This window comes from Streptomyces sp. NPDC030799 (assembly GCF_055572255.1).
The window spans coordinates 226,291-282,256 of sequence record NZ_JBVIDS010000013.1; the positions used below are offsets into that span (position 1 = coordinate 226,291).

General features: G+C 70.0%; 50 protein-coding genes, 1 tRNA gene and 2 pseudogenes (2 of these 53 running past the window's edge). 25 read left to right on the plus strand and 28 right to left on the minus strand.

The window, feature by feature from the left end:
• The 3 genes from ACZ41I_RS30520 to ACZ41I_RS30530 form a co-directional block, all read left to right on the plus strand.
• Positions 1 to 531 carry the 3' portion of a P1 family peptidase gene (locus tag ACZ41I_RS30520; RefSeq protein ID WP_468515567.1) on the plus strand. It extends 501 nt beyond the left edge of the window, so the window shows 531 of its 1,032 coding nt (coding positions 502-1,032); its start codon lies off the left edge, out of view; it ends in the stop codon at positions 529 to 531.
• A 153-nt stretch (positions 532 to 684) separates the two neighbouring features.
• The gene (locus ACZ41I_RS30525) at positions 685 to 1,902 is read left to right on the plus strand and encodes a L,D-transpeptidase (RefSeq protein WP_468515568.1); all 1,218 of its coding nucleotides are present in this window, start codon (positions 685 to 687) and stop codon (positions 1,900 to 1,902) included.
• Positions 1,903 to 2,059: 157 nt separating this feature from the next.
• On the plus strand, positions 2,060 to 2,806 hold the full coding sequence (locus ACZ41I_RS30530) for a DUF6227 family protein (protein ID WP_363215267.1): 747 nt from the start codon (positions 2,060 to 2,062) through the stop codon (positions 2,804 to 2,806).
• Positions 2,807 to 2,859: 53 nt separating this feature from the next.
• On the opposite strand, the gene ACZ41I_RS30535 is transcribed toward ACZ41I_RS30530, so the two are convergent.
• The 5 genes from ACZ41I_RS30535 to ACZ41I_RS30555 form a co-directional block, all read right to left on the minus strand.
• Positions 2,860 to 3,111: a hypothetical protein gene (locus ACZ41I_RS30535; protein ID WP_363215268.1), complete on the minus strand. Its 252-nt coding sequence runs from the start codon at positions 3,109 to 3,111 to the stop codon at positions 2,860 to 2,862.
• 120 nt (positions 3,112 to 3,231) lie between these two features.
• Positions 3,232 to 5,451, minus strand: a complete 2,220-nt coding sequence (locus ACZ41I_RS30540; protein WP_468515569.1) for a PTS fructose transporter subunit IIABC — start codon at positions 5,449 to 5,451, stop codon at positions 3,232 to 3,234.
• Positions 5,452 to 5,611: 160 nt separating this feature from the next.
• Positions 5,612 to 6,559 (minus strand): 1-phosphofructokinase, encoded by a 948-nt coding sequence (gene pfkB / locus ACZ41I_RS30545; protein ID WP_468515570.1) that lies wholly within the window; start codon positions 6,557 to 6,559, stop codon positions 5,612 to 5,614.
• Positions 6,556 to 7,317 (minus strand): DeoR/GlpR family DNA-binding transcription regulator, encoded by a 762-nt coding sequence (locus tag ACZ41I_RS30550; protein ID WP_363215271.1) that lies wholly within the window; start codon positions 7,315 to 7,317, stop codon positions 6,556 to 6,558. The genes pfkB and ACZ41I_RS30550 overlap by 4 nt, the downstream gene beginning before the upstream one ends.
• 291 nt (positions 7,318 to 7,608) lie before the next feature.
• Complete coding sequence (locus tag ACZ41I_RS30555; RefSeq protein WP_468515571.1) at positions 7,609 to 9,114, minus strand: MFS transporter; 1,506 nt, start codon at positions 9,112 to 9,114, stop codon at positions 7,609 to 7,611.
• A gap of 62 nt (positions 9,115 to 9,176) precedes the next feature.
• On the opposite strand from ACZ41I_RS30555, the gene ACZ41I_RS30560 reads away from it, so the two are divergent.
• On the plus strand, positions 9,177 to 10,220 hold the full coding sequence (locus ACZ41I_RS30560; protein ID WP_468515572.1) for a helix-turn-helix transcriptional regulator: 1,044 nt from the start codon (positions 9,177 to 9,179) through the stop codon (positions 10,218 to 10,220).
• Positions 10,221 to 10,425: 205 nt separating this feature from the next.
• Here the strand turns inward: ACZ41I_RS30560 and ACZ41I_RS30565 are convergent, their stop codons facing one another.
• Positions 10,426 to 11,058, minus strand: a complete 633-nt coding sequence (locus ACZ41I_RS30565) for a TetR/AcrR family transcriptional regulator (RefSeq protein ID WP_468515606.1) — start codon at positions 11,056 to 11,058, stop codon at positions 10,426 to 10,428.
• 272 nt (positions 11,059 to 11,330) lie between these two features.
• On the opposite strand from ACZ41I_RS30565, the gene ACZ41I_RS30570 reads away from it, so the two are divergent.
• Positions 11,331 to 12,299: a MerR family transcriptional regulator gene (locus ACZ41I_RS30570; RefSeq protein WP_468515573.1), complete on the plus strand. Its 969-nt coding sequence runs from the start codon at positions 11,331 to 11,333 to the stop codon at positions 12,297 to 12,299.
• Between the two features lie 662 nt (positions 12,300 to 12,961).
• Here ACZ41I_RS30570 and ACZ41I_RS30575 read toward each other — a convergent pair.
• A complete protein-coding gene (locus ACZ41I_RS30575; protein WP_363215275.1) occupies positions 12,962 to 13,960 on the minus strand; it encodes a sigma-70 family RNA polymerase sigma factor in 999 nt (332 codons plus the stop codon).
• A 214-nt stretch (positions 13,961 to 14,174) separates the two neighbouring features.
• Here ACZ41I_RS30575 and ACZ41I_RS30580 point away from each other — a divergent pair, with 214 nt between their 5' ends.
• Positions 14,175 to 14,705: a GNAT family N-acetyltransferase gene (locus tag ACZ41I_RS30580; RefSeq protein WP_468515574.1), complete on the plus strand. Its 531-nt coding sequence runs from the start codon at positions 14,175 to 14,177 to the stop codon at positions 14,703 to 14,705.
• Position 14,706: 1 nt separating this feature from the next.
• On the opposite strand, the gene ACZ41I_RS30585 is transcribed toward ACZ41I_RS30580, so the two are convergent.
• Complete coding sequence (locus ACZ41I_RS30585; RefSeq protein ID WP_468515575.1) at positions 14,707 to 15,519, minus strand: dioxygenase family protein; 813 nt, start codon at positions 15,517 to 15,519, stop codon at positions 14,707 to 14,709.
• A gap of 97 nt (positions 15,520 to 15,616) precedes the next feature.
• Between ACZ41I_RS30585 and ACZ41I_RS30590 the strand changes: the two genes are divergently transcribed.
• A complete protein-coding gene (locus tag ACZ41I_RS30590) occupies positions 15,617 to 16,126 on the plus strand; it encodes a MarR family winged helix-turn-helix transcriptional regulator (RefSeq protein WP_399776332.1) in 510 nt (169 codons plus the stop codon).
• A gap of 16 nt (positions 16,127 to 16,142) precedes the next feature.
• On the opposite strand, the gene ACZ41I_RS30595 is transcribed toward ACZ41I_RS30590, so the two are convergent.
• Both ACZ41I_RS30595 and ACZ41I_RS30600 read right to left on the minus strand, forming a co-directional pair.
• Entirely contained in the window at positions 16,143 to 17,699 is a 1,557-nt protein-coding gene (locus tag ACZ41I_RS30595; RefSeq protein WP_468326863.1) for an MFS transporter, read from the minus strand.
• 192 nt (positions 17,700 to 17,891) lie between these two features.
• The gene (locus ACZ41I_RS30600; RefSeq protein WP_399776328.1) at positions 17,892 to 18,539 is read right to left on the minus strand and encodes a TetR/AcrR family transcriptional regulator; all 648 of its coding nucleotides are present in this window, start codon (positions 18,537 to 18,539) and stop codon (positions 17,892 to 17,894) included.
• A gap of 501 nt (positions 18,540 to 19,040) precedes the next feature.
• Between ACZ41I_RS30600 and ACZ41I_RS30605 the strand changes: the two genes are divergently transcribed.
• Complete coding sequence (locus tag ACZ41I_RS30605; RefSeq protein WP_468515576.1) at positions 19,041 to 20,258, plus strand: M6 family metalloprotease domain-containing protein; 1,218 nt, start codon at positions 19,041 to 19,043, stop codon at positions 20,256 to 20,258.
• 196 nt (positions 20,259 to 20,454) lie between these two features.
• Positions 20,455 to 21,363 carry a heme A synthase gene (locus tag ACZ41I_RS30610; protein ID WP_399776324.1) on the plus strand — a complete coding sequence of 303 codons (909 nt, stop codon included), beginning with the start codon at positions 20,455 to 20,457 and terminating at the stop codon, positions 21,361 to 21,363.
• Here ACZ41I_RS30610 and ACZ41I_RS30615 read toward each other — a convergent pair.
• The 6 genes from ACZ41I_RS30615 to ACZ41I_RS30640 all read right to left on the minus strand — a co-directional run bounded on the left by ACZ41I_RS30615 (position 21,315) and on the right by ACZ41I_RS30640 (position 26,116).
• A complete protein-coding gene (locus ACZ41I_RS30615; RefSeq protein ID WP_468515577.1) occupies positions 21,315 to 22,454 on the minus strand; it encodes a tryptophan dimethylallyltransferase family protein in 1,140 nt (379 codons plus the stop codon). The two genes, ACZ41I_RS30610 and ACZ41I_RS30615, sit on opposite strands and share 49 nt — an antisense overlap.
• On the minus strand, positions 22,451 to 23,365 hold the full coding sequence (locus tag ACZ41I_RS30620) for a phytanoyl-CoA dioxygenase family protein (protein ID WP_468515578.1): 915 nt from the start codon (positions 23,363 to 23,365) through the stop codon (positions 22,451 to 22,453). The genes ACZ41I_RS30615 and ACZ41I_RS30620 overlap by 4 nt, the downstream gene beginning before the upstream one ends.
• A 1-nt stretch (position 23,366) precedes the next feature.
• Positions 23,367 to 23,819, minus strand: coding sequence for a lasso peptide biosynthesis B2 protein (locus ACZ41I_RS30625; protein WP_363215285.1), 453 nt, complete (start codon positions 23,817 to 23,819; stop codon positions 23,367 to 23,369).
• On the minus strand, positions 23,816 to 24,085 hold the full coding sequence (locus tag ACZ41I_RS30630; RefSeq protein ID WP_363215286.1) for a lasso peptide biosynthesis PqqD family chaperone: 270 nt from the start codon (positions 24,083 to 24,085) through the stop codon (positions 23,816 to 23,818). The genes ACZ41I_RS30625 and ACZ41I_RS30630 overlap by 4 nt, the downstream gene beginning before the upstream one ends.
• Positions 24,082 to 25,704 carry an asparagine synthase-related protein gene (locus ACZ41I_RS30635; protein WP_468515579.1) on the minus strand — a complete coding sequence of 541 codons (1,623 nt, stop codon included), beginning with the start codon at positions 25,702 to 25,704 and terminating at the stop codon, positions 24,082 to 24,084. The genes ACZ41I_RS30630 and ACZ41I_RS30635 overlap by 4 nt, the downstream gene beginning before the upstream one ends.
• Before the next feature lie 289 nt (positions 25,705 to 25,993).
• Positions 25,994 to 26,116 (minus strand): lasso RiPP family leader peptide-containing protein, encoded by a 123-nt coding sequence (locus ACZ41I_RS30640; RefSeq protein ID WP_363215288.1) that lies wholly within the window; start codon positions 26,114 to 26,116, stop codon positions 25,994 to 25,996.
• Between the two features lie 473 nt (positions 26,117 to 26,589).
• On the opposite strand from ACZ41I_RS30640, the gene ACZ41I_RS30645 reads away from it, so the two are divergent.
• A tRNA-Arg gene (locus ACZ41I_RS30645) sits at positions 26,590 to 26,665 on the plus strand.
• 78 nt (positions 26,666 to 26,743) lie between these two features.
• Here the strand turns inward: ACZ41I_RS30645 and ACZ41I_RS30650 are convergent.
• Positions 26,744 to 27,894: pseudogene (locus ACZ41I_RS30650) on the minus strand (tyrosine-type recombinase/integrase).
• 75 nt (positions 27,895 to 27,969) lie between these two features.
• Positions 27,970 to 28,134, minus strand: a pseudogene (locus tag ACZ41I_RS30655) (SCO3933 family regulatory protein); the annotation flags it as partial.
• A 146-nt stretch (positions 28,135 to 28,280) separates the two neighbouring features.
• On the opposite strand from ACZ41I_RS30655, the gene ACZ41I_RS30660 reads away from it, so the two are divergent.
• From ACZ41I_RS30660 to ACZ41I_RS30690, 7 genes are all read left to right on the plus strand, one after another.
• Positions 28,281 to 28,649, plus strand: a complete 369-nt coding sequence (locus ACZ41I_RS30660; protein WP_365783356.1) for a GntR family transcriptional regulator — start codon at positions 28,281 to 28,283, stop codon at positions 28,647 to 28,649.
• 234 nt (positions 28,650 to 28,883) lie between these two features.
• Positions 28,884 to 30,098 (plus strand): helix-turn-helix domain-containing protein, encoded by a 1,215-nt coding sequence (locus ACZ41I_RS30665; protein WP_468515580.1) that lies wholly within the window; start codon positions 28,884 to 28,886, stop codon positions 30,096 to 30,098.
• A gap of 19 nt (positions 30,099 to 30,117) precedes the next feature.
• Complete coding sequence (locus tag ACZ41I_RS30670; RefSeq protein WP_468515581.1) at positions 30,118 to 30,603, plus strand: NUDIX domain-containing protein; 486 nt, start codon at positions 30,118 to 30,120, stop codon at positions 30,601 to 30,603.
• A complete protein-coding gene (locus ACZ41I_RS30675; protein ID WP_468326840.1) occupies positions 30,600 to 30,827 on the plus strand; it encodes an e9imm peptide in 228 nt (75 codons plus the stop codon). The genes ACZ41I_RS30670 and ACZ41I_RS30675 overlap by 4 nt, the downstream gene beginning before the upstream one ends.
• 1,305 nt (positions 30,828 to 32,132) lie before the next feature.
• Positions 32,133 to 32,822: a hypothetical protein gene (locus ACZ41I_RS30680; protein WP_468515582.1), complete on the plus strand. Its 690-nt coding sequence runs from the start codon at positions 32,133 to 32,135 to the stop codon at positions 32,820 to 32,822.
• A gap of 126 nt (positions 32,823 to 32,948) precedes the next feature.
• Complete coding sequence (locus tag ACZ41I_RS30685) at positions 32,949 to 33,896, plus strand: reverse transcriptase family protein (protein WP_468515583.1); 948 nt, start codon at positions 32,949 to 32,951, stop codon at positions 33,894 to 33,896.
• Positions 33,897 to 35,470: 1,574 nt separating this feature from the next.
• Complete coding sequence (locus ACZ41I_RS30690; protein WP_086602836.1) at positions 35,471 to 35,806, plus strand: deoxyxylulose-5-phosphate synthase; 336 nt, start codon at positions 35,471 to 35,473, stop codon at positions 35,804 to 35,806.
• Between the two features lie 76 nt (positions 35,807 to 35,882).
• Here the strand turns inward: ACZ41I_RS30690 and ACZ41I_RS30695 are convergent, their stop codons facing one another.
• On the minus strand, positions 35,883 to 36,182 hold the full coding sequence (locus tag ACZ41I_RS30695; RefSeq protein WP_468515584.1) for a tyrosine-type recombinase/integrase: 300 nt from the start codon (positions 36,180 to 36,182) through the stop codon (positions 35,883 to 35,885).
• A gap of 215 nt (positions 36,183 to 36,397) precedes the next feature.
• Between ACZ41I_RS30695 and ACZ41I_RS30700 the strand changes: the two genes are divergently transcribed.
• The 5 genes from ACZ41I_RS30700 to ACZ41I_RS30720 all read left to right on the plus strand — a co-directional run bounded on the left by ACZ41I_RS30700 (position 36,398) and on the right by ACZ41I_RS30720 (position 43,275).
• On the plus strand, positions 36,398 to 37,192 hold the full coding sequence (locus tag ACZ41I_RS30700) for an SDR family NAD(P)-dependent oxidoreductase (protein ID WP_468515585.1): 795 nt from the start codon (positions 36,398 to 36,400) through the stop codon (positions 37,190 to 37,192).
• 123 nt (positions 37,193 to 37,315) lie between these two features.
• A complete protein-coding gene (locus ACZ41I_RS30705) occupies positions 37,316 to 37,849 on the plus strand; it encodes a hypothetical protein (RefSeq protein ID WP_363215292.1) in 534 nt (177 codons plus the stop codon).
• 11 nt (positions 37,850 to 37,860) lie between these two features.
• Positions 37,861 to 38,874, plus strand: coding sequence for a hypothetical protein (locus tag ACZ41I_RS30710; RefSeq protein ID WP_399776307.1), 1,014 nt, complete (start codon positions 37,861 to 37,863; stop codon positions 38,872 to 38,874).
• Positions 38,875 to 38,893: 19 nt separating this feature from the next.
• Positions 38,894 to 40,228, plus strand: coding sequence for a Dyp-type peroxidase (locus ACZ41I_RS30715; RefSeq protein WP_468515586.1), 1,335 nt, complete (start codon positions 38,894 to 38,896; stop codon positions 40,226 to 40,228).
• Positions 40,229 to 40,404: 176 nt separating this feature from the next.
• Positions 40,405 to 43,275 carry an ATP-binding protein gene (locus ACZ41I_RS30720; RefSeq protein WP_468515587.1) on the plus strand — a complete coding sequence of 957 codons (2,871 nt, stop codon included), beginning with the start codon at positions 40,405 to 40,407 and terminating at the stop codon, positions 43,273 to 43,275.
• A 22-nt stretch (positions 43,276 to 43,297) separates the two neighbouring features.
• Here ACZ41I_RS30720 and ACZ41I_RS30725 read toward each other — a convergent pair whose 3' ends face one another.
• Complete coding sequence (locus ACZ41I_RS30725) at positions 43,298 to 44,620, minus strand: TolB family protein (RefSeq protein WP_468515588.1); 1,323 nt, start codon at positions 44,618 to 44,620, stop codon at positions 43,298 to 43,300.
• Positions 44,621 to 44,915: 295 nt separating this feature from the next.
• Here ACZ41I_RS30725 and ACZ41I_RS30730 point away from each other — a divergent pair, with 295 nt between their 5' ends.
• Positions 44,916 to 45,356, plus strand: a complete 441-nt coding sequence (locus ACZ41I_RS30730; RefSeq protein ID WP_468515589.1) for a hypothetical protein — start codon at positions 44,916 to 44,918, stop codon at positions 45,354 to 45,356.
• A 97-nt stretch (positions 45,357 to 45,453) separates the two neighbouring features.
• On the opposite strand, the gene ACZ41I_RS30735 is transcribed toward ACZ41I_RS30730, so the two are convergent.
• Positions 45,454 to 46,185: a ferritin-like domain-containing protein gene (locus ACZ41I_RS30735; protein ID WP_363215298.1), complete on the minus strand. Its 732-nt coding sequence runs from the start codon at positions 46,183 to 46,185 to the stop codon at positions 45,454 to 45,456.
• A 302-nt stretch (positions 46,186 to 46,487) separates the two neighbouring features.
• Here ACZ41I_RS30735 and ACZ41I_RS30740 point away from each other — a divergent pair, with 302 nt between their 5' ends.
• Positions 46,488 to 47,909, plus strand: a complete 1,422-nt coding sequence (locus ACZ41I_RS30740; protein WP_468515590.1) for a hypothetical protein — start codon at positions 46,488 to 46,490, stop codon at positions 47,907 to 47,909.
• A 39-nt stretch (positions 47,910 to 47,948) separates the two neighbouring features.
• Here the strand turns inward: ACZ41I_RS30740 and ACZ41I_RS30745 are convergent, their stop codons facing one another.
• The 7 genes from ACZ41I_RS30745 to ACZ41I_RS30775 all read right to left on the minus strand — a co-directional run bounded on the left by ACZ41I_RS30745 (position 47,949) and on the right by ACZ41I_RS30775 (position 55,601).
• A complete protein-coding gene (locus tag ACZ41I_RS30745) occupies positions 47,949 to 48,155 on the minus strand; it encodes a DUF6059 family protein (protein WP_363215300.1) in 207 nt (68 codons plus the stop codon).
• 5 nt (positions 48,156 to 48,160) lie between these two features.
• Positions 48,161 to 49,945, minus strand: coding sequence for an acyltransferase domain-containing protein (locus ACZ41I_RS30750; protein ID WP_468515591.1), 1,785 nt, complete (start codon positions 49,943 to 49,945; stop codon positions 48,161 to 48,163).
• A gap of 154 nt (positions 49,946 to 50,099) precedes the next feature.
• Positions 50,100 to 50,324 carry an acyl carrier protein gene (locus ACZ41I_RS30755; protein ID WP_399776369.1) on the minus strand — a complete coding sequence of 75 codons (225 nt, stop codon included), beginning with the start codon at positions 50,322 to 50,324 and terminating at the stop codon, positions 50,100 to 50,102.
• Between the two features lie 100 nt (positions 50,325 to 50,424).
• Entirely contained in the window at positions 50,425 to 51,642 is a 1,218-nt protein-coding gene (locus ACZ41I_RS30760; RefSeq protein WP_399776290.1) for a ketosynthase chain-length factor, read from the minus strand.
• Positions 51,639 to 52,904 carry a beta-ketoacyl-[acyl-carrier-protein] synthase family protein gene (locus ACZ41I_RS30765; protein ID WP_363215323.1) on the minus strand — a complete coding sequence of 422 codons (1,266 nt, stop codon included), beginning with the start codon at positions 52,902 to 52,904 and terminating at the stop codon, positions 51,639 to 51,641. Before ACZ41I_RS30765 ends, ACZ41I_RS30760 begins: the two co-directional genes overlap by 4 nt.
• Before the next feature lie 256 nt (positions 52,905 to 53,160).
• Positions 53,161 to 54,750: an acyl-CoA carboxylase subunit beta gene (locus ACZ41I_RS30770; protein WP_468515592.1), complete on the minus strand. Its 1,590-nt coding sequence runs from the start codon at positions 54,748 to 54,750 to the stop codon at positions 53,161 to 53,163.
• Positions 54,751 to 54,803: 53 nt separating this feature from the next.
• Positions 54,804 to 55,601 (minus strand): AfsR/SARP family transcriptional regulator, encoded by a 798-nt coding sequence (locus ACZ41I_RS30775; protein ID WP_363215304.1) that lies wholly within the window; start codon positions 55,599 to 55,601, stop codon positions 54,804 to 54,806.
• A 292-nt stretch (positions 55,602 to 55,893) separates the two neighbouring features.
• Here ACZ41I_RS30775 and ACZ41I_RS30780 point away from each other — a divergent pair, with 292 nt between their 5' ends.
• Positions 55,894 to 55,966, plus strand: partial view of a hypothetical protein gene (locus tag ACZ41I_RS30780; RefSeq protein ID WP_468515593.1) — the start only. 230 nt of this gene lie beyond the right edge of the window; only the first 73 of its 303 coding nucleotides appear in the window; its start codon is at positions 55,894 to 55,896; the stop codon falls past the right edge of the window.

A 55,966-nucleotide genomic window follows, 5' to 3' on the forward strand; every position in this document is an offset into this window, starting at 1 on the left:
GTGGGCACTGCGAGCACGGTGCTCGACTCGGGGATCACCGTGGCCGCGCTGGCGGTGGTGAACGCTGCGGGGTCGGTGATCGAGCCCGAGACGGGGGCGTTGTACGGGGAGTTGCTGCAGGGGCGGGTGGAGTGTCCCGAGGGGCGCGTGCACGAGGACGCGCGCCGGCGCCTCGCCGAGACCGCCGCCAAGAACGCGCCGCCCCCGCTCAACACGACGCTGGCCGTCGTCGCCACCGACGCCGGACTCTCCAGGGCGCAGGCGCAGAAGCTGGCGGGGACGGCGCACGACGGGATTGCGCGCGCCGTACGGCCGGTACACCTCATGAACGACGGCGACACGGTGTTCGCGCTGGCGACCGGCGCACGCTCGCTGGCCGAGCGCCCGTTGGAGCTCAATGGGATCCTCGCCGCCGGCGCGGATGCCGTGACCCGCGCGATCGTGCGGGGCGTGCGCGCCGCCGAGTCGGTCGTCGGCCCAGGCGGAACGTGGCCGTCGTACAGCGAGTTGTACGGGGCGCGACAGGGGTGATGAGGGACTGACCCGTGCGCCGGGCTTGAATTGTCGCGGTTCTGTCACGTGATGGCGTTTACGGGGGTTGGACGGAACCTTCCCGGGGGCCAGTGCGCTCTTTCTTCACGCACGGGAACGGATCACGCACATCACATGAACCTGGAGCAGCACGTGACAACGCCGGACATTGCAGCGCGGCGCGCGCTGGGGGCCTGTGCCGCCATGATGGTCGGGGCCCTCGCCCTGACCGCTTGCGGTGGCAGCGCCAACGCGACAAGCGACGGCAAGGGCGGCAAGGACTCCCCGAAGACGTCGACGGCGAAGATCGTGATCTCGGCCAAGGACGGTTCGACCGACGCGTCCATCAACGCGACCGGAGTGAAGGTCAGCGGCGGCAAGCTGACCGACGTGAAGATGACCGTGGCGGGGACGGGGCAGACCGTGGCCGGGGCGATATCGGCGGACGGCAGCACCTGGAAGCCGAAGCAGCAGCTGGAGCGCGGGACGAAGTACCAGATAGGCGCGACGGCGAAAGACGCCGACGGGCGCACCGCGGCGGCCAACTCCATCTTCACCACGGTCACGTCGGCGAACAGCTTCATCGGCACCTATGCGCCGGACAACGGCAGCACGGTGGGGGTGGGTATGCCGGTGTCGTTCACCTTCGACAAATCGATCACCGACAAGAAGTCCGTGCAGTCGCACATCTCGGTCAACTCCAGCAGTGGTCAACGGGTGGTCGGGCACTGGTTCGGGGACCGGCGGCTGGACTTCCGGCCGCAGGAGTACTGGAAGGCCGGTTCCAAGGTCACGATGAACATCGACCTGGACGGGGTCGAGGGCGCGAAGGGCGTCTACGGGGTGCAGAAGAAGACCGTCTCCTTCACCGTCGGGCGTTCGCAGGTCTCCACGGTCGACGTCAACGCGCAGACCATGACCGTGGTGCGGGACGGCAAGACGGTCAAGACGGTGCCGATCTCCGCGGGCAGCCCGCAGCACACCACGTACAACGGGCAGATGGTGATCGCCGAGAAGTTCGTGCAGACGCGTATGAACGGCTCGACGGTCGGCTTCGGCGGCGAGTACGACATCCCGGACGTGCCGCACGCGATGCGGCTGACGTCGTCGGGGACGTTCATCCACGGCAACTACTGGTACAACAAGGGCAACCCGCCCTTCGGCCGGGAGGGCACCAGCCACGGCTGCATCGGCCTCGCGGACGTGCAGGGCGCGCAGGGCGACACGTCCGCCAAGTGGTTCTTCGACAACTCGCTCGTCGGGGACGTCGTGATCGTGAAGAACTCCCCCGACACAACCGTCGCCCCGGACAACGGACTCAACGGCTGGAACATGCCGTGGAGCGCCTGGACCGCGGGAAGCGCCGCCTGATCTGCAGCTTTTGACGCCACGTGAGGCCGCGCGGGAACTTCTCGCGCGGCCCGCGCGTTTTCCCGGCGTACGTTTTCTCGGTTCCCGGACATGATGTCCGACCGAGGGGCTACCGTATGCACCCACAAGGTGACATGCAGCAACGCCGGGAGAAACCTTGAGCGTTCCGTACGAGACAGCAGCGTACGAACCAGCCGAGTCGCCCGAGTCTCCGGAGGAGCACCTCGCGCGACTCCTCGGCCGTGCCCTGAACTCCTTCGAACTGCCCGACGAGGTGATACGGCAGCTCGACTGCGCGCTGGCCCACGACAGCTCGCTGCACTCCGCGCACCACAGCGCGGGCCTGCACCGGGAGACGTACCGGCACACCTGGCTCCTCGCCGACGGCTCCGCGGTCACCCTGTGGGAGCTCGTGCACAACCCCACTCCGGGCGGTCCCTCGGAGCACGAGGTGTACGTCGACGAGGAGGAGCTGCAGACGGCCACCGCGCGGCTCGGAATGCCGCCGGAGACACCGGAGTTCGAGCTGCCCGCGCTGATGCGGCTGTGGGCGATTCCCGAGCCCCGGCATGTGTTCGCCTCCGACGACTCGGCGGACCACGCGCGTCGGCTCCTGCGCCGAGCGGAGAACCCGGACCGTCCCGGTGCGGAGACGGCGGCGTTGCTGGCGACGGCGACCGCGCACGAGATCACGCAGGCGTTCGGGCGCCCGGGGCGTGCAGGACGCGCGGGACTGAGCTACGCGCTGTACGAGCACGCGTTCCTGCTGCCGGACGACAGCGAGATCTCCCTGTGGGAGGTCGAGCACACGGCGACGCCCGACGGGCGGCACATGTGCGAGGTGTACATGTCGGAGGACGCCGCCCGGGAAGCCATGGAGCGGCGCGCGGCGCGGCAGGGGTAGGGCACGCAGACGGCGTGCGCCCGGTACGAGGGCGCTGTGGCGTCCTTCCGCCGTCAGTCGTTGGTGAGTTGCCGTGCCAGGCCTGCGAAGGCGGCCTGTTCGTCGGGCGTCAGCTCGACGGACTCCAGCGGCGGGCCGACCCGGTTCTGGCGCGGCAGGGCCGGGAGCGGGGCAGTGGTGCGCCGGGCGGGGGCCTGGCGTCCGGTGCGGCGCAGCAGGCGCGTCAGGACGACGATCCAGGCGATGGCTGCCACAGCGAGGACGGCCTCGCCTATCAGCTGGAGTGTCGGGACGTGCTCAGGCATGCGTCCCAGTACACACCACGGTCCGGGACTTTGGTCCCGGACCGTGACGTATCTCGCAGGTGCCGTGAACAACTCACAGCGAACTAAAGGGACAAGGCGCGGTGGCGGGGGGTGCGGTGCTCAGGCCGCCACGGGCTGCTTGGTGTCCTTCGGTGTGTTGGCCGCGTTGGCGGCGGGGTCGGTGGCCGTGGCCTCCGGGGTCGGCTTGCGCATGCCCTTGAGGAGGACGACCAGGGCCGTGGTGGCGCAGACGCCGGCCGCGATGGCGACGAGGTACAGGAACGGGTTGCCGATCAGCGGGACCACGAAGATGCCGCCGTGGGGGGCGCGCAGCGTGGCGCCGAAGGTCATCGACAGGGCGCCGGTGAGCGCGCCGCCCACCATGGCGGACGGGATGACCCGCAGCGGGTCCGCCGCGGCGAACGGGATCGCTCCTTCCGAGATGAAGGAGGCGCCCAGGACCCAGGCGGCCTTGCCGTTCTCACGCTCGGCCGGTGTGAACAGCTTGCCGCGCACGGTGGTGGCCAGGGCCATCGCCAGCGGCGGGACCATGCCGGCCGCCATCACCGCTGCCATGATCTTCATCGCGGAGTCGCTGGGGTTCGAGACCGCGATACCGGCGGTGGCGAAGGTGTAGGCGACCTTGTTGACGGGGCCGCCGAGGTCGAAGCACATCATCAGGCCGAGCAGGGCGCCGAGCAGGATGGCGTTGGTGCCGGTGAGGCTGTTCAGCCAGTCGGTGAGGCCCTTCTGGGCGGTGGCGATGGGCTTGCCGATCACGACGAGCATCAGGAATCCGACGATCGCCGAGGAGATCAACGGGATCACCACCACCGGCATGATGCCGCGCGCGGGCGCCGGGATCTTCACCTTCTGGATGCCCATCACGACACCACCGGCGATGAGACCGGCCACGAGACCGCCGAGGAAACCCGCGTTGATGTCCAGGGCGATGGCGCCGCCGACGAAGCCGGGGACGAGACCGGGGCGGTCGGCCATGCCGTAGGCGATGTAGCCGGCCAGGACCGGGACGAGGAACTTGAAGGCCACGCCGCCGATCTGGAAGAGCAGGGCGCCCCAGCTGTCGGTCTGCGTCCATACGAAGTGGTCCATGACCGACGGTGCCTTGTTGACCTGCCAGCCGCCGATCGCGAAACCCAGGGCGATGAGAAGGCCGCCCGCGGCGACGAACGGGACCATGTAGCTCACGCCGCTCATCAGCCACTTGCGGAGCTTGGTGCCGTACCCCTCGGTGGAATCGCCGGCGCGCTCGACCGGCGTGCTGCCCGACGCGGGCGCCGGCGCGCTCCTCTCGCCGCGCGCCGCCTTCTCACGTACCTCCGTGATGAGTTCGACGGGCCTGTTGATGCCGGCCTTCACTCCGACGTCGACGGTCGGCTTGCCGGCGAAGCGGTCCTTGTCGCGTACGGGGATGTCGTGGGCGAAGATCACGCCGTCCGCCGCCGCGATCACCGCAGGGTCCAGCCGGGTGAAACCGGCCGATCCCTGCGTCTCGACGACGAGTTCGACGCCTGCCTCGCGACCCGCGTTCTCCAGGGACTCGGCGGCCATGTAGGTGTGCGCGATGCCGGTCGGGCAGGAGGTGACGGCGACGATTCGGAAGGGGCGCTCGCCGGAGGCGGTGGCGCCCGGCGCCGGGGTGGATCCTTGGTCCGCCACCCCCGGCGCCGGGGCCGTGGTGCCCGCTGCGGCGCCGGCGGAGGCCGCCACCGGCGTCGCAGCGGTGTCTTCGGAGGCGCCCGCAGCGCCCACGGCGCCCTGAGCAGCGCCTGACCCAGCGTTCGCGCCCGCGCCCGCCGTGTCGGCCGCGCCCGCGCTCGCATCCGTCTCCGCGCCCTCGCCCGAAGACGCCCCCGGCGTCTGCGCCGTACTCGGTGCCTCGTCCCCGCGGATCAGTACCGCCGTCGTCTCCGCGTCGGACACCGTGCGCAGCGCCGAGGTGAACTCGCTGTCCATCAGCTGGCGGGCCAGCGAGGAGAGGATCGTGAGGTGGGCGTCGTCGGCGCCGGCCGGTGCCGCGATCAGGAAGATCAGGTCGGCCGGACCGTCCGCAGCACCGAAGTCGATGCCGGCGGCACTGCGGCCGAAGGCGAGGGTCGGCTCGGTGACATGGGTGCTGCGGCAGTGCGGGATGCCGATGCCGCCGTCGAGGCCGGTCGGCATCTGGGCCTCGCGGGCGGCCACGTCGGCGAGGAAGCCCTCCAGGTCGGTCACCCGGCCCTGGGCCACCATGCGCTCGGCGAGGGCGCGCGCCGCCGCTTCCTTGGTGTCGGCGGACAGGTCGAGGTCGACCAGGTCCTCGGTGATCATGTAGCTCATCGCGGGCTCCTATGCACGCGTATCGCCCGGGGGGAGGGGTGGGCGGGTGTGGGGACGGGAGTGCTGCGGGGGGAGGCGGTGGGGAGGGTGGCCGTGGTGAGTGACGGGGAGTCTCGCCAGGGCCGGGCCGGAGTGGTCGTACGACGGCGGATCAGGGCGTTCATGACGCCGGCTCCGTCAGTTCGCGGTCGAGTGGGATCTCGGCCGTGACGGTCACCGCCGCAGGGTCCAGGTCGGCGGGGGTCGGCATGACGCTGCCGGGGAGCTGGACGGCGGCGGCGCCGTGGGCGACGGCGGAGGCGAGGGCCTCGGGGCCGGTGCCGCCGGCGATGAGGAAGCCGGCGAGGGAGGAGTCGCCGGCGCCGACGTTGCTGCGGACGGTGTCCACGCGCGCGGTGGCGAACCAGACGCCCGCGTCCTCCACGAGGAGCTGCCCGTCGGCGCCCAGGCTCGCGAGCACAGCGCGTGCGCCCATGCCGCGCAACTCCTCGGCCGCCTTCAGTGCGTCGCCCACGGTCGCCAGGGGGCGCGCGACGGCTTCCGCGAGCTCCTCGGCGTTGGGCTTCACCACGTCCGGCCGCGCGCGCAGCGCCTCCAGGAGCGCACACCCCGAGGTGTCCAATGCGATGCGTGCGCCCTCGGCGTGCGCCCGCGTGACGACATCGGCGTACCAGGAGGGCGCGAGCCCGCGGGGCAGGCTGCCGCAGCACGCGATCCAGTCGGCGTTGTGTGACTGTTCGCGGACGGTGTCCAGGAGGAGTTCCTGTTCGGCCGGGGACAGTTCGGGGCCGGGCGCGTTGATCTTCGTCAGCACCCCGTCCGCCTCGGCGAGCGCGATGTTGGAGCGGGTGGCTCCCCTGATCGGGACGGGCGCGACCTCGATGCCCTGCGCGTCGAGCAGATCGGCGACGAGCGCCCCCGGCGCACCACCCAGGGGCAGGACGGCGACCGTGCGCCGTCCGGCGGCCGTGACGGCGCGCGAGACGTTCACGCCCTTGCCGCCCGGGTCCATGCGCTCGGTCTCGGCGCGGATGACTTCGCCGCGCTCCAGGCGGAGGACCTCGTAGGTGCGGTCGAGGGACGGGTTGGGGGTGACGGTGAGGATCATGCGCGTACTACTTCCGTGCCGGCGCGCTCGATGGCGGTGGCGTCTTCGGGGCTCAGCCCGCTGTCGGTGATCAGCAGGTCCACGTCGCTCAGGTCGCCGAAGCGGGCGAAGTGCTCCTGGCCGTGCTTGGCGGAGTCGGCCAGCAGCACCACGCGGCGGGCGGCGGCGAGCGCGGCCCGCTTGACCGCGGCCTCGGCGAGGTCCGGGGTGGTCAGACCGTGCTCGGCGGAGAAGCCGTTCGCCGCGACGAACAGCACGTCGGCGCGGATCTCGCCGTACGCGCGGAGCGCCCAGGCGTCCACGGCGGCGCGTGTGCGGTGCCGTACGCGCCCTCCGACCAGGTGGAGCTGGATGCCCGGGTGGTCGGCGAGGCGGGCGGCGATGGGCAGGCTGTGCGTGACGACGGTGAGGGAGGACTCCAGCGGGATCGCGGCGGCGACCCGGGCGACCGTCGTACCGGCGTCGAGGATCATCGTGCCCTCGGTCGGGAGTTCGGCGAGGGCGGCCTTGGCGATGCGGTCCTTCTCGTCGGCGGCGGTGGCCTCGCGCTCGCTGAGGTCCGGTTCGAAGTCGAGGCGGCCGACCGGGATGGCTCCGCCGTGCACGCGGCGGACGAGGCCGGCGCGGTCGAGGGCCTTCAGATCGCGGCGGATCGTTTCCGCGGTGACCTGGAACTCCTCGGCGAGCGACAGCACGTCCACCCGGCCGCCGTCGCGTGCGAGCCGGAGGATTTCCTGCTGCCGTTCCGGTGCGTACATGTCGCCGGCCTCCACCCGATGTCCGATCACTTCTGGCTGATGCCCGAACGTGTGGTTCCAAGGCGAGACTACGCCCGGATTTCCCGGAAGTAAACAGGTTCGGATGTCGATCGGGCGTGAACGGACTTCCAGTGCTGTCCGGAGGAGCCGTGCGGCACGGCGCTTGCGGACACGCGAAGGCCCGGCACCTGGTCGGTGCCGGGCCTTGTCGTGGCCGGACAGTCCTGCCTGGTCAGGCCTCGCTGGTCACTGCCGCCCGGTCGGGTTGCCGGCTGGCCGGCCGCCGGCCGGTCAGGGGACCAGTTCGGGCTCCCGCTCCCTCGCCGGCGGTTCCGTCGCCGCCGCCTGCGCGGGCTGCTTCGGCAGGGCGGTCATCAGCAGGAAGATCACACCCATGATCGCCGCGACCCACCACAGCGCATGCTGGAAGGCGTGCACGAAGGCGGGCCCGACCCGGGCCGGGGCCAGCCGGTCGCCGATCTCCCCGAAGAACACCACGGACACGAGCCCGAGACCGAGCGCGTTGCCCATCTGCTGCACCGTGTTGATCAGGCCTGACGCAGAACCGGCGTGCTCACGCGGAACCTCCGAGAGCACCACGTCGGTCAGCGGGGCGACGATCAGGCCCATCCCGACACCCATCACGACCAGCGGCAGGGCCATCTGCCAGGAGGCGATGGACAGGCCGTACCGATGCGCCTCCCACAGATAGAGCAGGACGCCCGCGCCGAGCACCAGCGCGCCCGCCTGGAGGACCTTCCGCCCGAACCTCGGCACCAGCTGCTGCACCGACAGGCCGGCCGCCGTGGACACAGCGAGGGAGAACGGCACCCCGGTCAGCCCGGCCCGCAGCGGGCTCCAGCCCAGGCCGATCTGCATGTACAGCGTCCAGACCAGGAAGAAGATGCCGAGCGCGACTCCGAAGACGGTCTGCACGGCGATGCCCGCGGCAAAGCTCTTCACCCGGAAGAGGGACAGCTCGATGAGCGGGGAACCGTCCCTGGCCGCCTTCCGTTTTTCGTACGACACCAGCACCGCGAAGACGACGAGCGCGCCGGCCATGCAGACGTGGCCCCACAGCGGCCAGCCCAGCTCCCGGCCGCGCGTGAGCGGGTAGAGCAGCATCAGCAGGCCCAGCGAGACCAGGGCGACACCGACGAGGTCCAGCTTCAGCGCCTTGGGGGCCTTCGACTCGGTGATGAAGCGACGGCCCAGCAGCCAGGACAGGACACCGACAGGGAGGTTGATGAGGAAGATGGGCCGCCATTCGAGGCCGAACAGGTTCCACTCGGTGAGCAGGGCGCCGAGCAGCGGACCGGAGACCGCGCCCAGCCCGACGATCGCGCCGAACAGGCCGAACACCTTGCCGCGTTCGTGGGCCGGGAAGGTGGCGTGGACGATCGACAGCACCTGCGGCACCATCATCGCCGCCATGCCGCCCTGCAGGATGCGCGAGGCGACCAGCATCTCCGGATTGGCGGCGAAGCCGCACAGGGCGGAGGCCAGAGTGAAGCCGCCGATACCGATCAGGAACAGCCGCTTGCGGCCGTGGACGTCGCCGAGACGGCCACCGGTGATGAGACCGGCGGCGAAGGCCAGGGCATAACCCGCGGTTATCCACTGGATCTGGCTGACCGAGGCGTTCGCGCTCCGCTTGATCGACGGGATGGCGATATTGACGATCGTCACGTCGACGAGGTCCATGAAGGCAGCGGTCATGACGATCGCCAGCGCGAGCCAGCGGGTCCTGTCGGTTGGGGAGGGGAGTGCCGTGCGGGCGGATGCAGTGTCGGTCATGAAATGAAGGTAGGCCCCCATTAGGTCAGATCATGTCCTAGTGCTACGGCATTCTCGTTCTCATGACCACAGACACGCCGGCACGGCTGCTGCAGCTGCTCTCGCTCCTCCAGACGCCCCGCGAGTGGCCCGGCGGGGAGCTGTCCGAGCGACTGGGGGTGTCGCGTCGTACCGTGCGGCGGGACATCGACCGGCTGCGGGAGCTGGGCTATCCGGTGCAGGCCACGAAAGGCTCGGACGGCGGGTACCGGCTGGTCGCGGGCAAGGCGATGCCGCCGCTCGTGCTGGACGACGAGGAGGCGGTGGCGATCGCGGTGGGCCTGCGGGCCGGTGCCGGGCATGCCGTGGAGGGCGTGGACGAGGCGTCCGTACGGGCCCTGGCCAAGCTGGAGCAGGTGCTGCCGGCCCGGCTGCGGCACAGGGTGTCCACACTGCAGGCGGCGACCACACCGCTGACCAGCGGGGACGGGCCGAGCATCGCACCGGAGACGCTGACCGTGATGGCCTCGACGGTGGCGGGGCACGAGCGGCTGCGGTTCGTCTACCGGGACAAGGACGGCAGCGAGTCGCGGCGGCTGACCGAGCCGCACCGGCTGGTGTCGACCGGGCTGCGGTGGTACCTCGTCGCCTACGACCTCGACCGCGCCGGCTGGCGGACCTTCCGGGTGGACCGGGTGAGCGAGCCGTTCGCGACCGGAGCCCGGTTCTCGCCACGGGAACTGCCGACGGGGAACGCCGCCGAATACCTGCGGCAGTCCATCCAGCGGCGGCAGGAGACATACGCGTTCGCGGTGCGGTTCGCCGCGCCGGCGGAGCGGGTCTCCGCCCGGCTCCCGGTATGGCTCGGGGCGCTGGAGGACGACGGCGAGGGCGGTTGTGTCCTGCGGGGCACCGCCGGTGATTCCGTGGAGTGGCTGGCTGTTCGGCTGGCGATGACGGGGTACGAGTTCACCGTGCGGGAGCCCGGTGAACTGATGGCATGCGTACGGGAGTTGGGCGGGCGGCTGAGCCGGGCAGGGGTGGGTGATGCCGGGGAGAGTGCCACCGGGAAGGGTGGCGGCTGGGGCGGCGGTGCTGGGGAGAGTGGTGCTGGGGAGGGTCTCTAGGGTGACGGCCTGCGCTTGCCCGGCCTCACGCATTCTTCGGTGCCGTCCCGGCTCTGCCGAGCCTCACCCCTGTGCCGTGACAGCCCGGCCCTGCCCAGCCTCACCCCCTGCCCTGACAGCCCGGCCCTGCCCAGCCTCACCCCCTGCCCTGACAGCCCGAGCCTGCCCAGCAGACCCCTGCTGGGAAGACCAAGTCCTGCCCGTCTCAGGTGCCTTCGTTGTCGGTCTTCGCTTGCTCGGTGGCCCACTCGAAGTCTCGTAGGGACGCGAGGTTGCGCAGGGCCAGGGCTGCGGGGCCGTTGGGGCCGGCGGGTGGGCAGGAGGTGGCGGCCCAGGACTCCACGGCCACGCGGACGGCGGCGCCGGCTACGGCAGCGGCGAAGCGGAGATGGGGGGTGACCGGGACGGGGGCCGCGGGGGTGGTCCGTAGAGCCGTCGGCGTCATACGGGCCGCAAGGATCTCGGCCAGGGTCTGTTCGGATGCCTGGCACACCTCGGCCCAGACCTTGCGCAGGGCGGGGCTGTCGCCGGCCAGGCGGATCAGGGTGCGGACCCATTCCCAGGACCCCGCCGAAACGCCGACACCGGGAGTGAGGGTGTGGTGGACGGCGTGCTCCAGGGCCTCCAGGACGGTCAGGTGGGCCGGGGCCGAGCGGAGCGCTTCCGACCAGCGCTGGGCGCCCGCGGCGTAGAGGGGGGCGACCGCTTCCTCCTTGGTGGCGAAGTAGCGGTAGAACGTCCGCGGTGCGATACCCGCCGCCTGCGCGATGTCCTCGGCGCGGGTGGCCCGCAGGCCCTGGCGGACGAACAGGGCAGCCGCCGCGCGGGCGATCTCCATCCGGGTCTCGGCCTTGCGGCGTTCGGTCAGCGAGACCGGCGGGGAGGCAGAAAACAGCTGGTGGGAGGCGCTGGGGGTGGTGCTCACACCGGCAGGCTATGCCCATGTGGCAGAATCTGCCATCCGGCGGTCCACCCCGGGGTTCAGGTACGGGGTGGGCCGCCATTCCACGACGCGCCACCGCTGCGGCGCCGCTCCCCCATCCGTGCAGACTCTCCACCGTCCCAGCGGACTTGAGTCTCCTGCGGGGGGGAGACCGGAAGGTGGGACCCATGCACGGCATCTTTGACCCGCAGGGTGACACCTCACGCGACGACATCTCATGCGACGACATCTCGCCCGACGACTCCTCCCGCCCCGCCACCTCGTACTCGATCGGTGAGCCGGCGCGGCGTAGCGGCCTGTCGGTCAAGACGATCCGCTTCTACTCGGATCACGGCCTCGTGGTGCCGGCGAGCCGTACCCCGGCCGGTTACCGCCGCTACGGCCCGGAAGCCGTCGCCCGGCTTGCGCTGGTGCGGACGCTGCGCGAGCCGGGACTCGGCCTGGAGGTGATCCGGCGGATCGTGGACCGGCCGCTCGCCCTCGGCCGGATCGCTGCGGAGCAGGCCGCCGCGCTGGATGCGCAGATCCGTGTGCTGCGGCTGCGCCGGGCGGTGCTGTCCGCCGTGGCGGCCAGGCGCGAGCCGACCTTCGAGGAGATGGAACTCATGCACCGGTTGGCGGCCCTGTCCGAAACGGAACGGCGACGCCTGGTGAACGGCTTCCTCGACGCCGTTTTCGGCGCGCCTCGGCCTTCCGACACCGCGCTTCGGTGTTCCCTCACCCCCGAGCTGCCCGGCAACCCGACCGAGGAGCAGGTGGCGGCGTGGGTGGAGCTGGCCGAGCTGTCACTCGACGACGCGTTCCGTGCCGCCGTACGGCGCCTGGTCCTGGGGCATGCCGGGGACCGGCCGGAGGCCGTCGGCGCCGCCGGCGCGCCACCCGTTCCGGACCTCGTCGCCGTCGCGCGGGAGGTCGTGCGCGCCGCCATGGCATCCGGCATCCGGCCCGAGGCGCCGGAAGCGGATCCCGTCGTCGCGGCCCTGGTCACCCGGTGCGCCCCCGTCTCCGGGCGCCCTGGCCGTGCCTCGCCGCACGAGTGGCTGCTCGGTCGCCTGGAAGCCGTGCGGGAGCCGCGCAGGGACACGTATGTACGGCTCTGTCCCTCATCAACGGCTGGCCGGCGCCGGAGCCGGTGACTCCGGTGATCGACTGGGCGGCCTCGGCGCTGCGGGCGCGGGCAGTGGCCTGAGGGGAACGTCCGGGCGAACCGAGCGGTTGGCCGGGATTCCCCTCCGCCGAGGTGTGCGGCCGGGTGACCGGGGAACCGTAACAGGCTCATGGGGCCCAGGGGTTGGCGCGGACGGGCGGCCTGCGGGCGCGGATGAAGCCGGGCTTCGGCGCCCAGGGGGGATGGGTGCCGAAGCCCGGCTCGGGAAGGTCCCGGCGCCGGGGGGGATTGCGTCGGGACCTGGCTCTGTGGTGCGGCGTGGGCGCGTGGGGGTCGCCGGTCCGTGCGGTGTGGGAAGTCCGTGCGGTGTGGGGAGTGCGGTTCCGGGGGCTGCTGCTGCCGGGCCCGGAAGGGTTTTTCCCGCGGGCCCCGGGGTTGAAGCGATGGGACCACGCCATGTTTGCGCCGTCTTTCGCCACCGGCGTGCGCGTCCCAGGCACCGTACGCCCCAGGCACGCGCACACCACACGCACGCTCCAGGGCAGGCGAGGCACGGACGTCCGAGGCCCGCGCACGCCACGCCGACGCGCGCACCCCGGGCGGCGCCGGCACTCCACGCACGCCCCGTCCCGCGACAGCGCGCCCCAGTGGCCGCAGACACCCACAGCCGCCGCATCCCCCGGAAACCCCTTACGCCGCCGCGTCGAACCCGGTGTCGCGGGCCAGCTTCTTCAGTTCGAGGAGGGCGTGCTTCTCGATCTGGCGGATGCGCTCGCGGGTCAGGCCGTGTTCCTTGCCGACCTCGGTCAGGGTGCGCTCGCGGCCGTCCTCGATGCCGTACCGCATCTTGATGATGGAGGCCGTGCGCTGGTCCAGGCGGCCGATCAGGTCGTCCAGTTCCTCGCTGCGGAGGAGGGTGAGGACGGACTGCTCGGGGCTGACCGCCGAGGTGTCCTCCAGGAGGTCGCCGAACTGGGTCTCGCCCTCGTCGTCCACCGACATGTTCAGCGAGACCGGGTCGCGGGCCCAGTCGAGGACGTCGATGACGCGCTCCGGTGTGGCGCCCAGCTCCGCGGCGATCTCCGCGGGCTCCGGGTCCCGGCCGTTCTCACGGTTGAACTCGCGCTGCACGCGGCGGATGCGGCCCAGCTCCTCCACCAGGTGGACGGGGAGCCGGATGGTGCGGGACTGGTCGGCGATGGAGCGGGTGATGGCCTGGCGGATCCACCAGGTGGCGTAGGTCGAGAACTTGAAGCCCTTGCGGTAGTCGAACTTCTCGACCGCGCGCACCAGGCCGGCGTTGCCCTCCTGGATCAGGTCGAGCAGGGGCAGGCCACTGCGCGGGTAGCGCCGGGCCACCGCCACGACGAGGCGGAGGTTGGAACGGATGAAGATGTCCTTCGCCCGCTCGCCGGCGGCGACCAGCGCCTCGAGCTCCTCGCGGGAGGCGTCGGTCGCCGACTTCTCCTCACCGTCGAGGATCTGCTGCGCGAAGACACCCGCCTCGATGGTCTGGGACAGCTCGACCTCCTTTGCGGCGTCGAGCAGCGGCGTACGCGCGATCTCGTCGAGGTACATGCCGACCAGGTCGCGGTCCGCGATCTCGCCGCCATGAGCGCGAACACTGCTTGCCGAGTCGGCCGTCTCGCCGGTGGCGGACTGACGACGGGCGACGGCACGGGTTGCCATGCGTGCTCCCTTGCGATGGTGGGCTGGCGGGTGGTCCTGCGAACGCTCGGCACTGGCGGGGACCGTCACCGGGACTCCTTCCGAGTCCTCTGCGACTCTCTCCGGGTGCCCTGCATCCGTGGGAAACAACGACTGGAATCCGGACAGAATTCCCAACCCGCCCCCCAATTTTTCTGATCATGCAGTACCCTGTTCCGCCACACTGGGAGGCGAGATGCCCACGGAACGTACAGAGGTGCAGGTCAGACCAGGAGTCGAGAGGGATCTCAACGCCCTCACGGCGATCTACAACCACTATGTACGTGAGACGGCCATCACATTCGATACCGCGATCTTCACTCCGGAAGAGCGCCGCCCTTGGCTGCTCTCCCACCCGGAAGACGGCCCGTACCGCCTGATGGTTGCCACGGAAACGGAACCGGAGGGCGACTCACAGCGAATTCTTGGGTACGCCACATCCAGCCCTTACCGGCCGAAGCCCGCGTACGTCACATCCGTGGAGGTTTCGGTGTACGTCGCCCCGGGCACGGGCCGGCGCGGCATCGGCACGCTGCTCTACGACGCCCTCTTCAAGGCGCTGGCCGGTGAGGACGTGCACCGCGCCTACGCCGGGATCGCCCAGCCCAACGAGGCCTCCGAGCGGCTGCACACCCGCTTCGGCTTCCGGTATGTCGGCACGTACCGCGAGGTCGGCCGCAAGTTCGGCCGCTACTGGGACGTGGCCTGGTACGAGAAGCAGCTGTAGGTCAGCCGAACTGCACCGACCGCTTCGCCAGCCCCATCCAGAAGCCGTCGATCACGGTCCGGTGCGCATCCAGTTCCCCGCCCGCCTCGGCCGCGCCCATGGTGACGAACAGCGGGGCGAAGTGTTCGGTGCGCGGGTGGGCGTAGCGGCCGGCCGGCGCCTTGTCCAGGAAGTCCAGCAGGGCGTCCCAGTCGCGGCCCTCCAGGGCGCGGCGGCCCCAGTCGTCGAATTCCGAGGACCAGCCGGGCACGCCGCCGCCGGTGTGCCGCAGGGCGGCGAGATTGTGGGTGAAGAAGCCGGAGCCGACGATCAGCACGCCCTCGTCGCGCAGGGGGGCGAGCTTGCGGCCGATGTCCATGAGTCGCACGGGGTCGAGGGTGGGCATGGAGATCTGCAGGACGGGGATGTCGGCGGCCGGGAACATCTCGACGAGGGGGACGTAGGCGCCGTGGTCGAGGCCGCGGTCGGGGATGTCCTGGACGGGGGTGCCGGGGGCGCGCAGCAGCTTGCGGACGGTTTCGGCCAGCCCGGGGGCGCCGGGGGCGGCGTACTGCACCCGGTAGTAGTGCTCGGGGAAGCCCCAGAAGTCGTGGACGAGGGGGACGGTGTGCACCGCGCCCAGCGCGAGCGGGGCCTCCTCCCAGTGGGCGGAGACCATGAGGATCGCCCGGGGGCGGGGCAGGTCCGCGGACCAGGCGGCGAGCTGGCCGGGCCAGACGGGGTCGTCGGCGAGCGGCGGGGCGCCGTGGCTGAGGTACAGGGCGGGCATGCGGTCGGGCCCGGCGGCAGGCTTCTCCTGTGCGGTGGTGGACATGACGACGGCTCCCGGATTCTTTAACTCTCAAGTTTCATTCCATACCGTACGCCCGACTTGTTCAAGTTTCAAGGAGCCGGCTCGTACAGTGGGATCCATGAACACGGCATCCGACTCCGCCGCACAGCCCCGCTGGCTCACCGACGAGGAACAGCGCGTCTGGCGCGCCTACCTGCACGCCACCACCCTGCTGGAGGACCACCTCGACCGGCAGCTGCAGCGCGACGCGGGCATGCCGCACATCTACTACGGCCTTCTCGTCGGCCTCGCCGAGGCCCCGCGCCGCCGGCTGCGGATGACCGAGCTGGCGATGAAGGCGAAGATCACCCGCTCCCGGCTGTCGCACGCGATCGCACGGCTGGAGAAGAACGGCTGGGTGCGCCGCGAGGAGTGCCCCTCCGACAAGCGCGGCCAGTTCGCGGTGCTCACCGAGGAGGGTGCCGAGGTGCTGAAGCGCACCGCGCCCGGCCATGTGGCCGCCGTACGGCAGGCGATGTTCGACCGGCTCAGCCCCGAGCAGCAGAAGGCCCTCGGCGAGATCATGGAGATCGTCGCCGAGGGCCTTCAGCCCAATGAAGCGGGTGCAGACCTGCCCTGGCTCCGCTGATGTGCCGCAGGGCCGGTCAGTGCGCCGGCACCGGCACCGGCACCTCGTCCTCGACGCTCTCGCCGGAGATCAGCTCGGTGGTGCCGGGGCGGCCGGCATTGACGAAGGTGAAGGCGATCAGGGCGGCCACGCCCAGGATGCCGACGGCGAACCAGATCGCCGTGCTGTAACCGTGCACCATGGCCCGGAGCCCGACCAGCTGCTGCTGGGGCCTGGTGGCGGCGCCGGCGATGTGGTCCTTGAAGTACGACGTCTTCGCGGACGCGGCGATGGTGTTCAGCAGGGCGGTGCCGATCGCGCCGCCCACCTGCTGCGAGGTGTTGACCATCGCGGAGGCGACACCGGCGTCCCGGGGCTCGACACCCTGGGTGGCCAGCGACATCGCGGGCATGAACGCCGTACCCATGCCGAGGCCGAGCAGCACCATCGCGGGCAGCAGCAGGGTCAGGTACGACGAGCCGGTCTCCAGCTGGGTCAGCAGCAGCATGCCGAGACCGGCGGCCAGGAAGCCGGGGCCCATCAGCAGCCGGGCGCGGACCCGGGTCATCAGCCGGGTGCCGATCTGAGTGGAGCCGGTGATCATGCCGGCCACCATCGGCAGGAAGGCAAAGCCGGTCTTGACCGGCGAGTAGCCCTTCACGACCTGCAGGTAGTAGGTCAGGAAGAGGAACAGGCCGAACATGCCGATGATCGCGAGACCCAGGGAGAGGTAGATGCCGCCGCGGTTGCGGTTGCTGACCACGCGCAGCGGCAGCAGCGGGGCCTTGACCCGGGACTCGACGGTCACGAAGGCGAGCAGCAGCACCGCGGACGCCACGAACATGGCCACGGTGACCGCGTCGCCCCAGCCGTCGGACTCGGCGCGGGTGAAGCCGTAGACGAGGGCGACCAGGCCGAGGGTGGACAGCAGGACGCCCGGGATGTCGAGCGGGTTGCGGTTGCGGCCGCCCTCCGGCTCACGGATGACGAACCAGGCGCCGAGCGCGGCGACAACGGCGAACGGAACGTTCACGAAGAAGGTCCAGCGCCAGTTCAGGTACTCGGTGAGGAAACCGCCGAGGATCAGGCCGACGGCACCGCCGCCGCCCGCGATGGCGCCGTAGATGCCGAACGCCTTGGCGCGCTCCCTGGCGTCCGTGAACATCACGGCGAGCAGCGACAGCGCGGCCGGGGCGAGCAGGGCGCCGAAGACACCCTGCAGGGCGCGGGCGCCGAACATCATCGGGCCGGTGGTGGCGGCACCGCCGAGCGCGGAGGCGAGGGCGAAGCCGGCCAGGCCGGTGACGAAGGCGCGCTTGCGGCCCCACTTGTCGGCGATACGGCCGCCGAACAGCAGCAGACCGCCGAAGGCGAGGGCGTAGGCCGTGACGACCCACTGCCGGTTGCCGTCGGATATGCCGAGGTCCGTCTGGGCGGAGGGCAGGGCGATGTTCACGATGGTGGCGTCGAGGACGACCATCAGCTGGGCGAGCGCGATGAAGACGAGCGCCTTCCAGCGGTTGGCGTCGCCGGCGCGTGCGGCGAAGCCGGTCGGCGCGGGGGCGCCGGGAGCCTTGCGGGCTGTTTCGGACATGGAGGGACCCACTTCGGGACTTCAGGATGGAAAACGGCGGGGAAAAGACTAGAAAAGATCGGAAAGGATGAGAAAGGCGGGGAAAGATGGGAAAAACGCGAGAAAACGGCCGTGGCGGAGAATGTGCGGCCGTCTCCGGTGCCATAGGGGTGGGCTCAGGGAAGGACCGGGGTCGGGGGCGGAACTAATCGGTCAGCACGCGCGCAGTTCCTTGAGGGTCACGGCCGTGCCCGGCAGGGCGGAGCGGGCGGGCGCCCGCAGGCCGTCGAGGAACAGCTGAAGGTGGCGGTGGACGAAGCGGTCGCCGCGCGGGCAGTCCGTGCCGGCCGGGGGCCGGCTCAGCTGGGCCACGGCGAGCAGCAGGTCGCCGACTCCGACGTCGGGCCGGAGCTGTCCGGCCGCCTCGGCCCGGCCCATGACCTCCTTCACGAGCTCTTCGACGCGCTCGCGGGAGGCTTCCAGGTCGGGGTGGTGCTGGTCGAACGTGCCGGAGATCATCGGGCACAGCGCGCTGATCCGCTCGTCGGCGGCGGCGTGCACGAAGCGCTCCAGCGCGGCGAAGGCGTCCCCGGTCTCGGCGAGGGCCACTTCGGCCGCCTCGGCCGTACGGTCCATGACGGAGCAGACGACCTCGCGGACGAGGGCCTCGCGGTCGGGGAAGTTGCGGTACACCGTGGCGTTGCCGACGCCGGCCCGGCGGGCGATCTCGTCGAGCGGCACGTCCGGGCCGTGCTCGACGAACATCTCCCGGGCGGCGGTGACGATCCGCTCCCGGTTGCGCAGGGCGTCGGCGCGGGGCCGGTGCGCCTTGCGCGGTGCGGGGGTGGTCGCGGTCGGCACGGGGACTCCTCGGTGCTGGTGGTCTCTGCCGGTGCTGGGCCGGCGATGAGGGGGCGATCCGGGGAGACAGTCCCCGTTTCGCTCGGACACAGGGCTAAACGGGGAAACGCTCCCCGGTTATTTCCCGCCCGGCGAAAGAACCGCTGTGACCTGAGCCACTTCGCCGGCCCACTCCTCGCCCGCCGGGATTCACCCCCGTGCGCACCGCCATTCCCACGATCGGTCTCCTCCAGCGCGCGGCCCCCACCCCGCCGACACAGGGTGAGCCCAAGGGTGCAGCCGGTGACCGGCGGCTGCCGTGGAGCGAAGGGCCCATGCATGCAGCCGCAGCCGCCCCGCCGCATATCCCTTCCCCACGGGCGCCTCCCCGACGGAGGCCGCGCCCGGGGCCGCCCGTCCGGCGGGGGTTCCTCCCAGGGATCGCGGGGCCGCGCCCCTCGCACGGGCCGCAGCCGCATACGCCGCCCCATACGCCCGCGCCGGGCGGCCGCTCTCGCCGCGGTGACCGCACTGACCCTCGCGGTCAGCACCTCGGCCGGGACCGGACACCTGACGGCGCCCACCACCGCAGGGCCCATCGGCATGGCCCGCTCCTCCGCCCTCGCCCCCTGTACGGTCCACGGCGCTCTCGACGTACAGATGACCGAGGGCCTGCCCACCCCGCACGGTTACGCCCGCTCCACGGGCACGGTCCACGCCCTGACCCTGATGGTCGACTTCTCCGACGCGCCCGGGCAGGGCAGCGCCATGGACCGCTTCCACGAGTTCTTCCCGCAGACCCAGGAGTGGTTCCGCACCGCGTCGTACGGCCGGCTGGACTACCGGCCGGAGACACCGGTCCCCGGGTGGCTGCGCATGCCCAAGTCCTTCAAGGAGTACGGCATCGATCGCGGCGCGCCCTTCGACCCCGGGTACCGGCAGCTGGTGCAGGACATCGTGGACGCGGCCGACCCGGCCGTCGACTTCCGCTCGTACGACCTCTTCAACATCCTGATCACCCCGAACGCCGGCCCCTCCGCGCTGGACACCGTCTTGTCCGTGACCTTCGCCGGCAACACCGACGCCCCGGTCGCCGACGGCGTCCCCATCGCCAACGCGTCCTTCGTCTACTCCCGCCAGGACGACGGCTCCGGCTCCTACGGCCGCACCGGCTACCGGGTGCTGCCGCACGAGAACGGCCACGCCTTCGGCCTGCCCGACCTGTACACGCAGGAGGGCGGGGGCGCGGTCGGGCACTGGGACATCATGAGCGAGGACTGGGGGGCCAACAACGATCTGCTCGCCTGGCACAAGTGGAAGCTGGGCTGGCTGGACAGCTCGCAGGTGGGCTGCGCGGTGGCGCGGGGCAGCGTCGAGTACCTGCTGACGCCGCTGTACAGGCCCGGCGGCGGGAAGCTGGTCCTGGTCCCCGTCAGCGCCCACAGCTCCTACGCGCTGGAGGTGCGCGAGCAGGGCGGCAACGACGAGGCGGTCTGCCGCCCGGGCCTGCTCGTCTACAAGGTCGACGGCACGATCGACACCGGACGCGGGCCCGTCAGGGTCTACGACAGCCACCCCAACAGCGGCGGCTGCACCCGCAGCCCCAACGTCCAGGCAGAACTCTCCGACGCCCCCTTCTCCCCCGGCACCGCCTTCAAGGACCCCCGCCACGGCATCACCGTCCAGGTGCTCGGCAAGGACAAGGACGGCGGCTACCGGGTGCGGGTCACGCGGGCGTAGGGGCTCTTCGGGGGGAGCTCTGTGCGGGCGGGCCACGCCAGGGGCGGTGGCCGGGGCTCCGGCGGCCCCGGCTAGGGTGGGCGGCGGGGGATACGGACGTCGTCAGCGAGGAGTCATCGTGCGGACACCGCTGTCCTGGTTAGCCGATCGGTACACATGGGGGCCGCGCAGCCTGCGCCTGGCCGCGGTGGCTTCGGTGGCAGCAGCCGTCGCGATCATCGTCACCGGCGGTGTGGTGCGGGTCACCGGATCCGGGCTCGGCTGCCCGGACTGGCCGTCGTGCACCGCCCAGAGCCTGGCTCCCACGACGGAGATGGGCGTGCACGGTGCGATCGAGTTCGGCAACAGGATGCTGACCGGTGCGCTGTGCGCGGTGGTGGGCTGGCTCATCATCGCGGCACGGCTGCAACGCGAGCCGTCACGCGCAGTGCTGCGCGCGGCGTGGGCCCAGTTCTGGGTCATCGTCCTCAACGCCGTCGTCGGTGGCATCACCGTGTGGATGCGGCTCAGCCCGTACATCGTCGCCGCGCACTTCCTCGCCGCGGTGCTGCTGCTGACCACCGCGGCGGTCACCTTGGAGTACGTGCAGAGGCCGGCGCACGAGGCGGCGGCGACGGCCGCCGTCCCGACGCGACGCGCCGTCCTGCTGAGCCGGTTCCTGACGGCCGGAACGGCCCTGCTGCTCGTCGTGGGCACGGCGGCCACCGGCTCCGGGCCGCACGCGGGTGACTCCTCCGCCGTGCAGCGGATGCCCTTCGACTGGGCGGGCGTCACCGCGGTGCACGGCGCGGTCGCGCTGGGCTGCCTCGTCCTGGGCTGTCTGCTGTTCGCCGCTCTGCCCGCCGCTTCCCCGGCCCGCAGGCGCACGGGCGTCTTCCTCGCCGTCTTCCTGGCGCAGGGACTGATCGGCGTGTTCCAGTCGCTGACCTCGCTGCCCGCGGTGGCGGTCATCCTGCATCTGTTCGGCTCGGCCCTGGTGTGGGCGGGCGCGGTCCGCGTCGTCCTCGCGGTGAACCGGCAGCCGACCGCCGTACCGGCCGAGCGGCCGGCCGGCGATCAGCTCTCCGCGCGGCTCGCCCCGTCCACGACCGCCGCCGACACATAGAGGGTGAGCGGCCCCACGACCTCACGGTTCACTTTCGCCGCCGCCCAGTGGAACGGGTTCGGCAGCTGCCGCTCGGCACGGTCGTGTGCACCGTCTGCCGCGCAGTGGGCCAGAAAGCGGTCCAGCCGGGTCAGCTGCTCGGCGCGCACATACGGCCGCAAGCGGTCCAGCGCCTCGTCGCCGGACGGGGTGTACCGCTGGAACGGCAGATAGAGCGTGGCGTCACCGGGGCGTTGCCGTTCTCCTTGCGTCAGGTTCCAGCACAGCGTCGGCCGGACCCCGGGCGCGGCAAGAGCGGCCGGACCGCCGGCCGACAGAGCGTGCAGCAGCCCTGCGGCACTTCGGCCGGCCGTGCCGGACAGCCTGCCCAGCCGGGCCCGGAGCGCATCGGCGGACCGCTCGCCCACCGTCGTGTAGAACTTGATCCGGGCCTGCGGCGAGTCGTCGAGGTCGAGCGCGAAGAACGCGGGCATCAGGCACGCCATGCCCTCCGGGTCCTGCCGCCGCAGCCACTGCCACGCGTCGCCGAGGCCGAGGCGTTCCATCGCCTCGCCGATCACCCGCCGGTTCTCGGCGGTGCCCGCGGCGAGGGTGTCGAAGTACATCTTGACGCCGGCGACGCCCGTCGGCCGGACCGTCGCCGCGATGCACAATCCGAACGCCGCCCGGTCGCTGCGCGGGACGAAGAGGTCCCGCACGGTCCGTGCCCGTGCCAGGGACGCGACGCCCTGTTCCTCCAGTGCGTGCACGGCACGCCACCCGGCCTGCCAGCTGGAGTCCGCGGTGGTCGGTCCCTCGCCGGACAGCGGGCGGAGGAAGATCCTGATCTCCGGGCCGCTGTCCTTCATGACCAGGGAGAACTCGAAGGGCGCCCGGCCGCGGGCCGCCTCCGGCTCGTCGATGCCCCGCGTCGTGCGGTGCCCCCACCCGGCGAACAGCGCCTCCACCGCGTCCCGCGCCGCCGTGTCGAAACCGGCCTCCGCGCCGAACAGCCGCCCCAGGTACGTCAGTCCGCGGATCGCCTGGGCCGCGTAGCCCTCCTCCCGGGCCGTACCGGAGCCGGCCGCCGCGGTGCCCGCCGTGACCGTCATGCCGGCTCCCGTACGGCCGGCTCGTACGGCGTCACGTCGATCCCCGGGTACAGCTCACAGAGGCGCCGCACGGTGTCCGCCGTCCAGTACGGATCGCCCGGCTCCGGGAATCCGAGCAACTGCCGCTGCTCGGGCGTCAGTTCACTGATCAGCTCCTGGAAGGTCGCCCAGCCCGGCGACGAGGGCAGCAGCGCCCAGAGGTGCTTGCCGGTCCAGCGGGCCGCCGCGGAGTGGAGGTTGAAGAACAGCGCGAGCCGGCGGCCGTACCGGTCCCGGTAGGCCGAGCCGCGATGCACGAGATCTCCGGTGAACAGGAGCAGGGAGCCCTTCGGCGCCTCGACGGGACGCTCGCGCTCGTACAGTCCCGGGTACTCGGCGCTGCTGTACGTGGCCCTCCGCTCCGAGGTGATCAGGGGCACTCCGAGGTCACCGGCGCGTCCGGCCACATACGTGGGTGCGGTGCCGGCCGTCACGTCGGTCAGGTACACGATGCCGAAGAGCCGCTGGTAGACGCCGTCCGTCCGGGGCGGCAGCAGGCTGTTGACGGCCCACGTGTCGTTGTGCAGCGACTGGTCCTTGGTCTCCCCGTAGGCGGTGCCGTACTTGGCCTGCACGTACGAGCTCGTCAGGAGGATGTCCCGGGTGCTCAGCAGACGCTCGGCCACCGCGATGACCCGCGGGTCGAGGGGGAGCCGGTTGAGGGCGTTGCTGGCGAAGGGGAAGGGGACCGCGTGCTTGAACGCGCCGACGTCGACGGCGTCCGCCGCGCCGGCCTGCGGGCCGGCCTCCGGGTCGGGGAAGTACTCCTCGATGGCCGCGACCGCCTGCTCCAGTTCCCCCGCCGACAGGAAACCGGGAATCAGGGCGTATCCCCGGGCCTCGATCTCTTCCGCCACCGCCTCGACGTTCATCTCACGCCTCTCCCCCCGGGACGGGCCGGTCCGCCGCACCGCGGCAGCCGACCACCATGTTCTTCTGGAAACCGTCGAGCTTCAGCGCCTCGCCGACGGGACGGCCGTCCACCTCGATCCAGGCGTGCGCGGCGAACGGCACGAGGTTGACGCCCGACACCCAGTCCGGCCAGCGCCCCCGCAACCGGGCGAGAAGCACCGCCGCGACCGACCGGTCCAGGCAGTACTGGCCCGCGCAGCGGCCGCTGACGGAGACCACGTCGCTGCGCGCGCGCAGTGCCTCGGCGTACGAGGCCGGTGCGGCGCCCCGGCTGAGAACACGCAGGACCCTCTCCAGCCGCCGGGGGGTGCACGCCGCGATGAGGAGCCGGCTCAGCCCTACGGCGACCAGCGGGAGGAGTCTTCTGTGGACGGGGAGCGGCGAGCGCGGCTCCAGCGTCATGGGCAGAGTCATGAGGCCACCAGGATGCCCGCGGACCGCAGCATGGTGATCAGCCGGGCCACATCACCGGGGATGCGGTCGCGGGCGTCGGGGAACCGGGTCTGCAGTTCCGCGACGACGGCGTCCTCGGCGCGCCCGGCCGAGAGGCTCTCGTACACGGCCACTGCCAGCGGGTTCATGCGGTAATAGCTGCCCGACTTCTTGTCGAGCAGTACGGCCGCGTCCTCGCTCTTCGTCAGTACGACGTCCGGTGACGGCTTCAGCACGGGATGGGTCAACTTCCGTTAGAGAGTGCTTGGTTCGGCTTGCCGAGGAACTGCTCCGGAACGCTCCCGGGCGAGACGGCCGTCCGCAGCCATATCTCGGCGCCCACGGTCACTTCCAGGGCGGAGGTCTCGGCCTCCGGACGCATGCTGTTCCGGATGCTCGACCGCAGCCGCGCCGGATCGATGAATCCGTGCTCGGCGAGCAGGGAGTCCTGGAACAGGGCGAGCAGGCTGCGGCGGTTGCGGGCGATGCCTTGGTGCACCGACATGCTGAACTCCCCCTTGGTGGAGCGGGACAGCACCGCCTTCGGACCGTCCGTCTGCATGGCGGCCTTGAGGCCCGGCTTGTAGCTCACACCGGGCCGGTTCTCGGCGCGGGACAGCGACAGGGCGGCCTCCAGTACGCCGTCGTCCATGTACGGCAACGAGAGCAGTACGCCCTGGCGCTGCATCAACTCGCGCAGCGGCGCCAGCCGGTGGCCCCCGATGCGCTGGCCGGCCAGACAGACATGGACGGATCTCTCCGGTGCCTGCGGAGCGATACCGTCCGGTGCCGAGCGCACCAGCGAACGGACCGCCTCCGCCGTCCTCGGTGTCGCCCAGACGGGGATGCGCCACTGCGGGCCCCACTGCACCGTGGGGCCCTGCACGGCCGGCCGGGGCAGGTGCAGCGACCGCACCTGCTCGTCGATCCACTCCCCATAGGACTGTCCGCTCGCGAGCGCGCGCATCACCGCCCGCATCGGCCAGCGGCGCAGCCGGGCGAGCGGGCGTATCTCGCGCAGGGCCTTCAGAGGTGCCGTGCGGTACAGATCGCTGAAGTACGCGGGGGTGACGGTGAACAGCTCGTCTCCGCCGAAGCCGGCCATGTGCACGGTGGCGCCCGTCGCGGCGAACGTGCGCGCCATCGCGGTCTTGCGTGCACGGTTGCGGATCAGCGTGTACGGAGTGGACAGGCTGTGCGGGACGGAACGGTCGAGGACACCCTCGGTGTCGCAGATGCCGTCGTAAGGGCCGGGTATGTCGTCCGGCTGGAAGACGGTCAGGTCGCAGCCGATCTCCCGGGCCGCGAGGGCGGCCCATTTCGCGTCGTCGTGGTTGGGATCCACGGTCTGCTCGACGAACGCCTGGAAGGGGGCGCCGTGCTGGGCCAGCAGATAGCACAGCGACGAGGAGTCCATGCCCCCGGAGAGATCCGCGGACAGTCCCGCCGCCGTGGCGACCCGTACGCCGACGGCGGCATCCAGCGCCGCTCTCAGCTGTGGCGCACCCTCTGCGACGGAGAGTTCCGGGGCGGGCGGCCGCCACCATGTGACGGTGTCCACCGTGTCGCCGCTCATGCGCAGCCGCTGGTCCGCCATCAGGCGGTGCACACCGGTCCAGCAGGTCGCCTCGGTCAGGCCGTAGTCGAGCGTCGGCTGCATCAGTTCCCAGGCGGCCATCTCGATCCGGGGAGCGGCGCCGCACAGACGGGCCAGCAGTTCCGGCGAGTCGGACGCGGCGTGGCCTCCGTCCGGCCGGCGGGCGTGGAACACCTGCCGCAGGCCCGAGGCGGTGCCCTGGACGTACGTGGTGCGCCCGTCGGTGTAGAGGATGTGGAAGCTGCCGGGCCGGCGGTGCGCGGCTTCCATGACCGCGGGTGCGTCCTCGTGCCGGTCGAGGATGCGTGCCAGACGCCCCGTGTCGGCATCCGTCTCGCCGAACAGAGCGAGACGTCTGGCACCCGCGTCGGCGACGACAAGCCGGGCGTGCGTGGTGTCAGCGACAATCCACGGATTCCCCGACAGGTCGCGCGCGACCGAAATCTGGCCGGTTTCCGGGAATGGACCAGGATACGTTTCCGTGTACTTTCCCGAGAAAGTCACGAACCACGATGCACCCAATTCAGGTCCCTCCCACCGACCAAATCCTCACAGGGCGTCAGATGATGGCCTCACCCTCGCCGTCCTTGCTCGCCCAGCCGTACCACATGGTCAGCTCGTTGAAGTCGCCCATCGGCTCGATCTGGGGGGCCTCGTACTCAGTCGTCTCGAACTCGTTCACTGAATTCACCTCCTCCTATGGAAACCGAAATCGCACCGCAAGCACATCACGAGCCGGATCGGCACTCCACAGTGTTTCCAGTCACGAACAGGACCGAACCGCACCACAGAGAACGGCGCACTATAAAACGAATCGCTGCATATAGCACCGACCGGACGGGGAGACTGACCGGAAAGCTACGCGATCACGACGCAAAAAATTACATTGACGCGACGCGGGAATCCGTCCTAGCCCGGGACATGACGGTGGCATACCCGCAACCATCTCTGTCCGATAATCGCCCCTGGCTCGGCCACGTCCGTGCGTGCACCATCCGCAACGCGGCTGCCGCCGACGGGACGACCGAGCCCTCGGCCCCACCACCCCGGCCTGATCCGCTACCCTGTCAGGGACCGTCCCCAGCGGCGGTCTCCCCCTTGCCGGGCGCGAGTGACTGCTCACTGAGAGTATTCATCCGTGGTGCAGGCAAGGTTGCCTTCGTAGCTCAGGGGATAGAGCACCGCTCTCCTAAAGCGGGTGTCGCAGGTTCGAATCCTGCCGGGGGCACCAGCCAAAAGGCCCCGGACCGATCATGGTCCGGGGCCTTTGACATCTACTTCTGACATCAACGCGGGTGGTCGCCGCTGATCACTGACGACCGGGACGCCTCCGCAGCAGGCGGTCCATGTGGCTCATGGCTTCGCGTTGCGTGTCCTGGACGACGTGGGTGTAGACGTCCATGGTGATGCTGATCTGGGAGTGGCCCAGGATCTCCATGACGACGCGGGGCGCGACTCCGGCCGCCGTGAGGAGCGTGGCTGTGCCGTGGCGAGCGTCGTGCAGGCGGATGACGCGGAGGCCGGCGGACTGGGCGATGCGGGTGAAGGAGCGGTAGACGTTGCGCGGCTCGACCGGGCGCCCGGTGCGAGTCGTGAAGACGTAGTCCGACTCCTGCCACTTCTCCCCCGCCTTGGCGCGAGCGTTCGCTTGGCGCATGCGGTGCCAGCGCAGGGGCGCGATGCAGAGGGCGGGCAGCGGAACGGCTCGACGGCGACGGCTCTTCGGATCGTCGTCGTAGAGGAGGCCACGGCGGCGCTGGGTCTGCTGCCGGACGTACAGGACACGGTTTTCGAGATCGAGGTCCGACCAGCGAAGCCCGATAATCTCGCCCCGACGGAGCCCATGGCGATGGCGAGCACGAAGGCCGCGTAGAGCGGGTCCTTGCGAGAGGCCGCGAGGAAGTCGAGCGTCTCCTCCAGGCTCCAGGGCTTGAGTTCCCGGTTGTCGGTGCGAGGCGGCTCGACGAGCTTGGCAACGTTGCGCGTGATCAGCTCCTCGCGGCAGGCGGAGGACAGCGCCGAGCGCAGAATCCGGTGCGACTCCTTGGCGGTCGCCGCGGTGGCCTCCTTCTCCAGGCGCACGAGGAACCGGCGGACGTCGGCGACGCTGAGGGATTCGAGCCTCTTGCCGCCGAGCAGGGGCACCAGGTAGATCCGGACGTGTGCCTCGTACTTGTCGTAGGTGCTGAGCTTGCGCCGGGGCTTGATGACGTTGTCCAGCCAGTACGGGAGCCACTCGCAGAGCTTGGCGGAGCGAGTGGGCACGGGCACTCCTTGGTCCACCTTGTCGAGCAGTTCACGGCGCTTGGCATCGCACTCCGCCCAGGTCTTGCCGTAAGCGAACTTGCGGGCGCGGGTGCCGTCGGGCTGGAGCACGTAGACCGCGCACTGGTAGCGGCCGTCCTTGCGCTTGGTGATGGTCCCGGCGCCGTTCGGGTTGCGCTTGCGCTGACTTGCCATCAGGCGGCCTCTTCGATCTGGCCGAGGATGAAGTCCCGTACGGCGTCGGCGGGTATGCGGCGAGCCCCATCAAGACTCCGGATCGTCGTTCGCCGCGAACATCACGTCCACGGTCATCAGCTTGGCGCCCGTCTCGGCGTCGGTGGCGATCTCACCCGTACGCCGGTCCTTGACCTTGGGCTGCGGGTTCTTGGCAACCATCACGGTCGCGGAGGAGGTGTCGACGGGGATTTGACGCATGAGTGCGCTCCTCAGATACGAACTTAACGTACTTAGTACGTCAACCTGTCACGAGAGTGCATCTGACATACTTAGTACGTCAAGTGGTTCTCGACGGGTGTCGGTGGGATGTGCTGCACTTAGTGCTACAAGCACTGAGAGGGGCTATGGCCGAGTTCACCGGGCGGGCGAAGTACCTGGAGATCGCCGACGACTTCAAGAGGCGCATCCGGCAGGGAGAGCTGGAACCGGGCACCAAACTGCCGTCCGAGACCGAGTTGATGAACGAGCATGACGTCTCGCGGACCGTGGCCCGCCAGGCGATCTCACGACTCCGTGAAGACGGCTACGCGATCTCCCATCAGGGCAAGGGCAGTTTCGTCACCCTTCCCGAGGAACCCCGCCAGACGAAGCACAGCCCGGAGTTCGAGGAGATCGCCGGTTATCTGTCCGACGTGCGGCGCGAGGTGCGTCGGCTCGCGGAGCGGATGGACCAGCTGGAGCAACTGGTGCGGAAGCAGCCGCAAGACGGCTGACCAACTCGTCGGCACGGCGTGCGATGACGTTCACATCCTCGGCCAGCTCCTTCAACTCTCGGGTCAGCTCCACCACTTCGGCCGGGGTCAGCGGCATCGTGGCTCCTTCGTCGCGTGTTCGGCCGGGCAACCTCTCGGGGTAGCTACGACGCTAGAAGCGAGGCGGCGCACTACCCCGGAAAATTCCTCCGGGGTCCCATAGGGAGATGGGAAGACGCTCTAGCCATGCGAGGAATGACGACGAACCTGACGATCGGTGAACGAGTCGCTTGGTACCGCCGGAGGCGGGGCATCTCCCAAGAGGTCCTGGCCGGAATCGTGGGCCGCACGGTGGACTGGCTGAGCAAGGCGGAGAACAACAGGATCGAGCTGGATCGGCTCTCGGTCATCAAGTCGCTCGCCGACGCTCTGGACGTGACACTCGGCGACCTGCTGGCCGAGCCCACCCTCTTGGAGTGGACGCCCGACAGCGGGACCCGCACGGTGCCGGCACTTCGCTCGGCCCTCATGAACTACCGCCAGCTGACACCGCTGCTGGGCGTCGCCACCGAGGGCGAGCCGACCTCGCTCGACGAGCTGAGCCGCAACGTCGCAGAGGTCCGGGACGCCTACCAGGAATCGCGCTACGGCTTTGCGACCCGGCGCCTGCCCTTGCTGCTGGCCGACGCACTCATTGCCGCCCAGTCGTACCAGGGCCGGGAGCGAGAGTGGGCACACGAGCTGATGGCCATGACGTACCAGGGCGCGGCCATGGTGCTCACCAAACTCGGTGAAACCGACCTGGCATGGATCGCAGCCGACCGCGGCTTGGCAGCAGCACAGCAGTCCGGCAACCCGGTCGTGACCGGCTCCCTGTTCCGCTCCGTTGCTCACTGCTTGCTGTCCAACGGTCGGTTCGACGCAGCCGTGCAGCTGGTGGGCGACGCGGGCGAGTACCTCAGGCCGGGTCTCCAGGAATCGACGCCCGAGTTCCTGTCCATCTACGGGACCTTGTTCCTGGCGGGATCCATGGCCTCAGCCCGCGCGGACGACCGGGCCACGACGCGGGCCTTCCTGGACGAGGCGAAACGGGCAGCCGACCGACTCGGCACCGACGCCAATCACGTCTGGACTGCCTTCGGGCCGACGAACGTCGCCATTCACCGAGTAGCCACGGCGGCCGAGCTGGGCGACATGCAGGTAGCGGTCGACCTCGGCCCGCAGATCGACACGAGGGGACTGCCGACCGAACGCCGTACACGGCACAACCTCGAAGTAGCCCGGGCCCTCAGCGCCCACAACCGAATGGACGACGCGCTCGCCAAGGTCCTCGAAGCAGAGAGCTGGGCACCGGAGCAGGTGCGGAGCCACTACCTGGCGCGGGAGCTGGTGCTCACCTGGGTGCGAGGACAGCGCGGCCGGCCGAGTCGGAACCTCGCGGACCTGGCCGACAGGCTGCGCGTGGTCTGACCTGGGTACCCTCGGCTGCATGGCGCCGAATGCACACGAAGCGAAGATGGCGCACCCGCGCATGGCAGCGGGTGTGCTCTTCTTTGATGCCGCCGGGCGGGTTCTCATGGTGGAGCCGTCCTACAAGGACTACTGGGAGATCCCCGGCGGGTACGTCGAGACCGGCGAGTCCCCGTTGCACGCTGCCATCCGTGAGGTCCAGGAGGAGCTGGGTATCACCCCGCCCATTGGGCGCCTGCTCGCGGTCGACTGGGCTCCCAACGAGGCCGAGGGCGACAAGGTGCTGTACCTGTTCGACGGCGGCCAGCTCACCCAGGACCACCTGGGGGCGATCACCTTGCAGCCGGAGGAGCTGAAGAGCTTCGCGTTTGTCTCTCCGGAGCAGATCACCGAGCGCACGATCCCGCGACTGGCCCGACGCATCCTCGCAGCCGCCGAGGCTCGCAACGAAGCCGCACCGGTCTACCTCGAACACGGGCGGAAGCCCGGCAGCAGGGCTGCATGACGACACCGCGGAGCATGAGCCGCGAGGAGGGCATCCTGCTCGTCCAGCGGCTCATGGACGCCGACTACGCCGACGATGCGGAAGCCGGCCAGATCATCGAAGCACTGAAACGCGGGCTCGGCTGCCCACACATCAGTGACTACATCTTCTGGGACTTCGACCCGCAGCAGACGGCCCAGAAGGTCGTGGACCGAGCCCTGGCCTACGAACCGTTCGCTCTGTGATCAGAGCGCGGTAAGACTTTCCCTACTTGATCAAGGCTCGCTGCGCTCGCTCGTCCGGCGGCCAACGCTGCTCTCGATCATCGCCAACCCGACCGCCGCACACTCCGCCCAAGCGCATCAACGGCCGCACCCGGCCCACCTGTCGCCGCCACCACGATCCGGCCTCGGGAAGGGACAAAACAGCGGTCCGACGCCAACGGCCCGCTTCCGGGGCCACCACGCGCCCCTTTCCACCCGGTTGCCTACTCCAGTAGGTCGGATCAGGACCCGAGGGCCGCGCCAAGCGCGGCGGCGCCGGCCGGTCGCCGCCGCGCCGCCTCAACTGTCTTCGCCACCGGCCGCACGTCGCCGCCCGTCCGTCGCCGCACGCAGCGGCCACATTCCAACACGGGCACGGGGTGCGATGGGTGAGCCCCAACGGTGCAGGTCAAAGACGCTTCGTGTACCCGCAAGAGGCCGGATCGTGGTGGCGACAACACGCGGGCCAACGCCGCCGTGTGCGCAGGCGATTCGCACGGCCCGCTGATCCCGCGCCAGGCCGCCGGCCGGACAGCGGGCGCAGCCCCGAGGGAGGAGAAACCCTCTGTGGCTGGGGCGGTCGGCTCCACGACTTTAGCCAGCCACTTTGGCGCGAGCCTCGCAGATCATGGCCCCAACGTCGTGCTTTACCGGGCAGGTCCACAGACTGCCCGACGCGCCGGAAGCTTACGGGGCCATGATCACTCGCGCCAAAGCAGCTCCCGGCCAAAGTCGTTCCGCCGACCGCGTGTGCAAGGTGCAGGCCATGGAGAGGATCTCGCCATTGGCAGTGGGGGCAGCGCCTGTCATGATCAAGTCGTGGTCAAGCTTGCAAGGATCGCGGGGGGGGCTGCTGGGTCGCCGTCGTAGGTGAGGCCTGGTGGTTGGGCCCGTGGTCAGTGCACTGATGCTGTGCGACGGTGGATCCGTCGGCTGGCCCATCGCGGGATCGGCTCTACTCTTGCTCAACGCGGCGCTGGAAGCCGCTCGCTCCTGACTCGTCTTTGGGAGGAGGATGTCTATCCGCGTCGCGCAACTCCTGTGCTTGTCTATCTCGCAGTGGCGATGGCTCGCCACCGCGCGCGATCGTCCGGGGTCCAGAAGCCATGGTTCGTCCGACTCGGGCGGTACGAAGCGAGTCCGGTGGGGGCACCTATGTCCTGCGCCCGGCACCCCGTATCCGATGAAGGTGCAACTCCCGCGGCTGTCGATATCAGCGCGACGACGCGGACGGCTTGGCGGCCTTGCGGCAGGCCTCACGAAAGGCTCTTTGCGGTGAAGCTATTTATGGACGAGTCAGGAAACGGGAATATCTCCCAGCCGCTGATCGTCGGCGCGGTTGAACTGGGTGAAGATGCAGATGACACAGAGGGAAAGATTCGGGATTTGCATAAAAGGCTATCTGCGAAGAGTAGCCTGGCCGGACTTCCCAGCTTCGAAGAGTTTCGCAAGAACGGTTTTCACAGCTCGACCGATCCGCTAGAAGTCTCCGGTCCATTTCTAGAGCTCATGCAGACCATCTTCTTTCGATCATACATGGTCGTAACCGATCGAACGGGTGTACCTAGCGACACGGAATCCGGGATGATCGAGTCCATGTACGTGAAATTGCTGAGTGATCTATTGATCCGTCATCGCCGCGAATCTGAGTTGCTTTGCTACATAGAGCAGAGCGAGGGCATGGCTGCAATCATTCGCCGACTTCCCGGTAACGTCGCCAGGCAGGCCTACAAAACGATCGGCAAAGCCACACCATTACCGCAGTTGAAGATCACAATGGTCGCCAAGACTGACTACATGTCTACGGCCATCATCGACTATGTCATGGCAGCAGTAAGTAGATGGCTTCAAGCGGGCTGCACCACAGAACCGAAAGACTGGGCCTATAGGGCATTCCGCGAGATCGAGCCGTCCATTTCCATGCTCTATTCATTCGAGCGCGGTCGCATCTCTAGCCGCAAGGACCCACTTCATTGAAGCATGATACAATCGCGTGCGAGGTAGGGTCGCGGTCAGCGTTGTGCGCGAGTTCGCGTGCGTTGCATGATAGTCCTTGCATGGGAGTGCGACCCTACCTCGCTTTGTCCCATCACAGGGGGGGCAGTGCCATACTTAGTTGATGACCTGGCAGAGCAAGCCGGCGTATCGGTCGAAATTCTAGAAGCGCTATCCTTGGCTCTTCCTGCGGGTGCCGGGCGGCTCTACGATCAGCGGATATACCGCAAGAAGCACGGCGGAATACGAGAAGTATTCAATCCGAGGCAACCCTTGGCTACCATTAGCAAGAATTTGCATCGAAGCTTTCTACACCTGTTCTCGTATGATCCGCCCAATCATGTTCACGGATTTGTTCGCGGGCGTTCTACGATCAGCAACGCCAGTCAGCACCTAGCAAAACCATGCGTTTTGCGCATGGATCTTGAGGATTTCTTTCCGTCAATTGGCGCCGCGACAATAAAAACTGCATTGCGAGAGCAAGGCTACGAAGAGAAAGCCGCGGACATTGCCGTCAATCTCGTCACCATCGGCGGCAAGCTGCCAATCGGACTTAGCACTTCACCCCTCCTGTCTAATTTGGCCTTTCTGGGCACAGACCGGTCCCTCGCCGAATACGCACAGTCAGAGGGCTTGTCGTTTACGCGCTATGTCGACGATCTCACATTCTCCGGCGATGTCACTGACCGCCATTCGGTGGATATCGCTCAAATCCTCGACGACGCCGGCTGGTCGGTGAACACGCGCAAAACCGCTTTCATGCGCCGCGGTGGTCCACAATACGTCACCGGCTTGTACGTCGGTGAATCGGACGGGCCACGGATCCCGCGTCAGCTAAAGCGTAAGATGCGATGGATTTTGCACGTAATATCGAAATTCGGTTACTACACCTACATGAGCGAGTTCGGCGGCGCGGCCGAGGTGATGCTTCGGCGTCGCCTGTTGGGCTGGGCATGCTATATCGCCGCAGTGGAGCCAGACGTAGGTTATCCACTATTGCGGGAATTCGATGAGCTGGTTCCGGAGCCGGATCAAGATATCTACGATCTCCTCTAGGTCTGCACCCATCACCGGGCCGTCTGTGGGCCGTCCGAGGGTGGCCAACGACTACCAACAAGGACGAACAACGACAGCGTCCACGCTGGTCACAACGGCCCCCTGAACAGGGCCCCGTGGTAGCGGCGCTGCATCATCACTTCTTCGGCTACTGATGCCGTCGGACGAGGTGCTGGGTGTACAGCGCCCAAAGGCCCGCCGGGCTAGTCCGTCTCAGTTCCCGTCTCATTCAGGGATGGACGCCACCGTTCAGGAGGGTTCGACCGTCGGTTCTCGTTGAACCAGCGGACGGACATGAACCCAGGTGAACGCCCCGGCATCAGGGTCGCTGGACCACCAACAGACTTGGAAAGCGTGCATCTGCCCTCGGCGTGAGGCGATGGTGCGCGGTCAACGCTGACAGGTCTCTCGTGGGCATCAACGAAGCCCGACCGGTTAGGTCTCGGGCCGTTCCCGGCCCGGCTAGCTAAAGCGTTAGCAAAGAATCGATGGCCTCTTTTGCGTATTTATGCTGCACTTCATCCCAGGCTTGTGAGATTAGTTGCAGCCTTGATTAACCGCGTTTGGAGTCAAGACAGCGCATCAGGGCTGATCAGCGCGTTGGCGTGAGTCAAAAATGAGTTGAAGCCGCACACCAAGTGGTAGTCCTCGACCTCTAGTTGGGCGAGGCATGGACGCTTTGCGCCAGCTCCTCGAGCGCCTTCAACATGATGCCGAACGGAGTGATGCCCGCCTCGGCTGCGGAGCTTGCCGGCCTGGCGGCCGGGGCGGGCGCTGAACCCTTGGAGGGTCGCTGATGAGTGTCTCCCCCATCCCGTGGGGTGTGTCAAACCCTGTCGTGCGTCCATGGCTGATCACGGTGATCGTCATCGTTCTGATTTCCTGCAAGGCGGCTGCCGAAGTTGCCGGTGCCTACGCTGACGCAGTAGCCGTTGTCACGGGCCTTCTTGCCTGCGGTACAGCAGTGAAGTACAGCAACCCCAGCAACCGGCCCCGTCCAACGGGGTCCTCGTAGAGCCGTAGCGCGACCAGTACGACCCTCACTGACCGAGCCACATAGAGCTACGGATCAGAAGGCTTCTGACATCCACGGCTGACATCAACGACGCCGGACAGGGGCGTACACCCGCGTCTCTGTCTGGCCGTCGCGCCAGTCGACGGCAGCGGCCGGAGCGGGCGCGGATCGAACTCCTAAAGCGGGTGTCGCAGGTTCGAATCCTGCCGGGGGCACAGAGGAACACCAGGTCAGGAGCCCTTCCGTCCAGCGGACGGGAGGGCTCCTGCGCTTGCAGCACACATGTCGTGCTGCACGCGAGGCGGGCCGCCGTCTCGGCTGGCAACCGAAGACCCACGTCGTTGACGCAAGACTCTTCGTGTATGACGAACCGCAAGGTCCCCAGGGAGATCAGCGAGCTGGCCGCCGGGGACGTTGCTGATGCCATCGACGCAGAGCTCCGCGGCCACTAGGAGAAGGAAGTACGGTCGCCCGTCGCCGACCCACCTTTACTGAAGAGCCGACGCAGCATGCCGGAAATCTGTCGAGCCCGACCCTGCGCCGGCCCTACCCTTCCCGCATGGCCCATGGAAAGACCTCGTACGTTTGCCTGCCCTGCCGGGCCTCGTACAAGCAGCCCTACCCCGGCTACCACGACCACGACCGGGTCTGTCCACGCTGCGCCGAACCACTGATTCACGTCGGCTCCGCCTTCGCAGCACCCAAGAGGCGGGACACCGCCGCCTGGCGCACCCTCTCCGTGCTGCTGCACGCCGGTGTGCGCTTCCACAAGAGCTGCTGCGGCGGCCCCGGCTACCGCCCACGCACCCTCAGCGAGGTGCGCGAGCGGATGGCCTACGCCCGGGCCACCGGAGAACCATTCGCTCAGGCGTTGGTCCGCCGCGACCTGCCATAGCAGCCCGAAAGCAGGGGGCGCTTCGCCACGCCGCCGAAGCGGCTCTGCTGTCATACGCACCACGCTGAGGCACACATCACGCTGCGGGATCCTCCAGGGCAGCCACCGCCTCGGCGGCCTCGCGAGCCCTCCTCTCGGCCTTCTCAAGCTTGGCCTTGGCCAACTGCTTGGCACGGCGCTTGTGCATCTTCTTCGAGACCTCGTCCAGACGGTCCGGGAAAAGATGCCCGTAAGTGTCCAAGGTCAGCGTCGCGGACTTGTGGTCCAGCATCGTCTGTACGACGTTGACGTCCGCTCCGCTGGCGATGGCGAGCGAGGCCGCCGTGTGCCGCAGCTTGTGCGGGATGACCTTGAGGTGACCCAGCCCGGCCTTCACGACCGCTGCTTGCCGTTGTCCTCGGCGTACGCCTCGACGATGTGGGCCCGGCAGGAGGCCAGGTTCACGCGGCCCACCTTCAGCGCAGACGCCTCTCCCCAGCGCAGACCAGGTCAGCCCCCATCCGAGGCGGGGGCCGGCTGCCCGCCTGAGCCGGCGGTGCCGGTTCTGCCTACCCTCGATATAGGGGGTGACCAACCCGGAGAAGGACCGCCATGGACCTCCAGCTCAAGGACAAGGTCGCCGTCGTCACCGGAGCGAGCAAGGGCATCGGCCTCGCCATCTCCGATGCGTTCGCCCGTGAAAGCGCACACGTCACCGTCGGCAGCCGGAGCATTACTCCCGAGCTCAAAGGGCTCCACGAGAAGTACGGCGTCACCGCACTCCCGGTCGACTTGTCCACCGCAGACGGACCGGGCGCACTCGTCCGACACGCGGTGGACCAGTACGGCAGGGTCGACGTCCTGGTCAACAATTTGGGTACCGCGACGCCCCGTCCGAGCTTCCTGGACATCGACGACGCCGAGTGGCAACGGATCTTCGACATGACCCTGTTCAGCGCGGTCCGGGCCAGCCGCGCTGCGCTTCCTCACCTGCTGGTCGTGGACGGGGGTTCCATCATCAACATCAGCTCCATCAACGCGCGTCTCCCCTTCCCCATGGTCGTGGACTACTCCGCGGCCAAGGCCGGGCTGAGCAGCCTGACCAAGTCGCTGTCCGAGGAGTTCGCACCGCGAGGCGTCCGGGTCAACGCGATCGCCCCGGGGCCGGTTCGCACTCCCTTCTGGACCGCGCCGGGCGGCTTCGCCGATGCCACGGCGGCCCAGGCCGGCACCACCGCGCAGGAAGCCATCGATGCAGTCGTGCCGCAGAGCATGGGCATCTCCACAGGACGAGTCACCGAAGCTCACGAAGTCGCCGATCTGGCTCTCTTCCTCGCCTCCCCGCTCGCCGGCAACATCACAGGAGCCGAGTTCACCATCGATGGCGGCCAGGTCAAGACATTGTGATCTCTTGCCCCTGCCCCTCCACTGACGCTGACCCGTCGGCCCCCGGCCGCTCGGCGGGCGCGGTCAGCCGTCCGGTGCCACGCTGTAGGTGGGTTCCGACCTGTGGAATGCGGAGGAGCGGACATGGAGATCAAGCCGCAGATGGTCGTCATCCCAAAGGAGACGGACCACTTGGAACAGGGGAAGTACGGCCCCGTCTTTCCCAGAACTCCGGCCTGCTACGGGTTCACCATCATCGCGAACGTCAAGCCGGGCAGGGCCGACGCGATACGGGAGCACGGTCACACCCTGGCCAAGGCGCTGGAGCAGGATCCGCACTTCCTCGCGCCGTTGAAGCTGCATTACCTGCGCTGGGTTCTCTTCGACGACGACACCCGCTTCATGTACCAGGGGATCTTCGACACCGACTTCGACAAGTACACCGAGGACGCCGTCGCGCTGTTCAGCAAGTCGGGCGTGAGCACCACCTTCGAGAACCTCGAAGGGTTTCCCGAGGACTGGCAGACGAACCCGGAGGCGTTCGTGCGCTTCGTACGGGAGCACCACTGTCCGAGCTTCATCGAGTACGGAGAGTATCCGTACGTGACGGCGGACGAGATCAAAAAGGCTCTGCGGATCAAGAGCGCTCTGTCGGAGATGCTCGATCAGATGCAGTGAGGCTGAGCGAAATGAGCGAGGTCAGGACCGCGCGGACGTACAACCAGCGGCACGTTCCGCGGGAGTACACCCCTGACGGGCGGCGGGTGAGCATCTATGTCTCGTGGAGCTATCCGGCCGAGGCCGGTCGCAACGCGGCCGAACTGGACAACCGTTTCTCCACGATGACCGAGGTCAGGCGGGTTGCCTGGCCGGCGTACGAGGATCCGAAGTGGTCGGACCCGTACCGGTTCCAGCAGGGCATCGCCGGGTCCCTGGAGCTGTTCTTCTGGGCGTGGGTGCCGTTCCAGGACTTCGTCGAGGAGGTCACGGGGCATCCCGTCCCGGTGTACCAGCGCATCGACCAGGCGGGCTTCTTCACACCGCTCGACGAGCGGGTGCTCGGTGACACGGACGTGCTGTTCGTGTTCGGGCTGGACCACGCGGTCACCGAGCAGGAGGCCCAGCCCGGCGAGATCGACGCCCTGCGGGCGTTTCTCGCCCGGGAGGACTCCTGCCTCGTGCTGGGCCCGCACCATGACGTCGGCGCCTCGGACGACTTGAAGGTCCGGGAGATGGAATACCGCCACCACGGCGATCCCCTGGTGCCCCGGCAGCAGCGGTTCGCCACCTATGTGAGGGACGTGATGAAAGGCCTCGGCGTGCCGGTCATGAACCGGTACGGGCTGCGTCCGGCGACGGGCGAGGGCAACCAGATCGCCCCTCTGTCCACAGTCCGGGACCAGGACCCGAAGGGCTGGCTGGACGGGGTGACGAACTTCAACTTCCACATGCACCTGCCCCACTACGACGTGACGACCGATGACCCGGACGCCGTCCGCGTGCTGGCCAGGCAGCCGATCGACATGTCGAGGCCGCATCCGTTCACCGAGGCCGGCAACACGGAGTTCAACATGTTCCTGTGGATGCCGCCCGGTGGTGAGCGTGCCGGCGATCTGCTGCTGGCGGACTCGACGATCTTCAGCTCTCTGTTCGGCGGGGACGACAGTCTGCGGAACTTCTGGCGAAACCTCGTCACCAAATAGTGCAGCGGGGAGGTCGACCGTGACTGGGAACACGGACGTCACGTTGGAACTCGACGACATCCAGAGTGGGGTTCTCAACGCCCGGCCGACGCCGTACGCGGCGACCTACCTCGCCTTCCGTATCGACGACCGGGAGCACGGCCGGGAGTTGATGCGGCGCGCGAGTACGGCGGTGACCTCCGCGGCGGACTCCGTCAGCTCCCTGGGCGAGACGTGGGTGAGTGTGGCCGTCACCTGTCGTGGCCTGGAGACGCTGGGAGTGCCGCGCGCCTCGCTGGACACGTTCGCCTGGGAGTTCCGGCAGGGGATGGCGGCCCGCGCCGAAGCGCTGGGCGATGTGGGCGAGAGCAGCCCGGAGCACTGGGAGACCCCGCTGGGCAGTCCCGACGTGCATGTGGTGCTCACAGCGGTCGCGCCCGACCCGGCGCACTTGGAGGCGGCCGTCGACCGGGCCCGCCCGGCGTACGACCGGCTGTCCGGGGTGACGGCGATATGGCGGCAGGACTGCTACGCCCTGCCCACCGAGACCGAGCACTTCGGCTATCGCGACGGGGTCAGCCATCCGGCCGTCGAAGGCAGCGGCATACCGGGATCCAACCGGCTGGAAGTGCCGTTGAGAGCCGGTGAGTTCGTGCTGGGCTACCGGGACGAGATCGGCGGTCTCCAGAGCCCGCAGCCGAACGTGCTGGGACGCAACGGCAGTTACGCGGTCTTTCGCAAACTCCACCAGAAGGCCGCCGAGTTCCGGCGCTATCTGAAGGACAACTCCACCGGGCCCCAGGACGAGGAACTGATCGCCGCGAAGATCATGGGACGCTGGCGCAGCGGCGCTCCCCTGGCGCTGGCTCCGCAGCACGACGATCCCGCGCTCGGCGCCGACCCGTACCGCCGTAACACCTTCCTGTACGAGAGCGACGACCCGGCGGGATTCACGACGCCGGGCGGCTGCCACATCCGCCGGGCCAACCCCCGTGACGCCGCGGTGGCCGGAGAGGTACGGCTGCACCGCATGATCCGGCGCGGCGCCGTCTACGGTCCGCCGCTGCCCGAGGGAGTCCTGGAGGACGACGGAGCCGACCGCGGCCTGATGTTCGCGTTCATCGGCGCGCATCTGGGGCGGCAGTTCGAGTTCGTCCAGTCGCAGTGGATGAACGACGGCGTCTTCTTCGGCGCGAACAACGCCCAGGACCCCGTGACCGGATCCCGCGACGGCTCCACCGACTTCACCATTCCCCGGCGGCCGCTGCGCCGACGCCTCGCAGCACTGCCGCGCTTCGTCGTCACGCGAGGAGGCGAGTACTGCTTCCTGCCGAGCCTGACCGCACTGCGCTGGCTCGGCGACCCGCACGGCTGACAACGGGGAAGCGTCCATGGAGGCCCTGCACCTGGTACTCGACGCAGTCACGGTCGTCTTCATCGCGGCGCTGTTCCGTGCTTGCGGACTGAGGTGATCGGCTGAGCCGCCTGCCGAGGGCGCGGGAGCGTCGGTACCATCGCCTGGTCGGGGACGGAAAGTGAGTCGACGCCAGCATGACTGACGCAGCGAGAGGGGAGCCCGTCGGCGGATTGCCCGGCCGGGCGCGAGAAGTCGCGATCCTGCGGGCGGTGCTGGCGGGCGAAGGTGGCCCCTGGTGCGTGGCGGTCACCGGCGAACCGGGGATCGGCAAGAGCCGGCTGCTGACGGAGCTGGGGAAGCTCGCGGACACAGCAGGATGGACGGTCCGCAGCGCACGCGCGGCGGAGTTCGAGTCCCACATCCCGTTCGGTGTGTTCGTCGACGCGCTCGACGACCAGCTCGCCGAGCTGGGCCCAGAGCGTCTCGCCGCCCTCGGACGGCAGCAGCTCGCACTTCTCGCGACCGTGTTCCCGGCGATTCCCGCTGCCGGTCCCGCCGACCTGGTCGACGCGGAGCGGTACCGGCTGCACCGGGCGGTTCGGGCGTTGCTGGAGCTGGTCGCCGAGCCGTCCGGCCTGGTGCTCGTCCTCGACGATCTGCACTGGGCGGACGAGGGTTCGGTCGAGCTGCTCGACCACCTCTTGCGCCACCCGCCCCAGGCGCGGCTGGTCCTGGCGGTGGCGGGCAGGCCGCGGCAGACGTCGCTGCGGCTGTGGCACGCGCTGTCCCGCGCCGTGACCGACGGGGCGGCCGAGCTGCTGGAACTCGCACCGCTGAGCCAAGCCGACGCCGGCCACCTCATGCCGGAAAGGCTGGGCCGTTCCCGGCGGGAGGAGCTCTACCGGGCCAGTGGCGGAAACCCGTTCTACCTGGAAGCCCTGGTGCGGGCCGGTGAGCGGGGTATCGCCGTCGGTGATGCGGCGCTCCACCCCGACGGGGCGATCCCGGTGGCGGTTCACGCGGTGCTCGCCGCGGAGCTGGCCGCGTTGACCCCGCAGGAGCGGGTCGTCGCGCACGCCGCCGCGGTCGTGGGGGACGACTTCGAGGCCGATTCGCTCGCTGAGACAGCGGCCATGGACGCCGGGTCCGTGCTCGCCGCGCTCGACCGGCTCGCCGAGCGTGACCTGGTGCGGCTGGACGGCGCGACCGGCCGGTTCCGGTACCGGCATCCGCTGGTGCGCAGCGTCGCCTACCAGGACGCCGGTCCCGGCTGGCGGCTTCAGGCACACGGCCGGGCCGCTTCGGCACTCCGGAGCCGGGGCACGCCGCCGGCCGAGTTCGCCCGGCACGTGGAGCGATCCGCCGTCCGCGGTGACCTGGAGGCGGTCGCGGCGCTCACCGAGGCGGCCGAGGCGACGATGCACACCACGCCGACGACCGCCGGGCACTTCCTGCGGGCGGCCATCCGGTTGCTCCCCGACTCGGAGTCGGCCACGCCGCAGCGCCTGATCCTGCTGGGCCGGCTGGCGCAGACACTCGGCGCCACGGGCGACCTGCGGCAGGCCAGGGAAACCATGCACGAGGTGCTGCGGCTCCTGCCTGCCGAACTCACCCGGATCCGGGCACAGACAGTGCGGGCCTGTGCGACGGTGGAGCAGATTCTCGGGCGCTACACCGAGGCCAGGGCGATGCTGCACAGCGAGTGGAAACGCGTCGAAGGTGTGGACGCCCACGCGGCGGCCGTCCTGCTCGTCGCACTCGTCGCCGGTGAAAGTGCCGAGCGCGAACACGGACAGGACCGGGTGGCCGAGGCGATCGCCGCCGCGCGGGAAGTCGGGGATCCGATGCTGCTGGCGACGGCGTTGTCGGCCGCGACGCTCATCGACCGGCGGGCGGACCGGCTGGACGAGGCGGCCGCACTCCTGGACGCGCTGCCCGACAGCGACCTGGTCCGCGACATCGATGCGGCGTTCTGGCTGAGCTGGTCGGAAATCTCCGCCGACCGGCTCACGGCGGCGAGCCGGCACATGAGCCGCGGCCTGCAACTGGCCCGCGCGAGCGGGCAGTCCCACAAGATCGCGCTGCTGACCGCGATCCGCGGCATGGTGCATGCCTACCTCGGCGAGCTGGCGGCGGCGACGACCTGCTTCGACGACAGCCTGGAGGCGGCGGAACTGACCGGCAGCGAGGAGCTGCGCGTCATGGCGTTGACCTTCGGGTGCTGGATCACCACCTGGCGCGGCGACCTGGCCGAGGCGATCCGCCTGGGCAAGGAGGCCATCGTCGTCGACGACCAGGCGACGGCCATGAGTTCCTGGCGCAGTGGCCAGGCCGAGGCGATGCTGGCGCAGGCGATGTTGCACTCGGGTGATCCGCACGCCTGCATCGAGCTGCTGCTCACCAGTGGCGGTGGGGCCGAGCTGCCCGCGGTGGGCCTGCGCACCAGGCCGTTGGTGTACCTGCTGCTCACGGAGGCGGAGGTCGCGGCCGGCCGGGTTGCCGCGGCCGCGGCATGGGCCGACCGGGCGGAGGACGCGGCCGGTCGGCTTGAGCTTCCGCTACGCACAGCCATCGCACAGCAGGCCCGCGCGATCGCCACGCTGCCGACGGATCCGGCGGCAGCCGCACCGCTCGCTGTCGCCGCTGCCGGCACGTTCGGCCGGATCGGGGTGGCCGTGGAGGCCGGGCGGGCGCACTTGCTCGCCGCGACGGCGTTCGGCGGCAGCGGGGCGCTCGACCAGGCCCGTACGCACCTCGTGTCCGCCCGCGCGTTGTTCACCCGGTGTGACGCGCAGCTGTTCCTGCCGCAGGTCGCGCGTGAGGAGCGGCGCCTGAACGCGCGCGGCCCGCGGCCCGAAAGGGGCGCCCAGCGCTTCGACTTGACCGCCCGTGAGGTCGAGATCGTCAACCTGATCTCGGACGGCCTGACCAACCGGGACATCGGCCTCCGGCTGCACCTGAGTCCCAGGACCGTCGAAGTCCACCTGGGCCGGGTCTACGCGAAGGTCGGCGTCTCCGGTCGTGCTGCTCTGGCCGGCGTGTGGGCCGCCGCGGCGCGTGATTGAGGACGCCACGGCGGCCGACGACTCAGTTGCCGAGGTCGCGTACGTACAGGTTGAACTTCCGGCTGGTGCCGTCACCGCCCAGGTTCGTCGCACTGGTCGTGAAAGCGACGTGGTGGCCGTCGGCCGAAATCGAGGGGCTGTAGCTGTAGCCATCGCTCTGCGAGCCGTCATTGGTGACGCTGACCCTGGTCGTGGTGGCGGTCACCCTGTCCCGCACGAACACGTCCCAGCTTGAGTTGGTGTCGCCGGTCACCAGCTTGTCCTCGCCGGACACGAACGCGATGTAGCGGCCGTCGGCGGAGAGCGTCGTCCGCTCCTGGCCGGGGGTGCTGCTGTCGCTCAGGCCATCGGGGCCGAGGTTCACCTGCGTCGTCGTCCGGGCAACCCGGTCGTACAGGAAGATGTCGGTGTCGTACGGACCGCCGGTGTCACCCGCCACCAGATTCGACGCGGTGGATTCGAACGCGACGTAGCGGCCGTCGGCCGAGATGGTCGCCGTGCGACTGGCGGAATTGCCTTCGTTGCCGTCGGGACCGACGCTGATCCGGTCGGTGCGCCCGGTCAGCTGATCGTGCACGAACACGTCGTCCGCGTGGTTGTTGTCGGGGAACAGGGACAGTGTCCTCGCCCCGGAGGAGAAGGCGACGTAGCGGCCGTCCGCCGAGATCGACGGCAGTTGGCTGATGTCGTCACCCTGGCGGCCGTTCGAGTCGACGCTGACCCTGGTGGTCTCACCGGTCTGCCGGTCGCGCACGAAGACGTCGTGGATGTCGTTGGTGTCGCCGGACACCAGGTTCGACGCGGGAGAGTCGAACGCGACGAAGCGGCCGTCGGCGGAGATCGACGGATGGAAACTCTCACTGTCGCTCTGCTCGCCGTGCCTGCCGACGCTGACCCTGCTCGTCTCACCGGTCTGCAGGTCGTGCACGAAAATGTCGCGGTAGCGGTTGGTGTCGCCGGACACCAGGTTCGACGCCGTGGACTCGAACGCGACGTAGCGGCCGTCGGCGGAGATCGACGGATTCAGGCTCGTGTCGTTGGCCTGGTTGCCCGCGGAGTCGACGCTGACCCTGGTGACGACGCCGGTCTGCCGGTCGCGCACGAACACGTCGGACGCTCGGTTGGTGTCGCCCGCCACCAGATCCCTTGCCAGGGAAGCGAAAGCCACGTAGCGGCCGTCGGCGGAGATCGACGGCCCGCCGGCGGAGTTGCTGATCGGCACCGTGCCCGCGGGCCCCGGGTCGGCATCCGTGGCATGGGCGACGCCGCCCGACAACAGCGCCGCGACGATTCCCGACGCGAGCACTGCGCGCCCTGCGTTGCGGATTACGGAGAGACGTCTCATGGGTGTCCTTCTGTTCGGTTCGCCGCCACGGCAGCCGGTTGTCCGATCAGCGTTCCGTGTCGGCCCGGCCGAAGCATGAGGGAACCCCCTACACCTCCACGAGTCGCGCGCTGCGCGCAGTGACCCGCGCCCACAACACCGCCTGCCTCAGCCCCCGTCCGCCGTCGTCCGGGCATCGGGACGATGGGCTCTCAGGGTGTCGCGGGGGCTCCCGGGCAGATATGGTGCGCGAGTTGCCCGTCGTTGACAAAAGATGAGTGGCAAGTACGTATTCAAGCAAGGGAGTTGCGTTTTTATGGCTCAGAAGAGAAGAACCGCCGCTTCGTTCGCGGCCGTGTCGATGCTCGCTCTGGCAGCGACGACGCTCGGGACCGGCACTGCGAGTGCGGCTCCGACCTTCACCTTCAAGTGCGTCCACCTCACGTCGCCCAGCGAGTGGGAAACCGTCGCCTACAACCAGGACGGCCACTACGTCGGCCTGGCGCTGTTCGACCAGGACCCCTACGGCGGCAGCCCGGGTGACGCTCTGTACGCCACGGACGCGGAGTCCGACGGGTTCTGGGTGGAGGCACACCTGAGCACGGGCCGCGTCGCGAGCACCAAGGGACACACCGCGGGGTACACCGCCGGACCCGTCACGGGGGATCTGCCGGAGGACCACACGTACTACCTGTCCATCGAGATGCACAATTCCGAGTGGATCTACAGCTCACAGGGCTGCACTGCCAAGTCGTGACGACTCGCGGCGGGTTTCGCCTCGAAGTCAGGGCAACGTGGACCTCGATGACTGCAGCGACTGCGCCCCGCCACTCGGGTTCCGGCGCGGCCCCCCTTCAGCCCGCGCTCGTCCATGCATCCGGGCGGGGGGCCAGCACCGCGGAGACGACCGCGCCGGACGAGGCCGCGACATCGGCCAGGAAGCGCAGGCGTCCGATGCCGAGTCGTCGTAGCGCCGGACCGTGGTCGACGGCGACGACGAGGGAGACGGCGAGCAGGAGAAGCCGCCACAGGGACATCACCGGGCGGCGCATCACGCGGGGCAATTCCGCCAGGGAGGCGTGCAGCCGCTCGCAATGGAACGGGACGTGGCGCTGCTCGTCGGCGAGGATCCGCCCCGCCACATCGGAGGTGAGCGCGTCGTCGGTGCCCTCGCGCAGGGCCCGGTAATAACGCAGTGCCACCACCTCCGCGATCATCAGCACGAGCAGTTCCATGCGCAGGCCCATGAGACGCCGCAGCCGTACGAATGCCGTGTCGCTCCAGTGGCCGGTCAGCGTCGGTACGCCGCCCGCAGCCAGCAACCGGGCGAGCAGACGGGCGTGGTTCTGCTCTTCGGCGACGAAGAGCCGGACCGCCTGCGCGTAGTCGCCGTCGCCGGCCTCGTCCGCCTTGCCGACGAGATTGGCGCCGTCACCGTCCTCGCCGACCTGGAAGCGCTGAATGCTGGCCCAGACCGCCGGATGCAGCGTCGCGCTCTGCCCCCAGTCCGGGTCACCCTGGGCGTGCCTGCGCTCGCGCTCGTCCTCGAACCGCCGTGTCCACTTGGCGAAGCCGTCCGTATGCACCCGGTCTCCCCTCTCCGGGGCACAGCCACCCGTCCCCCGGAGAGGGACGACGCCGGCGGGCGCCGAACCGTTCCCCATGCCGGGGCGGGGGCGGCGCCGGAACCGCCCCGGAGCGGTGCCCATTCTGCTGTCCCGCCTCCGGGGCCCAGGCGGACTCCAGATCCGACGGCTGCCGGCCGTGAAACGGCCCCCGGACGACGGCGGGCCGTGGCGGCGATGCCCGATCGCCCGTCGCCAATGGAAGATCATCATTCCGCTAGGATCACCCCCCGCTATGTCATGAACACGGGGGAGTGTGATCTGTGAACCACACAAGCGGTACACGTGCGGGGGCGCGCGGCGCGGTCAGGGGGATGTCGCTCGTCGGGATGTCGCTGTCCCTGGCGCTGCTGACCGGGTGCGGCGGTGACGGTGGCGGTGATGCGACGGCCGGCGGCGACAAGGCGACGGCGCCCGCCCCGGCCGCCAAAGGCGCCGTGAAGGGCCCCGCCTACCGCGGGCCCGCGCTGCCCGGCTTCGCCGCACGGCCCGCCTGGAGCCTGCCCGCCGAGGGCACCTCGGCACCCGGCGTACTCGACCTCGGCTCCACCCTGCTGCTGGCCAAGGACGCGCGGGGCGACTACGCCGGCACGCCGACCGAGGGCATGCTGTCCGACTCCGAGGAGGCCGAGCCCCTCACGCTGGAGTTCCGCGACGTGAAGACCGGCGCCGTCCGCAAGGCGCTGAAGGTGAGGGCCAGGACGGTCGAGGCGGTCACCTGGCACGACGGCGCCCCCGCCGTGGCCGTGACCTCCTCCACGACCAGCAAGTCCGACGGCCTCACCGAGGCGAGGACCACCACCACGGCCACCCTGTACGGCGCCGACGGCGGCGAGCTCGCCAAGGTCCCCTCGTACGAGCGGGGCACCCTGCTGGACGGCTACCGCGTCGAGAAGGCCGGCGACACCCTCCGCCTCACGCCCGTCGACGGCGGCCCGTCCCGCACGGTCACCTGCACCGGCACCCTCGCCAGCTGCACCTACGACGCCGAGACCGGGCAGGCGGACGCCTCGGTGGCCCATGCCCCGCTCATCAGCGGCGGCTACTACCCGGGCTTCCTGAACGCCAGCAACTACCAGACCGAGCCCGAGCAGATCACGCTCAACGAACTCGCCACCGGCAAGCAGGTGTGGAGCACCGCCGACGCGAAGATCCCCGAGGGTGTGGAACTGGACGACAAGGGCCACCCCGAGAGCGAGGAGAAACGCATTCTGCGGATCTCCGGCGGCAAGGTCCTCGTCGGCTGGAAGGCCGGCTCCTCCCTCTCCTCCGGCAGCTGGATCCACGCCTGGTACGACCTGAAGAGCGGCGCGCTCCTCACCTCGTACAAGGGCGCGGCGGAGGTGCTGTTCTCACCCTCCGGCGACCTCGCCGCCCGGGACGTGGTCAAGTTCGAGGACTTCCCCGGCACCGCCGTGTGGCAGACGGCCGACGGCAAGCGGCTGTGGGAGCAGCAGGACGGCGAACACACCCTCGACCCGGTCCGCTTCACGGCCGACGGGTCGGTGCTGTACGGGGTGACGGACGACAAGAGCGCCACCGACACCGGCATCGCGGTGGACACCCGGACGAAGAAGGTGCTGGCGAAGAACCTGTCCGAGGAGAACATCCCGTCCGTCGACACGGCGACCGGTTACGGCTACGTCGGCACGGACGCGGGCCTGTTCGTCTTCGCGCCGGCGTGAGCCTGTCCGGATGTCGGTCCCGGGCCGTTGTGCGACGGCTCAGTCCTGGGCCGTCAGCTCCTGTTCCAGGGCGCGTTCGTATGCGGTCAGGGGGAGGTCGGGGCGCAGGCGTTCGGGGTGGAGGGGCGGGGGGTCGCAGTGGCCGGGACGGGGGTCCTCCGGGGGGACCCAGACGTACATGCGGCCCGCCGCCATCAGAGTGCCGTAGATCGCCTTCAGGACGCGCAGCGCTCTCGTCGCCGTCATGCTCCTCATGAGGTCGCCGCGGCGAGCCGGGGGGCGGGGGCGGAGTCCTCGGCGCCGGTGTGCGGGCCGGCGCTCCACGTCCACAGGGCGGACAGCGCGACCGGGGAGGGGGCGTGGCCCTCGGTCCACAGCCTGGCCGCCGCGGTGAGGACCGACTGGCGATCGGCCTCCGCCGTGCCGGGGCGGCCCGGGAGCAGCGGTACGGCGGCGCTGGCGCCGAGGCGTACCGCGCGGTGGCGGCGGGCGAAGGCGGTGAGGGTCTGGCGCGGGCCCGCCTCGATCAGGAGCATGTCGTCGGCGGCGAGCAGGGACTCCAGGGCCTGTTTGAAGTACACCGTGTCGGTGATCTGGCGGGCCCAGAAGCGGGGGCTGACCGCCTCCTCGGGGCGCAGCAGTTCTCCCGTGTACCCGGAGTACAGCGGCAGCGTCGGCGGGCGCAGGGGGATGTTCCGGTAGGCCGCCTCCACGGCTTCGGACGCGGGGGCCATCGCCGGGGAGTGGAAGGGGCTGGTCGCCGGTACGGTGACCACGGTGAGGCCGTCCGCACGGAGCGCCTGGGCGATCTCGGCGAGCGGTTCGGCGGGACCGGCCAGCATGGTCTGCTGGTTGGCGTTGACGGCGGCAACGGCCACGTCGTCGCGCAGGTAGGGGCGCAGGCGGTGTTCTTCCGCGGCGACCGCGAGCATGCCGCCGGGCGGGATCCTCACCGCCTCGCGGACGCGTTCCATGACCATGGCGACGGCGTCGGGCAGGGCGACGGCGCCGGCGATGGTGGCGGCGACGAGTTCGCCCGCGCTGTGGCCCAGCACCGCGGTGGGGCGCACTCCCCAGCCGATCACCATGCGGCCGAGTGCGTAGTCGACGGCGAACAGCAGCGGCTGGGCGCGGCGTACGTCGTCGACGGGGATCAGCGGGCGGCCGTCGGTGAGCCAGTCCGCGCGGATCCGCGGGCCCTCGTCGCCCATGTGGGACACGGCCGCGTCGAAGGCGGCGGTGAACACCGGCTCCCGCCCGTACAGACCGGCCGCCATGGCGTGGTGCTGGGAGCCCTGGCCCGGGAAGAGCAGGGCGACGGGCCGGGGCCTGGCCGCGGTGACCGCCTTCGCCTTGTGCACGGCGGCGGCGGACAGCGCGGCCACGGTGACGGCGGCGCCGCGCACCGGTCCGGGCTCGGTGCCGCACGGCACCACGGTGGGCAGCGCGGGGAACGCCTCGTGGTGCAGGCCCGAGAGCAGGGGCAGCAGTTCGCCCCGCACCCGCTGCTCGTCCTGTTCGTCCCGGCCCGACCACAGCAGCAGCCGGTGCCGGCCGGGGTCGGTGGCGCGGTGGCCGTGCGTCAGGGGCATCAGCTCGGGCGCGGTGCCGGGGTCTGCGGGGGTGGCGGGGTCGAGGATGCCGAGGACGGTGTCGCCGTCCGCGACCGCCTCCGCGGCGCGTTTGACCGCGTGGACCGTGATGGTCCCGGCCTCGGGTTCGTCGAATCCGGCGACGAGCGCGAAGTCGGCGGTGCCGTCGTGGAGTTCCTGGTGGGCGAGGCGCAGGGCGCGGCCGGGCGCCGAGGCGGTCCGTACCGCGAAGCCCTCGTGTTCGGGGGCGAGGGCGGGGTCGGGTGCGTGCGCACCGACGTAGACGACGGTCCGTACGGGCAGGTCGCGTGGGGAGCGGCCGAAGGCCCGCAGCACCGCCGAGACCGCGGCGGCCGACGCCGGCACGGGCGCCCTGTCCTCTCCCGCGGGGCCCGGACGGACCATCAGCCTCCGGATCACCGCGCTGTCAGCCGTCAGCGGCATGGGTACCTCCTCGTGGGCCGCGGACCGCCGCGGCCGGTGGGGCAAGGATCGAAAGGAACCAGGGGGCGTGGGGGGTGGGTCGGGTCGGGGAAGGAGGAGTGCGGGCCGCCCCTGGCGGCGGGGGATCCGGAATCGGGGCGGCCCGCACTCCGGCTCAGGCCGCGTCGCCCTGGGCGGAGTTGATGAGTTCGAGCAGCGCGCGGGGGGTCTCGGCGTCGACGACGGCGTCGTCCGGAACGCTGATGCCGTAGGTGCGCTGGACCTCACCTATGACCTGCAGCAGGGCGAGCGAGTCGTAGCCGAGTTCCAGGAAGGGGGTGTCCAGGACGTCGCCGTCCAGGTCGACGCCCTCCTCCTCGCCGGCGCTCTCGCGCAGCATCCGGGTCAGGTCGGCCAGGGTGACGGTGGTGCTCGTGGTGGTGGTCACGGTGGGTCCTCCGTTGGGTGATGGGTGTGGTGCCTGGCTCACTGAGGGCGGTTCACGCCGTGCGGCGTACGACGAGTGCCGCGTTGAAGCCGCCGTGGCCGCGGGCGAGAACCAGTGCGGTGCGCAGGTCCGCCTCCCGGGGCGCCCCGGTGACCAGGTCGATCGGGTGGCCGGCGGCGGAGTCGACGCCCGCGGTGTGCGGGATCACCCCGTCGCGCAGGGCGAGCAGCGCGGTGGCCGCGTCGAGGGCGGCGCCGCCGGCGAGCAGCCGCCCGGTCAGCGACTTGGGCGCCGTCACCGGTACGGCGTTCGGGCCGAACACCTCCGCGAGGGCCTCGGCCTCGGCCCGGTCCAGGTCCGGGACCCCGGCGGCGTCCGCGAAGACGACGTCGATGTCGGCGGGGGCGAGTCCGGCGTCGGCGAGGGCGGTGCGGGCGGCCCTGGCCAGGCCCGGCGGGCGGCCCGAGCCGGGGGCGGGGTCGAGCGTGGCGGCGTACCCGGCGATCTCGCCGTAGATGTGGGAGGCGCCGCGCTCGCGGGCCGCCGCGAGGTCCTCGGCGACCAGGATGGCGCCGCCCTCTCCCGGCACGTATCCGTTCGCGTCGGCGGAGAAGGGCAGGAACGCGCGGGCCGGGTCCTGCTCGGTGCTCAGCAGGCCGGTGGCCAGCTGCGGGACCCAGCCCCAGGGGCAGATGCCCGCGTCGACGCCGCCGGAGACGACCGCCTGGAATCCCTTGCGGACATGGCGGCGGGCCTGGCCGATCGCGTCGATGCCGCCGGCCTGTTCGGTCAGCAGGACGCCGCTGGGGCCGCGCAGCTTGTGCCGGATGGAGATCTGGCCGGTGTTGACGGCGTAGAACCAGGCGAAGGACTGGTAGGCGCTGACGTGTTCCTTGCCCTTGCTCCACAGGTTCTGCAGCTCGCGCTGGCCGAACTCGACGGCACCGCCGGACGCCGAGGTGACCACGCCGATGCCGTACTCGGGCAGTTCCCCGGTGTCCAGGCCGGCGTCCTGAAGGGCCCATTCCGCGGTGGCCAGGGCGAGGCGGGTCATGTGGTCGGTCTGCGGCAGGAGCCGGCTGGGGATGTGCTCCTCGGCGACGAACCCGGGCACCTCGCCGGCGAGCCGGGACGGGTAGCGGGTGGCGTCGAACCGGGTGACCGGGCCGATGCCCGACTCGCCGGCCAGTGTCGCCTTCCAGTAGTCCTCGGTGCCCAGACCGTTGGGCGCGGCGATGCCGAGGCCGGTCACCACGGTGGTCGTGGTCATGCGATGCTCCTTTCCGGTCGCGCGAGGACCATCGCGCTCTGGAAGCCGCCGAAGCCGCTGCCCACGCTGAGAACGACGTCCGTCCTCTTCTCCCGGGCGGTCAACGGGATGTAGTCGAGGTCGAGTTCGGGGTCCGGCTCGTGCAGGTTGGCGGTGGGCGGCAGCACGCCGTGCTCCATGGCGAGGGCGCAGGCGGCGATCTCCAGCGAGCCGATCGCGCCGAGCGAGTGCCCGATCATCGACTTGATGGAGCTGACCGGGGTCCGGTAGGCGTGCTCGCCCAGGCTGCGCTTGAACGCGCCCGTCTCGTGGCGGTCGTTCATCTTGGTGCCGGAACCGTGCGCGTTGATGTAGTCGATCGCGGCCGGGTCGAGCCGGGCCTCGGCGAGGGCGGCGTCGATGGCCTCGGACATCTCGCGGCCGTCCGGCTTGAGCCCGGTCATGTGGTACGCGTTGCAGCGCTGGGCGAAGCCCGCGATCTCGGCGTAGATGTGCGCGCCCCTCGCCCGGGCGCTCTCCAGCTCCTCCAGCACCAGTACGGCCGCGCCCTCCCCGAGGACCAGGCCGCTGCGGGTCCTGTCGAAGGGGCGGCAGGCGCTCTCGGGGGTGTCGTTGCGCGGGGTGGTGGCGAGGATGGCGTCGAAGCAGGCGGAGGTGATCGGGGAGATCGGGGCCTCGGTCGCGCCGGCGATCATGATGTCGCAGGTGCCCTCGCGGATCAGTTCCACCGCGTGGCCGAGCGAGTCCAGGCCCGAGGTGCAGCCGGTGGAGACCACGGCCGCCGGTCCTTCGGCGCCGGCCGCCCGGCCCACCTCGGCGGCCATGGAGCTGGGCACGAAGTGCCGGTACAGGTGGGGAATCGCGTACTCGTGGTCGACGAGCCACTCCCGGCCGCCGTCGCTGACCACCGCGTACTCGCGTTCCAGGCTGGTGGTGCAGCCGACCGCGCTGCCGAGGGAGGTGCCGATCCGGCCCGGGTCGAGGGCCGAGGTGTCCAGGCCGCTGTCGGCGAGCGCCTCACGGGTGGAGACGACCGCGAACTGCGCGGCCCGGTCCAGGCGGCGGGCCTCCTGCTGGGAGAGGCCGGCGGCCAGCGGGTCGAAGTCGCACTCGGCGGCGACCCGGGAGCGGAACGGGGAGGGGTCGTAGAAGGAGATGGTGCGGGTGGCGGTACGGCCGGCGGTGAGCAGGTCCCAGTACTCCTTGACGCCGATCCCGCCAGGGGCCACGGCACCCAGTCCGGTGATGGCAACTCGACGCATCATCTACCTCGCCTTCGACGGGGCGGGGTGCTTCGCGCACTCCCTGCCGGATGGAACTGTGCGGGCCACTGTCGATCCCTTCGTCCGGAGCACTGCGGTGTCGCGGCGGCCGGGGCTGCCGTGGATGGGAACTCGCCCCGGCCGGCCGGCCCGGACGGCCGGCCGCTTGTGGCATGCCGCCGTATCCGGTGAGCCCATGGAACGTGCCGGTCCTCGACGGAGGCTCGTGTACGCGTGGACCTGTCTCCGCGGGCCCTCAGGTGGGACCGTTGCCGTGCTTGCGAGCAGGGATTTCGGCCTTTTTTCCGCGCAGCACGGCCAGGGAGCGGATCAGTACGGAGCGGGTCTCGGCCGGGTCGATGACGTCGTCCACCAGGCCGCGTTCGGCGGCGTAGTAGGGGTGCATCAGCTCGGTCCGGTACTCCTTGATGCGCTGTGCGCGCACCGCCTCCGGGTCGTCGGAGGCGTTGATCTCCCGGCGGAAGATGACGTTCGCGGCACCCTCCGCGCCCATCACGGCGATCTCGTTGGTGGGCCAGGCGAAGGACAGGTCGCAGCCGATGGAGCGGGAGTCCATGACGATGTAGGCGCCGCCGTACGCCTTGCGCAGCACCACGGAGATCCGGGGCACGGTGGCGTTGCAGTACGCGTAGAGCAGTTTCGCGCCGTGCCGGATGATGCCGTTGTGCTCCTGGTCGACGCCCGGCAGGAAGCCCGGCACGTCGACCAGGGTGACCAGCGGGATGTTGAACGCGTCGCAGGTGGAGACGAAGCGGGCGGCCTTTTCGCTGGCGTGGATGTCGAGCACACCGGCGAGCACGGCGGGCTGGTTGGCGACGATGCCGACGGTGTGCCCGTCGAGGCGGGCGAGCGCGCACACCATGTTGCGCGCCCATGCCTCGTGGACCTCGAAGTACTCCCCGTCGTCGACGAGTTCCGCGATGACGGCGCGGACGTCGTAGGAGCGGCCCGGCTCGGCGGGTACGAGGTCGCACAGGGCCTCCGTGCGCCGGTCCGCGGAGTCGCCGGCCGGTGCGGCGGGCGGCAGTTCACGGTTGTTGGACGGCAGCAGGGAGATCAGGAACCGTACGTCCTCCAGGCACTCGGTCTCGTCGTCGTACGCGAAGTGGCAGACGCCCGAGACGGTGGCGTGCGGCTCGGCGCCGCCGAGGCCGTTGTGGGTGATCCGCTCGCCGGTGACCGCCTGCACGACGTCGGGTCCGGTGATGAACATCTGCGCGGTCTCGCGCACCATGAACACGAAGTCGGTGAGCGCGGGCGAGTACGCGGCGCCCCCGGCGCACGGGCCGAGCATCACGCTGATCTGCGGGATGACCCCGGAGGCGGCGACATTGCGGCGGAAGATCCCGCCGTAGCCGGCGAGCGCGGTGACGCCTTCCTGGATGCGGGCGCCGGCCCCGTCGTTGAGCGACACCAGGGGTGCTCCGGCCGACTCGGCCAGGTCCATCACCTTGTGCACCTTGGCGGCATGGGCCTCGCCGAGCGCCCCGGCGAAGACCCGGAAGTCATGGGCGTACGCGAAGACGGTACGGCCGTGGACCAGGCCCCAGCCGGTGATCACACCGTCGCCGTGCGGCTTTCTGTCCTCCAGGCCGAACCCGGTGGCGCGGTGCCTGCGCAGCGGTTCGATCTCCGTGAAGGTGCCCTCGTCGAAGAGGACCGCGAGCCGTTCGTGGGCGGTGAGTTTGTTCTTCGCGTGCTGGCGCCGGGTGGCGTCGGGGTCGGGGCCGCGGCTCACTTCCTCTTTGATACGGCGCAGTTCGGCGGCGGCCCGGCGCAGGTCAGGGGTGGTCGAGGTGACCGTGAGGTCGTCGAGGATCGTCATCGGCCGAACGTAGGCCCGCCCCCTCGAACCCGGGTCGAGGATGCGCCGGGGCCTCAGCCGGCCGCGGAGGAGGACACCGCGTCCAGTTCCGGGTCCGCCGAGAGGATCGACTGGTGCAGGCGCTGCAGCCGGGGCGACGGCTCCAGGCCGAGCTCCTCGACGAGCGAGCCGCGCAGCCGCTGGTACGCCTCCAGGGCCCGCCATGCGTTGTTGCAGCGGTGCAGCGCGGTCATCAGATGGGCGCAGAAGTTCTCGTGCATGGGGTGCTTGGCCACCAGGACGCGCAGCTCGGGCACGAGCTCGGCATGGCGTCCGAGGTGCAGGTCGGCCTCGATGCGCCGCTCCAGCGCCGCCATCCGGTCCTCTTCGAGCCGCAGGGACTCCAGTTCGAGTACACCGCCCACGCGTACGTCCACGAGGGCGGGTCCCTGCCACAGGGCGAGGGCCTTGCGCAGCAGTTCGGCCGCGGTCCGGTGGTCGCCGGCCTCGTGGGCGTCACGGCCGGAGGCACACAGCTGCTCGAACTCCTGGACGTCGATCTGCCCCGGCTGTACTTCGAGCAGGTAGCCCCCGTGCTGGGTGACGAGGATGTCCTTGGGCTGCCGGACCGGGTCGCCGTCCAGGGCGGCCGCGATCCTGCGGCGCAGCTGGAGGATGTAGGTCTGCAGCGTGGTGGCGGCGCTGCGGGGTATGTGCTCGCCCCAGATCTCCTCCATCAGCGTCGGTACGGTGACGACGCGTCCGGTCTGCAGGGCGAGAAGAGCGAGAATCTGCCGTGGCTTGGCGGCGGTCGGCACCACCGAGACGCCGTTCAGTTCGGCCGTGAGTCGACCCAGTACCTTGATGTCCATGTGATCACTCTCCCGTCTCGCACGGGCGGAGCCCGCCCCCGTATCGCGCGGGCTGTGCCGTCGGCGGCGGACGACGGCCGCTGCCTCCCGAGCATGACTAGAGCCTGGCAGCAGCCGGGTTCCAGCCCCAGTGCGCAGGTCACGAAGAGACCTATGAAAATGTCATGCCGCGATGGTGACGACCGCACTGTGCGTTCTTGAACAGCGCCCCCCAGAATTCGGTCAGGCGGGACCCGCCGAACGAATTCACGATTCGCAGCGTCTCTCACCACTCATGACTCTGGAGGGCTCCATGAGCGCGTTGACCATGCCCGCCCCGGCCCGTTCGGCCGGAACGACCTCCCAGGACCACCGCATCGCACTGC

Excerpts from the sequence above, each read along its gene's own strand:
- ACZ41I_RS30700 (WP_468515585.1), top strand. The coding sequence starts at position 36,398 with ATGGACCTCCAGCTCAAGGACAAGGTCGCCGTCGTCACCGGAGCGAGC.
- ACZ41I_RS30570 (WP_468515573.1), top strand. The coding sequence starts at position 11,331 with ATGCACGGCATCTTTGACCCGCAGGGTGACACCTCACGCGACGACATC.
- ACZ41I_RS30690 (WP_086602836.1), top strand. The coding sequence starts at position 35,471 with ATGGCCCATGGAAAGACCTCGTACGTTTGCCTGCCCTGCCGGGCCTCG.
- ACZ41I_RS30730 (WP_468515589.1), top strand. The coding sequence starts at position 44,916 with ATGGCTCAGAAGAGAAGAACCGCCGCTTCGTTCGCGGCCGTGTCGATG.
- ACZ41I_RS30585 (WP_468515575.1), bottom strand. The coding sequence starts at position 15,519 with ATGTCCACCACCGCACAGGAGAAGCCTGCCGCCGGGCCCGACCGCATG.
- ACZ41I_RS30745 (WP_363215300.1), bottom strand. The coding sequence starts at position 48,155 with ATGACGGCGACGAGAGCGCTGCGCGTCCTGAAGGCGATCTACGGCACT.
- ACZ41I_RS30720 (WP_468515587.1), top strand. The coding sequence starts at position 40,405 with ATGACTGACGCAGCGAGAGGGGAGCCCGTCGGCGGATTGCCCGGCCGG.
- ACZ41I_RS30705 (WP_363215292.1), top strand. The coding sequence starts at position 37,316 with ATGGAGATCAAGCCGCAGATGGTCGTCATCCCAAAGGAGACGGACCAC.
- ACZ41I_RS30590 (WP_399776332.1), top strand. The coding sequence starts at position 15,617 with ATGAACACGGCATCCGACTCCGCCGCACAGCCCCGCTGGCTCACCGAC.
- ACZ41I_RS30580 (WP_468515574.1), top strand. The coding sequence starts at position 14,175 with ATGCCCACGGAACGTACAGAGGTGCAGGTCAGACCAGGAGTCGAGAGG.
- ACZ41I_RS30670 (WP_468515581.1), top strand. The coding sequence starts at position 30,118 with ATGGCGCCGAATGCACACGAAGCGAAGATGGCGCACCCGCGCATGGCA.
- ACZ41I_RS30665 (WP_468515580.1), top strand. The coding sequence starts at position 28,884 with ATGACGACGAACCTGACGATCGGTGAACGAGTCGCTTGGTACCGCCGG.
- ACZ41I_RS30755 (WP_399776369.1), bottom strand. The coding sequence starts at position 50,324 with ATGCTGCGCGAGAGCGCCGGCGAGGAGGAGGGCGTCGACCTGGACGGC.
- ACZ41I_RS30760 (WP_399776290.1), bottom strand. The coding sequence starts at position 51,642 with ATGACCACGACCACCGTGGTGACCGGCCTCGGCATCGCCGCGCCCAAC.
- ACZ41I_RS30560 (WP_468515572.1), top strand. The coding sequence starts at position 9,177 with ATGACCACAGACACGCCGGCACGGCTGCTGCAGCTGCTCTCGCTCCTC.
- ACZ41I_RS30680 (WP_468515582.1), top strand. The coding sequence starts at position 32,133 with ATGGACGAGTCAGGAAACGGGAATATCTCCCAGCCGCTGATCGTCGGC.
- ACZ41I_RS30635 (WP_468515579.1), bottom strand. The coding sequence starts at position 25,704 with ATGGAAGCCGCGCACCGCCGGCCCGGCAGCTTCCACATCCTCTACACC.
- ACZ41I_RS30615 (WP_468515577.1), bottom strand. The coding sequence starts at position 22,454 with ATGACGGTCACGGCGGGCACCGCGGCGGCCGGCTCCGGTACGGCCCGG.
- ACZ41I_RS30675 (WP_468326840.1), top strand. The coding sequence starts at position 30,600 with ATGACGACACCGCGGAGCATGAGCCGCGAGGAGGGCATCCTGCTCGTC.
- ACZ41I_RS30625 (WP_363215285.1), bottom strand. The coding sequence starts at position 23,819 with ATGACTCTGCCCATGACGCTGGAGCCGCGCTCGCCGCTCCCCGTCCAC.
- ACZ41I_RS30550 (WP_363215271.1), bottom strand. The coding sequence starts at position 7,317 with ATGTACGCACCGGAACGGCAGCAGGAAATCCTCCGGCTCGCACGCGAC.
- ACZ41I_RS30750 (WP_468515591.1), bottom strand. The coding sequence starts at position 49,945 with ATGCCGCTGACGGCTGACAGCGCGGTGATCCGGAGGCTGATGGTCCGT.
- ACZ41I_RS30595 (WP_468326863.1), bottom strand. The coding sequence starts at position 17,699 with ATGTCCGAAACAGCCCGCAAGGCTCCCGGCGCCCCCGCGCCGACCGGC.
- ACZ41I_RS30555 (WP_468515571.1), bottom strand. The coding sequence starts at position 9,114 with ATGACCGACACTGCATCCGCCCGCACGGCACTCCCCTCCCCAACCGAC.
- ACZ41I_RS30770 (WP_468515592.1), bottom strand. The coding sequence starts at position 54,750 with ATGACGATCCTCGACGACCTCACGGTCACCTCGACCACCCCTGACCTG.
- ACZ41I_RS30565 (WP_468515606.1), bottom strand. The coding sequence starts at position 11,058 with ATGGAGATCGCCCGCGCGGCGGCTGCCCTGTTCGTCCGCCAGGGCCTG.
- ACZ41I_RS30710 (WP_399776307.1), top strand. The coding sequence starts at position 37,861 with ATGAGCGAGGTCAGGACCGCGCGGACGTACAACCAGCGGCACGTTCCG.
- pfkB (WP_468515570.1), bottom strand. The coding sequence starts at position 6,559 with ATGATCCTCACCGTCACCCCCAACCCGTCCCTCGACCGCACCTACGAG.
- ACZ41I_RS30540 (WP_468515569.1), bottom strand. The coding sequence starts at position 5,451 with ATGAGCTACATGATCACCGAGGACCTGGTCGACCTCGACCTGTCCGCC.
- ACZ41I_RS30620 (WP_468515578.1), bottom strand. The coding sequence starts at position 23,365 with ATGAACGTCGAGGCGGTGGCGGAAGAGATCGAGGCCCGGGGATACGCC.
- ACZ41I_RS30775 (WP_363215304.1), bottom strand. The coding sequence starts at position 55,601 with ATGGACATCAAGGTACTGGGTCGACTCACGGCCGAACTGAACGGCGTC.
- ACZ41I_RS30535 (WP_363215268.1), bottom strand. The coding sequence starts at position 3,111 with ATGCCTGAGCACGTCCCGACACTCCAGCTGATAGGCGAGGCCGTCCTC.
- ACZ41I_RS30765 (WP_363215323.1), bottom strand. The coding sequence starts at position 52,904 with ATGCGTCGAGTTGCCATCACCGGACTGGGTGCCGTGGCCCCTGGCGGG.
- ACZ41I_RS30660 (WP_365783356.1), top strand. The coding sequence starts at position 28,281 with ATGGCCGAGTTCACCGGGCGGGCGAAGTACCTGGAGATCGCCGACGAC.
- ACZ41I_RS30575 (WP_363215275.1), bottom strand. The coding sequence starts at position 13,960 with ATGGCAACCCGTGCCGTCGCCCGTCGTCAGTCCGCCACCGGCGAGACG.
- ACZ41I_RS30725 (WP_468515588.1), bottom strand. The coding sequence starts at position 44,620 with ATGAGACGTCTCTCCGTAATCCGCAACGCAGGGCGCGCAGTGCTCGCG.